Source organism: Fulvivirga marina, assembly GCF_016775155.1.
Taxonomy (GTDB): Bacteria; Bacteroidota; Bacteroidia; order Cytophagales; family Cyclobacteriaceae; genus Fulvivirga; species Fulvivirga marina.
This window is the reverse complement of sequence record NZ_JAEUGD010000067.1, coordinates 403,700-461,370: the sequence shown is the minus strand read 5'-3', so window position 1 is coordinate 461,370 and position 57,671 is coordinate 403,700. Positions and strand designations below refer to the sequence as shown.

The following is a 57,671-nucleotide window of genomic DNA, read 5'->3' as shown; positions in this document are numbered from 1 at the left end:
GCAGGGCATCAATGGCCGCCGGCTTCATTTTTAAAAGAATCACTGTATTGGCTTGAATTTCAGTTTTATAGAAGGGGAGTGGAGACAAATTCATCTTTTTCGCATGAAAAACTATATGACTTGATGAAATATAGGGCTGATAGTGTCTTCCAGAAGGGAAACTTTGTTGAAGCATTAAGAATTTACAAATGTTTGGAGGAGAGCTTTCAGGAGTACATTGATTTGAAGAGCATAACTGAACAAATTTCGACTATTGAAAGGAGCAAAGAATTAAAAAAACAGCAACGTAAGAAAGTGAAATTAAACAGCCTGGAGATGAGTTACAGGTTTAAAATGGGCGAAGCATTTACTGAGCTGACCTTCACCCGCTTTAAATCAGGTAACGATACCTCCTTGAAAGATATGGATTGGTGGAAAAACGAAATTGATCAATTCAAGCGTATGGCAGGTAAGCGTGATGTTTACAAAAGTAATATGGCACTTCGTGTGCTTAACATGATATGGGCCAGGTGTGCTGAGACTAGTTTTACTTATGCTTCTCGGCAAGATTATGAGATGGCCATGATTTTAAACGAGATATGGTTATATGTGGAGCCGGAAAGTGTCTGGGGGCATTGGAGTATGGCCAGGTTGTTTGCACAAACTGGAGATGTTGATGGTACAATAGAACATCTCAAGGCTGTAAAAGAATATCGTCCTGGTATCCCTTTTAAGGCCCTCAGAAGAGATGTCGCATTTGAACAGGTGTATGATCACATTGCAATACAACGGTTACTTAAGGAGAATCCATAATTTTTTAATTCTCGCCCCTTCTTTGTATTTGGCATTATACAAAATGACATCAATATCTAAAGGAATCCAGGGGAGCAGTCATTCTTTTGCTCCCACATTTGAAGATACAGACTAATAAGAATACTAATAAAACTTTATGATGCACTACTTATCAAGGCAAAGCCACTACATCACTCAATCGAGTAGAGGCTAGTTGTTATGTCTATAGTCTTATTGCGGTTCTGAAATTGAATCCAAGGAAGAAAAATAAAAGTACTGGCCACTACTATTTCCCCTTCAGCTTAGCTATTTCAGCAGTCAGCTTTTCTACCTTATCTATTGCTACTTTTTGGTCAGTAATGTCTCTCGATACAACAGTAGCCCCTATGATCTCACCATCTTCATTTCTAATAGGATCGCAATGTACACTTATGAACAACTCCCTATCCTTTAATTCTCTTTTTTCCTCAACGGCAAATTTTTCTCCTTTAAGTGCTCGGTCGTAACGGTTTTTCCATTTTTCCTTATCCTCACCATGCATTTTGTCAAGTATGCTGTCACCAGGGTTTAATGTAATACCCTGCTCTTTGAATCGTTCGCGTAAAACTTTATTGGCAAGTATGACCCGATATTGGGCATCCAGAGCAAAATAGGTGTTTGAAGTACTATTGATCATGGTATCCAAAACGAAGCCTTTCTTTTCCAGTTCTACTTCCATCCGTTTCTTTTCCGTTACATCTCTGGAGAATATAGATGCACCGATGATATTGCCTGATTTTTCTTTTATCGGGTTAATAAAATATTCCCTCCATGTGTCTTCTCCATGTACAGAACTTTTGATGGTGAAGTCAAGCCTTTCTCCAGACATCGCTCTATCATAGTATGCTTTCCATTCTTCGCGAACACTACCTAGCATGTCAAGAGCATTGGACCCTTCCTGCAATCCCTCATACTGGGTGTCAGTGTATCTTGATTTTTGTACGTCATTCATTACCACCACTTTGTAATTTCTGTCTATGGTGATGATAGAATCCGTTGTATTATTGATCAAAGCATTGAGGTTGGCTTCTTTTGCAGTGAGTTCCTTTTGTGTTCGTCCCATCTCCTCCTGAGTAGCCTGCATTTCTTCCATATTCTGGCGCATCTCCTCTTCTTGAGCCTGCATTTCCTCCGTCATCTGTCGGGATTGTTCCAACAACTCTTTTGTGGTCTGGTTAGTTTTAGTGCTTATAATAGTGGATGCGATACTTTCTCCAACTTTTTCAAGAAACTCTATGTCAGTCGGACTAAACTCCTCAAAGGAAGCCATTTCTATTACGCCAACAACCTCTTCATTGGATTTTAGGGGCACTATAAGAAGACTATTTGGTGTTGCCAGCCCTAGGCCTGATGTTATGTTCAGGTAGCCTTCAGGTATATCAAGCATATATATAGTCTCTTTTTCGATAGCCGCCTGCCCTACAAGTCCTTGTCCTACCTCGACTCGCTTCTCCATGAATTTTTTTCTTTCATACGCCCTGCAGGCAGTTAGTTCCAGGTAGGTATCGTCTGTATTATCGTCATTATTCAGTATAAATATACCTCCCTGGTTGGCTTTCATATAACTTACCAGTTTTTCAATAACCTTGTCACATAGTATATCGAGGTCTTCAGCATTATTTCTTAGTATTTCACCAATTGAGGCCAGGCCAACGTTAACAAACTTCTCCTTTGCTTCTCTTTCAGACGCTTCTACCAAGCTGTCACGCATATTCATTAGTGATTCCCCGAGGCGATCTGCCTGATCGGCATTATACTTGGCACTCAGGTTTCCCTGACTTATACTGTCAGAGAAATGAATGTTTGTGTCCATCAGCTTAAGTTGCTCCTCCATTTGAAGGAAGTTCATACCCGTATCTCCGGTCTGTCTTCTTTGCAGGTTTGACCAGAGTATGCACAGGCCTGCGTACAAACCTAAAATAGCGATATGCAGTATGCTGTTCTTTATAGTAAGTTCAGGAAGATTTTCAAAATACATATTATATTCTGAGCCGCTCAATTGTATGTAAAAAAGCAGCAGAAAGGAGATAATGGCATATATTATAGCAGGAAGTAGTACTCTCCAGTCTTCATAAAACAGGAGGACAGTTAAGGAAACAAAATAGAAGAAATGCATCTCATACATACCGTGAAGCTGAATGATGAATTGCGTACCAAAATTCCAAAACAGGAAGCTTACAATAAGCCTGAAGGTCAACTTCCCTGAAAGAAAAGTTTTGGCAAGAAAGTAAAGCCCGAGCGAAATACTACCCATGACGATACCAAAACCCCAGGTGGAGTAAAATATTGATAGGAAAAGACCAAATATAAAGTATCCTACCATGAAATAATGGATAATAGAGTCAGCCTCTTCGTTTACTTTGTTGTGGAATGATTTCAATTGTTCTGCGGAGATCTTCTCAGTTCCTTCCATTTTGCTCTTCACATTTAAAAAATAAGCTGTAATCTAATAATTTTTCGGATTTGAATATAAACAGTCTTGTAGATAATTACAATTTGTGATCAAGCTGCAGCGGGCACTCTGGTAAGTATGGTTTTGGGTAGACTACAGGGGATGGCAGCCAATAACAGAATAAAGCATTAGCAATCAGGAAGCTGACTGTGGATAAAAAAATGAGGCTAATTCAATTTGACTTGAAATAGCCTCAAAACATGGGAAATTATTTTTTTATACTCCTTCTGCTTCCACTGATTTTATTTCAGGAAGCATCCTTTTCAAAAGGTTTTCAATTCCGGCCTTTAGGGTAATGGTTGAAGAAGGGCACCCGCTACATGATCCTTGAAGCAAAACTTTTACAGTACCTTCGTGATAAGAGTGGAATGATATAGCTCCACCATCCTGCTCTACTGCAGGCCTTATGTATTCATCGAGTATACCTTTAATCTTTTTAACCGTTTCAGAGTCGTTCTCATCATATTGTTCATCCCGGATAGTATCTTTTATGATAGGTTTACCTGATTCTAGAAAAACCTGGATATGTTGCTTGACCTGATCCTTGATCTCTTCCCACTCAAACTCTTCCTTTTTTGTAACCGTTATGAAGTTGCTCATATAGAATACACGGTCAATGAAGTCGTATTTGAAAAGTTCACTGGCTAAAGGAGCTTCAGCAGCAGCCTCTTTGTTTGGAAAGTCATAACTAACCCCGTCAGGTAAAAGCATATAATTGGCCACAAATTTTAAAGAATTTGGGTTAGGATTAGACTCCATGTAAAGGTTAATAACTCTCTTATCTATGTTCCTTGTTTCCATAAGATTCAATATCAATATTTAATTAGGAGAACGTACCTTATCTATAAAGGTTCCATTGCGAAGTAAATATCAACTGTATTTTGGTAGCTCTCCTTCTGATTTAGCAATTAGTGTAGATACCGTAGCATCTCCTGTTACATTTACAACAGTCCTGCACATATCCAATATTCTATCTACAGGAAAAATAATGGCAATCCATGCCGGGTTCAGGCCTACGGACTGTAACACAATGATCATCATTACAAGCCCGGCACTAGGTACCGCAGCTGAGCCGATGGATGCTAATNGGCCTACGGACTGTAACACAATGATCATCATTACAAGCCCGGCACTAGGTACCGCAGCTGAGCCGATGGATGCTAATGTAGCTGTAAGTACAATAGTTAGCTGTTGGCCCAGAGAAAGATCAACCATATGAAGCTGTGCCATAAATATAACTGCTACTGCCTGATAAAGGCTGGTGCCATCCATGTTTACAGTAGCTCCAATAGGTAATACAAAGCTGCTGATGTTTTTAGACACTCCCATGTTCTCTTCTATACATTCCATAGTTACGGGTAGTGTGGCGGCACTTGAACTGGTCGAAAATGCCAGAAATTGAGCAGGGCTAATATTCTTAAAGAACTCTCTATAACTCAATTTTTTAACAAACAATGTTACTATGATCGGGTAGAAAACAAATACCATAAAGAACAGGCCTATGACTAAAGTAATAGAGTAAGATCCAAGTCCCTTAAATATTTCAAATACCTCCTTTGGAGAGTCAGCCATTTTAGCAATTACACCCGCCAGCAGGGCAAAAACGAAATATGGAGCAATTTTCATGATGAGATCAACCATTTTAAGGAAGGCATCATTAACTGAATTGACAAAATCAACAACAGGCCTCGCTTTTTTGGCAGGTAAAAGGGCTAGAGTTATACCAAAAAATATCGCAAAGAATATAACCTGTAGCATAGATCCATTATCTGAAATGGATTTCATGATGTTATCAGGAACCATGTCTACAAGAAATTGTAATGGGCTGCTATCTTTTGTTTTTTCAGCAGCAGCCATTTTGTCTTCTACATTGGCACTTTTCTTATCTATGGCGGCAAGCTCGCTGGCACTGGTTACCTCTTCTACTATAGATCTGTATTGAGGGTCAGTGAGGAAATGTCTACCATCTTTAGGTTGGGGTACACCAGGAGTGTCTTGAACCCACTTTTCGTAAGATATTCTATTTTTTACACGTTGCGCATCATCTGTAAATGTTCCTGGTTTGACCAGATTTACCAGTATAAGGCCAAGACCAACAGCAGTGACTGTGGTCAACAGGTATAAACTAAGTGTTTTGGCTCCCAGGCGTCCAAGCTTTGACATGTCACTTAAGCTGGATACACCACCAATAATTGAAAACAATACCAGGGGTACGGCGATGAATTTAAGGAGTTTAATAAATATTTGGCCCAGAGGATCGATATAATCAATGGTGAATTCATTCCAGCCAAGATAACTGGAGATGAAAGCCCAAATGATCCCGGCAATCAAGCCAAAGATAATTTTTACGTGTAGGGGTAAATTCTTCATAAAAGTCGCTAAAAATTAGTCGCGCAATTTAGCTGTTTGGTTGATCAAATAAAAATCAGCGATAACCAGAGCGGCCATAGCCTCTACAATGGGCACTGCTCTGGGTACCACACAAGGGTCATGCCTGCCTTTACCGCTGACAGTTACAGTTTCGCCCTGAGCGTTAATACTTTCCTGATCTTGCATGATCGTTGCCACAGGCTTGAACGCTACATTAAAATATATATCTTCTCCGTTGGAAATACCACCTTGTATACCTCCAGAATAGTTAGTTCTCGTTTTTGTCTTATCACCTTCTTTGTAAAAGGCGTCGTTATGCTCGGAACCTCGCATTTTAACACCTTCAAACCCACTGCCGTATTCAAAACCTTTTACAGCATTGATGCTCAGCATGGCTTTGCCCAACTCAGCGTGCAGTCGGTCAAAGACCGGTTCCCCAAGCCCTGCTGGAGTATTTTCAATGATGCACGTAACAGTGCCACCTATAGTATCCTGACTTTTTCTGATCTCGTCGATCAAGGCAATCATTTTGTCGGCGGTTTCTGAATGTGGGCAGCGGACAATATTGTTTTCAGTCTGGCTTAGGTCGAGTGACGGATAATCCGGGCATTTGATATCTCCAACCTGTGATACATAAGCAGAGATTTTGATTCCTTGCTTTTCCAGCATAATCTTGGCCACTGCTCCGGCAGCTACACGAGCAGCCGTTTCTCTGGCACTACTTCTGCCTCCGCCACGGTAGTCTCTGATTCCGTACTTTACATCATAAGTATAATCTGCATGAGATGGTCTGTACCTGTCAGCAATATGAGAATAGTCCTTACTTTTTGCATCCTTGTTATGAATAACAATGCAGATTGGCGTACCGGTAGATTTGCCTTCAAAAACCCCTGAAAGAATTTCAAAAGTATCATCTTCTTTCCTCTGAGTAGTGATTTTTGATTGTCCGGGTTTCCTTCTGTTTAGTTCCTGCTGAATGAAGTCTTCATTGATATCCAGTCCTGCAGGGCAGCCATCAATGATGACCCCGAGTGCCTTGCCGTGCGACTCCCCGAAAGTGGATATTTTAAATAAGGTGCCGTAAGAGTTTCCCAATTTTCAAAATTTAGTATTAGCTAACTTTATTATGTTCAATATTAGTCTTTTCTATCATATAATAGAAATGGAAAGAAGAGATATGGGAATATTGCATTAGCATAAGCATTGATAGTACTTCTGCCCTGAAATTCGGCAATTTTCCGCATGAGTTTGAAAGGAGGCCAGGGAATAAAAAACCTGTACCAGGCAAAATGGTACGAAGCGATTTCCCCCATGATTTGAGTATTCCTAAAAGGAATGAATGCTTTCCAAACAGGTATATTGTTTTTGTAGAAAAAGTAAGGCAAAGAATTGATGAACACAAATAAATGAGCACAGGCCATTAACAGAGTAAAAGCCAAAAGATTACCTCTTAACATTATTGGGTCTTCTGCGTTTCGAAGATATGATTCTGACAATGCTGACATCGAGCTTGTTACAACAAACATCGTAGCGATAATAATAAAACTCCTTACATAAATAGCTGAAGCCGTTACTCTACCTTCCTTTTTGTGCATCATAACGGTGAGTCTGAAAATTATAACAGGAATACCTACTAAATATATCAGTACACTTAATATACCTGGAAGAATTCCATCAGGTAAAAACTCCAAACCAATAAACAGTGCTGTTAGTGCCAGACCAATAACAACAGAAAGAAACAGGCTGTTGGAAAATAGTGAGCTTGGGGATAGGCTTTTCTTTAATTCTTTTGGGCTGGAAACACCTTGTTTAAATGTATTTTTGATTTCGTCTCCTACGAATATGACCGTAGAGAAACCCAGCAGGCCCAATATAAAGATGTTGGTAAATATCTTTATCCACTCAAAGCTGTCGGTGCTTTTCAGGTCATTATTTTCTGCATTTAACCTGTCATAAAAAGAACCCAGGTCATTGGATTGAATAGACTCGTTCTTTTTGCTTTCACCGGTAACTTCTACCACTTGAGATGACATCAGCGTATCATACTTTTGAGTTTTAGGGTTAAAAAATATCCATTTGAAATAGTCCTTTAAATTGTACTGTCCAGGTTCTTTTGGTATTCCAAAATAGCTGAAAGATTTTGAGCCGGTAACATGATTATTACGTCTATTGATGTTTTGGCTAATGTTAGGATCATAAAAGTCAAAATTTTCTTCACCATCAACCATAGGTTCGGTGATGGCAGAAATGTTACCCTCTCCGTAGATGTTGAATTGGTAAGAAAAACTCTGTCCAGTTTCCAGTTCATTAGAGCTGATCCTTTCATCCAGGAGGTAATCTCCCACCGCAACCTGTTCTCGCAGAGGGTGAGGAGGTAGCTCTTTTACTCTTACGGTTTTAGGTTTGCTATAAAACGTTTTAAAATCCTCTTTGCGATTCTGACCAAAAAATGAAGGGTTTTTAGCCACTTTATATTTGATCATTTCCAGCCCTACAGAAGGAAATTTGATGTCCTCTGCATTTAAGGGGTAGAATACTCCCTGATAAATTTTATACTGCGTGTAGCGTTTACCTCTAATAGAGATAGGTTCCCCATTGATGTTTTCTATGTTAAAGTTCTCTTCCCAGGCATTTTCAGGGCGAACTTTTTTAAGTACGTTGGAGAGTTGTTTGCCGAGATCGTGAAATTGTAGGGGGGCACGATTGTTATCAGCAACATAAAATGAAAGTGTAGTGGTAATACCTTCACCTACATACGCGGTTTCCTTATCTGTAGTAAGCGCTAAAAAAGCATCCTCCTTGATGTCGATAAACTCGGTTTTTTTGTCTCTGCCAAAAAAGCTGTCAGCGGGGTCGTGATCAAAAAAGCTTCTGAAGGGATCATTTCTTTGTTGTCTTTCTACCGGAGCCCCAACCTTAACCATTTTGCCAGGGGAACTGTACATTTTATCATTGATCTTAATCTGAAAAGGATCAATCGTAAAGGTGCCCTGGCTAGTTGGGACATAGGTCATCGTTACGCTTTGCGATGAAGAGATCTGTCCGTTGATGATCTGTGTACTAGAAGATGAGGAGGTGCCACGCATGCGGAACCCTTCAATTTCAGGGAAGTCCCCATAGCTTTTTAATCGCTCATTGGAAGCTGTGATGGTAATGGTCCAGGCTTGGTTTTCACCAATTTCATCTGGCCCTAAAGAGATACTGATTTCCTGTGCCTGAAGTGTTTGGCCAGCAAAAACCGAGACCAGAATCAACAGAGAAAATCGTAAGCTTCTGTATATCAAATCCATAGTAATTTGTTGAACCTTATTACTTTTCTAACGTACAAATTTATGGCAATCTTTTAAAAGCCGTAACTAATTTGTATATTAATGGTTGTAGAATGTGATAAACTTGTTTTACACGAACTTTTAAAAATTAAAATAGCTTATGTTAGAATACGTAAAGACCATCCTCAGCAAGGTGAGTTTTGATCCAAGGCTGTTTGAAAAAGAGCTAAAAAAGGCTATTAGAACATTAGTGGCCGATGAGGTTCGGGAACTAAAGAACTGGTGTTACGCACAGTTTACTGATAAGCATGAAACAGTCTTACAAAGGTGTTTCGTAACAGTTTAAATTTAAACACTTAATATACCCCGATTTGAACCCCGGCCCTGCTGGGGTTTTTTATTTCGTGAGATTAAGCTTCATAGATCTAATAGCAGCAAGGTCAAAGGTGCGTGTTTTTGGCAAATGAAATATTTCTTTTTAGTCCTTCAAACTTTGTTCTTTTCACTGCGGACTTTCTAAATATTTCATTAAAAACTTCATGAGTTAGTTCTTCCCAGTCTGCCTTGTTCATAGACTTCAATTGCTCGTGCGGTTCAAACGCCGGTTCTTGGTGAGGCTTGGAAAACCGATTCCAGGGACATACATCCTGGCAGATGTCACAGCCAAAGGCCCAGTTTTTGAATTTACCTCTGAACTCGTCAGGAATAGATTCCTTTAGCTCGATGGTCAAGTACGAGATGCAACGGCTTCCGTCTACTACATAGGGTTCGGGAATAGCATCAGTGGGGCAATTGTCCATACAGGCGGTACAGGTACCGCAATAGTCTTTAACCGGACCATCATAGTCCAACTCAAGGTCTAGGATAAGTTCTGCCAGAAAGAAAAAGCTGCCACTTTGTTTATTAAGCAAAAGGCTGTTTTTTCCGATCCATCCGGCACCTGCCCGCTGAGCCCAGGTTCGCTCCATTACCGGGGCGGAGTCCACAAATACACGACCATCAACCTCGCCAATCTCCTCATGGATATCAGTCATAAAAGCTTTGAGCTTGTCCTTGATTATAAAATGATAGTCCTTGCCATAGGCATATTTGGCAATTTTATAAGTATCATTTTGAGCGAGGTCATGCTGCGGGTAGTAATTGTAAAGCAGTGTAATAACTGACTTAGCACCGGGTACCAGTTTAGTTGGGTCCAGTCGTTTTTCAAAATGATTTTCCATATAGCCCATTTTCCCATGCATGCCCTGGTTGAGCCATTTTTCAAGACGTGGGGCTTCATCTGCCAGAAACTCTGCTCGGGCAATACCACAATACATAAAGCCCAGTTCTTGTGCTTTATTTTTTATGAAAGCAGTATGTTTTGAGCGGTTCATGGTCTTTCGACTAAAAAGGGAACATCCGACAGGCAGCTATAATAAAGTGCTGCCTTGTACCGTTCCGGGAAAGTTAAATTTGGCTGAAAGCGAAGTTGCATCAATCAAAAAGGCCTCTGGCTTTGCCTGGAGGCACTATTTTTAGGTGCTTATATGCAAGCTCGGTTGCTTCCCGTCCTCTTGAGGTTCTCTTAATATAGCCTTCCTGTATCAGAAAAGGCTCATATACCTCTTCAATGGTCTCAGCTTCATCGCCACAGGCTGTAGCAATAGTTGACAGGCCTACAGGTCCACCTTTGAATTTCTCAATGATTGTGGACAAGATACGGTTGTCCATTTCATCCAAACCATGTTCATCAACATCAAGAGCCTTTAATGCCATCTGGGCAATTTCCATAGTAATAGTGCCATCTCCTTTAATCTCAGCAAAGTCACGGGTCCTTCTTAGTAGGTTATTGGCAATCCTTGGGGTACCGCGGCTTCTTCGTGCTATTTCGTAGGCAGCCTCTTCAGTAATAGGGGATTTCAATATATCGCACGAACGCTGAACAATGGTTGCTAGTAATTCGGCATCATAATATTCAAGCCTTGCATTGATGCCGAAACGTGCCCTGAGAGGGCTTGTAAGTAATCCGGCACGCGTAGTAGCTCCTATTAGTGTAAATGGAGCTAGTGAAATTTGCACCGTACGGGCACTGGGGCCTGAATCCAGCATTATATCTATCTTGAAATCCTCCATGGCAGAGTAGAGATATTCTTCTACAATTGGATTCAGCCGGTGGATCTCATCTATAAATAGTACATCATGATCTTCCAGATTGGTGAGCAAGCCCGCCAAGTCACTAGGCTTGTCTAAAATTGGGCCGGAAGTGATTTTTATATTTGTCTCCAGCTCATTGGCTATAATATGTGAGAGTGTAGTTTTTCCCAGTCCGGGAGGTCCGTGTAGCAAAACATGATCGAGAGACTCCCCTCTTTTTTGTGCTGCCCTTACAAATATTTTAATGTTCTCTACTACTTTGCCCTGGCCGGTAAAGTCACTAAAACTCAGAGGTCTCAATGCTTTCTCAATCTCTTTTTCAGCATGGCTTAAACTATTTCCATCTCCGCTTAAATAATCTTCTCGCATATATTACTTCCATATAAGTCAAAACGACTTGTTGAATTTAGAAATTATCCGCAATTAATGCTCTAAAGTAAGCATACCCTAGGCAATTTCATTAATTTAGCGCCAAATTTTAAACCCATGAGCCTGCGATATAAAAATATTATTTATTCGGTTGTGTTGTTACTGGCAGTTTTTCTGGTTTGGAAATATCGTCAATCCCAAGTAGTGCCGATGGCCAAATTTTCTGGAAAAACTATGGGGCCGATAACATATAATGTTACATATTTTGATGAGCAGAAAAGAGATTTTAGCCGACAGATAGACTCGCTATTGAAAGACTTTAATAAAGACTTAAGTACTTACATCCCCGAGTCTGAAATATCACGGTTCAACAGAGATTCCTCCTTTAAATTTGATGGCCCTTATTTTGAGCCTGTATTAGCTAGCAGTAGATCTATATATGACCTTACTGAAGGGGCCTACGATCCTACTGTAATGCCATTAGTCAATGCCTGGGGTTTTGGGCCTGAGAAAAAAGTAGAATATGACAGTGCCTATATAGACTCTCTGATGCAATTTGTTGGTTTTGATAAAATTAAATTTGATAATGCTGAGGTATTAAAGGCTGATCCGCGCGTGCAGTTGGATTTTAGCGCGGCTGCTAAAGGGTATGGTGTAGATATTGTGGCCAACTATCTTGAAGCACAGGGAATAGAAAACATGCTTGTGGAGATTGGTGGAGAGGTGTTTGCTAAGGGCAAGAACCTGAAGACTGGCAAGCTGTGGAATATAGGAATTCTTGATCCTGACTCTGACCAGATCAATCAGTTTTATATAGCAACAGCAAGTGTAGAGAACAAAGCAATGGCAACTTCAGGTAATTATTTTAATTACTATGTGGTTGATGGAGTTAAATATTCTCATACCATTAGCCCCTTTACCGGGTTTCCAATCAGGCACCCCCTATTAAGCGCTTCTGTTTTTGCTAATGATTGTATGACTGCTGATGCTTTGGCAACAGCGTTTATGGTACTTGGTCATGAAAAAGCAATTGAGATATTGGAGGCAAACTCCGAACTTGATGGATACCTTGTATATAGTGATGCTTCAGGTAATAAGAAGGTATATGCTACTGAAGGTATTAAGCCTTACATAAAAGAAATAGAATAATGACAGTAATAAAAGAGTGGTTTGGGCAGTGGTTTGATTCTCCGTATTATCATATTCTATACAAACACAGAGATCATGAAGAAGCCAGTGAGTTTATTGATAACCTGGTAGAGTACTTTCATATTTCTAAAGATCATAAGCTCTTGGATCTAGCCTGTGGTAAAGGGCGCCATTCCATTTACCTTAACCGCAAAGGGTTTGATGTGGTTGGAGTAGACCTTTCGGCTCAAAACATTGAGCATGCGAAGCAGTTTGAAAATAACAAACTGCATTTTTTCATCCAGGACATGCGCCATGACTTTGCTGAAAATGAGTTTGATTTCGTTTTAAATATGTTTACCAGTTTTGGCTATTTTGATTCGGATGAGGAAAATGCCCAGGCTGTCCAGGTGGCTGCCGATGCGCTTAAGCCAGGGGGAAAGCTACTCATTGATTTTTTGAATCCATATAAGGTGGTGCATAACCTTGTGCCTTCAGAAGAAAAGCAAATTGAGGGTATTACTTTTCAAATAGCCAAACAATTTAGTGAAGATGGTTACATACTTAAGGACATCAGGTTTGAGGACAATGGGCATGAGTATCATTATCAGGAAAAGGTAAAGGCTATAAGGCGAGTGGAGTTTTTAAGTTACTTTCAACGTGCCGGGTTGCAGTTGGTGGAGATATTTGGGGATTATCACTTTAAGGCATATGATCCGGAACATTCTGAAAGAATGATCTTTGTAGTGAAAAAATAGCGTCACGAAACATGTAAATGCAACATTGTTGTATATCTTTGTGCGTCGAACTTGAATACATCCATGCTTTTTAATCTTCTCATCCTGTTTTTTACAGCTTTGCTGTCGGGGCTGTCTACGTTTTTGATACCGGAAATAAAGGATAAAAAATACAAACTTGTTCTGGTCTTTGCTGGAGCATACCTTTTTGCAGTTACTATTATTCATATTTTGCCGGAATTATTTTCAAGGGCTGAGAACCCAACTGAAATAGGGCTATTTATTCTTGTAGGCTTTTTTCTGCAGCAAATACTTGAGTATCTTACTTCAGGTGCAGAGCATGGTCATGTACATAAACATAGTGAAGGGCATCAGCATAAAGCTAGTTCAGCCGTTCTGGTATTATTCGGGCTATCAGTTCATGCGTTTTTAGAGGGTTCATTGCTAGCGCACCCCAGTGCACTTCATGAGCATCATGAGTCCAGGTCTTTGTTCTTTGGTATTTTGCTGCATAAGGCTCCGGCTGCGTTTGCCTTGATGTCTATTCTGATGTGTCAGGTAAAAAAGAAGAATATTGCCATAGTGTTTCTTGCGTTGTTTTCATTGGCATCTCCTTTGGGGCTTTTGGTAGGTGATTATTATGTGGAAAGTAATACACTTTCCCATGAAGCATTTACAATACTTTTTGCCATAGTGAGCGGTAACTTTCTTCATATTTCTACTACAATAGTGTTTGAAAGCAGTGTAGATCATCATTTTAATGCTAAAAAACTAGGTGTAGGTATACTTGGCTCTTTGGTGGCGGTTTCTGCAGAGTACTTTTTTTAGATATCTTCCCACTCCCTCATCATTTATTGTCCGGGACTTTTTAAGTGCGTTCTTATAGAAGCTGTATAAATCATTTTATAAATGAGATGATTTTTTGCAACTTAGTATGGAGCGACAAGGAGTAGTTTTAATATTTAAAACCCGAATGAATGTAAATTATGAGTAACAAAATTCAGACACTTAGTGGCTACATCCATGAATACCAAAAGAGTGTTCAGGATCCCGATAATTTCTGGGGAAGAATAGCTGATTCCTTCTACTGGCATAAAAAATGGGATAGAGTAGTTGACTGGGATTTCGAAAAACCTGATGTTAAGTGGTTTGTCAATGGAAAACTTAATATCACAGAAAACTTGCTGGAAAAGCACCTGTTTTTACTAGGAGACAAACCGGCTATAATCTGGGAGCCAAATGACCCTAAGGAGGCTGTAAGGACTATTACCTATCGCGAGCTTTATGAAATGGTCTGTCAATTCGCCAACGCCATGAAAGCACAGGGCGTTGAGAAGGGGGACAGAGTCATTATTTATATGCCTATGGTTCCGGAAGCTGCTGTTGCTATGCTTGCATGTGCCAGAATCGGAGCCGTGCATTCTGTGGTATTTGCAGGTTTTTCTGCTAAGTCTCTTGCAGATCGTATTGAGGACTGCCAGGCCAAAATGGTGCTAACTTCTGATGGTAATTTCAGAGGTGATAAGAAAATTGCAGTAAAGAAGGTGGTGGATGAAGCCCTTGAAAATACCAGTTCTGTTGAAAGGGTGATTGTGCTGAAGCGTACAGGACATGAAGTGATCATGAAAGATGGTCGTGACATCTGGTGGAGTGATGCTATAGAAGGTGTGTCAAAGGAGAATAAAGCAGAGGTAATGGATGCCGAAGATATGCTCTTTATATTATATACCTCCGGTTCAACCGGAAAACCAAAAGGAGTAGTACATACCTGTGGGGGCTATATGGTGTACACTACTTACTCTTTCCAAAATGTATTTCAATATAACTCGGGAGATGTGTATTGGTGTACGGCCGATATAGGCTGGATAACAGGGCACTCTTATATCGTATACGGACCTTTGTTAGCAGGGGCTACTACGCTGATGTTCGAAGGTGTGCCTACTTACCCAAATCCGGGTAGGTTTTGGGCTATTTGTGATAAACATCAGGTAAATCAGTTTTATACCGCTCCTACAGCTATCAGGGCACTGCAGGTTTTTGGTGCAGAACCTCTGAAGCCCTATGCGCTGGATTCGTTAAAAGTAATCGGTTCTGTAGGTGAACCGATTAATGAAGAAGCCTGGCACTGGTATCATGACCATGTTGGAAAAGGCAAGTGTCCGATTGTAGACACCTGGTGGCAGACAGAAACGGGTGGTGTTATGGTGTCACCTATTGCGGGAGTTACTCCAACTAAACCCTCGTATGCAACATTGCCGTTGCCAGGGGTGCAGCTCGCTATTTTAGATAATGATGGTAATGAACTGAAGGGGAATAGTGTTGAAGGTAATCTGTGCATTAAATTTCCATGGCCATCAATCTTACGGACTACTTATGGTGATCATGAAAGATGTAGACAAACTTATTTTTCAAGCTTCAAAGGTTATTACTTTACAGGTGATGGAGTGAAACGCGATGAAGATGGTTATTATAGAATCCTGGGGCGTGTTGATGATGTAATCAATGTATCAGGTCATAGAATGGGTACTGCGGAGGTCGAAAATGCCATTAATGAGCACCCTAAAGTTGTGGAATCAGCGGTGGTGGGATATCCGCACGATATAAAAGGTCAGGGTATTTATGCTTATGTGATCTGTGATATGGAGGGAAGATCGGAAGAGAATCTTAAGAATGAAATCAGGGAAACAGTAAATAAAATAATAGGTCCAATAGCAAAACCTGATAGGATACAAATTGTTTCGGGGCTGCCTAAAACCCGGTCCGGGAAGATCATGCGTAGAATATTACGAAAAATAGCAACCGGAGAGACAAGTAACATGGGTGATACTTCAACACTTCTTAACCCTGATGTGGTAGAAGAGATTATTGAAGGTGCGGCTAATGTGAGCGTGTGAGAAAACTATATTAAAAAAGCTGCCTGACCATAGGGTCAGGCAGCAACCTTAGAGTAGACAAAAGTCGCCTGACCTTATTAAAGTCAGGCGATTTTTGGGTTTAGGTCGAGGTCATTTGGGATATTAACTTGCTTTTTTTGTAGTTTCAAACTGATCTTCTTCAGTACTACCTTTCATGGCAGTGGTAGAGGAGTTGCCTTGCTGAACAATATTCTGAACGGTATCGAAATATTGTGTGCCAACAAATGCCTGGTGTTTTACAGCGTTAAACCCATGTTGTTGAAGCGCAAACTCTCTTTCCTGTAACTCAGAGTAACCAGCCATGCCTCTTTCTTTGTAGGCTTTTGACAGTTCAAACATTGCAGTGTTCAGCGCATGGAATCCAGCCAGTGTGATAAACTGGAACTTGTATCCCATTTCTGCAAGGTTTTCTCTGAATGACTCCATCTCCTTCACGCTGAGCTTGGCTGCCCAGTTAAATGATGGCGAACAGTTGTATGCCAACATTTGGTCAGGGTATTTCTCTTTAACTCCTTGAGCAAATTCCCTTGCCAAACCCAAGTCTGGATTAGAGGTTTCCATCCAAAGTAGATCCGCATAAGGTGCGTAGCTCAATGCTCTGTCGATCCCTTGTTCCAATCCGTTTTTAACATGGAAGAATCCTTCAGAGGTTTTGTTTCCGGTAAGGAATTTATGATCTCTGGTGTCAACGTCGGAAGTGATCAGGTTAGCCGCCTCAGCATCAGTACGGGCAACCAATACAGTGGGCGTACCCATTACGTCAGCAGCCAAACGTGCTGCAATAAGTTTATTTATCGCTTCTTGGGTCGGAACTAATACTTTGCCACCTAAGTGTCCACACTTCTTGGCTGATGAAAGCTGGTCTTCGAAGTGAACACCTGCAGCACCTGCTTCAATCATGGCCTTCATTAATTCAAAAGCATTGAGGTTTCCTCCAAAACCAGCTTCCGCGTCAGCAACTATAGGTACCATCCAGTCGATGTCAGACTCACCTGTTACACTTTGAATCTGATCCCTTCGCATGAGTGCGTTGTTGATCCTCTTTACCACGCTGGGTACAGAGTCTGCAGGATAAAGGGATTGATCAGGGTACATCTGGCCTGCAAGGTTTGCGTCAGCTGCAACCTGCCAGCCACTTAGGTAGATCGCCTCAAGGCCAGCGGCAACTTCCTGTACGGCCTGGTTGCCTGTTAAGGCTCCCAGTCCAGCTGTGAAAGGCTGGGTGGTGAGTCTCTTCCAGAGCTTCTCAGCCCCAAGCCTTGCCAACGTATATTCTATATTTACCGAACCTCTAAGTTTTAGTACATCTTCAGGAATGTAAGGCCTTGTTATGCCTTTCCATCTGGGGTTCGACATCCAATCGCTATATAGTTTTTCTATTTGATCTGCATTGTTCATAATGGTAAAAATTTAGGGGTTAGTCGATTAATTGATAGGCAGGTATTGTTAAAAACTCCTTAAAATCATCGGATTTTACTAGTTTGTCAAAGGTTGAAATCGCCTGTTCAAACCTTCCTTTTTTGTAATTTTCTTCTCCAACGTAAGCTTTGATCTTCTCAAGTTCCTCAACTTTTAGCTGCTCATACAAGCTTTCAGTAATTACTCTACCATCGTCCAGCGTGGCGCCGTTTTTAAGCCATTGCCATACCTGAGTTCGTGAGATTTCCGCAGTTGCGGCATCTTCCATCAAGTGATATAATGCTGCTGCACCATTTCCTCTCAGCCAGCTTTCTATATAGAGGATACCCACGTTGATATTAGTTCTCAACCCATTTTCTGTAATGGTTCCTTGAGGTACCTCCAGTAATTGTTCGGCAGAGATCATCACATCGTTACGCTTAACATGTATCTGGTTGAGCGTAGGCATATATTCATTAAAGGCATTTTCTGCAACTTTAACTAACCCAGGGTGTGCTACCCACGTACCATCATGGCCATTTCTGACTTCGTTAACCTTGTCGGTTCGTACTTTTTTCAAAGCAGCTTCATTGGCCTCAGGATCTTCTTTAATAGGTACTTGTGCAGCCATGCCACCCATAGCATGAACGCATCGTTTGTGACAGGCCTTGATAACGGCAAGTGTATAAGCCTTCATAAAAGGTACACCCATGGTGATCTGAGAGCGGTCAGGCATTACATAGCCTGCCTTATTGCGGAATTTTTTGATAAACGAGAAAATATAATCCCACCTTCCGCAATTCAGTCCGGCGGAGTGATCTCTTAATTCAAAAAGAATCTCATGTAATTCGAAGCTTGCCAGTATGGTTTCTATCAATACGGTGGCCTTAATCGTTTTTTGAGGAATACCTACATAATCCTGAGCGTAAACGAAAACATCATTCCAAAGTCGAGCTTCCAAATGGCTTTCCATTTTTGGCAAATAGAAGTATGGTCCAGTACCATTTTTTATCAGGTTTTTGGCATTGTGAAAAAAGTACAGACCAAAATCCATAAGGCTTCCGCTTATAGACTCACCTTTGATAGTGATGTGTTTGTCTTCCAGATGCCATCCCCTGGGTCTTACAAACAGTGTAGCTACTTCGTCATTCAACGAATAGGTTTTGCCTGTTGTAGGGTGTTTATATTCTATGTTGCGATTGACTGCATCTCGTAAGTTGATTTGCCCTTCTATATTGTTTTTCCATGAAGGTGTGTTGCTGTCCTCAAAGTCGGCCATAAAAACTTTGGCGCCTGAGTTTAGAGCATTAATAATCATCTTTCTCTCCACCGGTCCGGTGATTTCCACACGGCGGTCCAGGAGGTCTTTGGGTAGGCTGGCAACTTGCCAGTCGCCTTCACGGATGGTTTTGGTTGATTCAAGAAAATCGGGCATAACACCGTTGTCGATTTCTTTCTGGCGCTCGACTCTTTTCTGTAAGAGCAACTTTCTGCGTCCATTAAACTTCTCGTGCAGAGTAAACAGAAACTTTAGTGCTTCTGGGGTGAGAATCTCTGCATACGCCTCTTCAAAGCCAGCATTGAGATGCATGGTTTCAGGTGGGCTGTAGGCTTTAGTAGTTAATTCTTCAATCATAGTTCCAGGGGTTAAAATAATTTGTGTCATACGAATATCAGTAAAATTTCATTAATAGCGAAATTTCGCTAAAAGAAATTTTACACAAATTTTAATTATCTTTGATCCATGGCCAATGAAAACTTTTCGCTCAAACATATTTTTGGGCTTAAAATCCGCGATTTACGTGTTGAGAAGGGACTTTCGTTTCAGGAACTTGCGCAGAAGACAGGACTTTCAATTTCCTATTTAAGTGAGATAGAAAAAGGGAAAAAATACCCAAAGGGGGATAAGATCATGCAATTAGCTGAGGCCTTGGATGAGTCTTACGACAATTTGGTCTCTCTAAAAGTGTCGAAAAGATTGCAGCCTGTTATCAATTTGTTGCAATCAGATTTTTTTAAAGAGTTCCCTCTTCACCTTTTTGGACTTGATGCGCAGAAAATCATTGAACTTATCTCAGTGTCACCAGAAAAGATCAATGCATTTATCAGTTCTATCTCTTTGATCTCTCGTAATTATGAAATGAATCAGGAGTACTTTTATTATGCTGCACTTCGCTCCTATCAGGAGATGCATGATAATTACTTTCCGGATATCGAAAAAGCAGTGAAAGATTTTAGGGGTGCCAACAAGTCGATTAATACTATACCTGTTAAAAAAATGCAACTGGAACAGGTGCTTTTGGGTAGCTATGGCATTACCACCGACCGTGATGAGCTGTCGGAATTTAGAGCTTTAAAGCATTTACGTTCTTACTATAAGAGTAAGAGGAAAAAACTGCTACTCAATAATGAATTGACAGATGCACAGGAATGTTTCCTGTTAGGACGTGAAATAGGCTTTCAATATTTAAAACTGAAAGAGCGCCCCATGGAAACACCACCACAAAGGAGTTATAACTTTGAGGAGCTACTTAACAATTATAAAGCTTCGTATTTCTCCGCTGCCTTACTTATGGATGAAGATGCTGTAGTGGCAGATGTGAGGGAATTTGCGCAAAACAAAAAGTGGGATGGTAATCAGCTGTTGTCTTTTATTACTAAGTACAATGCAACACCGGAAATGTTGATGCAGCGGCTTACCAATATTTTGCCTAAATATTTTGGTATTAAAAACCTGTTTTTTCTGCGGTTTTTGGGAACAGATGACTTTTCATCCTATGAGCTTACCAAGGAGCTTCACCTTTCAAGGGCACATAACCCACATGCCAACAGTCTTAATGAGCATTATTGCAGAAGATGGATTTCTATAGGTCTTATTAAGGAGCTTCGGAGTATGCACCGCCTGAAAAAACAAATTCCTGTATTGGCCGGAGCGCAGATTTCCAGGTATCATGAAACGCCTAATGAATACTTTTGTCTGACCATTGCTTTTCCCAATGTTTCTAACCCCAATGAGAGTATGAGTGTTACCATTGGTGTATATATTGATAACAACCTGAGGAAAAGGATCAAGTTTATTGATGATCCGGATATTGTTACTAAAGTGGTTAATACAACTTGTGAGCGCTGTTCCCTTATGGATTGCGGAGATCGAATAGCACCACCTTACCATATAGGCAACCAGGAGAATCAAAACGACATTATCGATGCATTGGACGCCTTGGAAAAATAGAAGGCAGAGTACACATACCTTATTGCGGTTGTTTGTGTTGCTACAGAAAATCCCGCAATGGGGTGTAGGGACTGTATTTATTAGAAAAAATACAGTGCCCTTTATGGATTCTGTAATGTAGCAGCATCATAATACTAAACATGTTTCACATTGACCTTTAGTATTATGAAATTGATATCTACGTTAGTCCTTTTATTTTCTTCTTTATGGGTATTTAGCCAGGGTGAAGAGCAATTAGTGTCGTCTAAAATATCTGAGGTTACGGTCTACTTACAAGGTGCACAGGTGACTCGAACATTTGATGCTTCTACACCATCGGGAAATACTACATTAGTGATCGGTAACCTGCCTGTCAATATCCGGGAAAGAAGTATTCAGATTAAGGCGCTCAATGAGGGAGTGAAAGTACTTGCGGTATCCGGTCGACTCAATTATCTGGATGAAAAGAAAAAATCTGAACAGATTGTATCTCTGGAGGCCGAGAGAGATAAGCTGAACGATCAGATTGCCGATCAGGAAGTATGGCAGGAAGTATACAAGGAGGAGGAATCGTTGCTGATCGGTAATAAGGCTATCGGAGGTACGGATAATGGGGTAAGCATAGAGGAGTTGAAACAAGCCGCAGAATATTATAGAGCACGTCTGGCCGAGATAAAGGGAAAGGAGCTGGAATTAGCCAGAAAAATAAAAACGCTGCGGGAAGAGCAGAGCAAAGTGAACGCTCAATTGAATGAATTGAGTAATAAAAGACCTGAGCCTGTTCGGGAAGTTTTGGTGAAGGTGTCAGCCAAAACTACTTTGAGGTCCAAATTTATTCTGACTTACTTGGTACAGGAAGCCGGCTGGGGACCATCTTATGACATCAGGGCGGAAAATGTGCTTAAGCCTGTGGAGGTAACCTATAAGGCAAATGTACATCAGAATACAGGAGAAGACTGGGATAGAGTAAAGCTTACCTTCAGTAACGCAGACCCAAGTCAAAGTAGTGTGGCTCCTAACCTTACCACCTGGTATCTGGGTTTTAACAACCGTGTCGCATATAATAATTATGGAAGACAAATGCAGGTTGGAGCATACTCCATTGCTGGCAATGAGGTTTCAGGAAGGGTGATTGGTGAAGATGGCATGCCGCTTCCCGGGGTGAACGTACTTATTAAAGGAACGACAGTGGGGACGATAACAGATATTGACGGTAATTACAGACTGCCATTAACGCAGGATGCTCAGACCATTGTTTATTCCTTTGTGGGGATGGTAAGCCAGGAGCAAAGTATAGGCCATCGTTCAGTAATGGATGTAGTTTTGTATGATGATACACAGCAGCTATCTGAAGTAGTGGTCACTGCATTAAAGGGGCGAGCCTCTGGTGTTAATGCATCCTCATCTTATGAGTACAAGCCTAAAGTTAAAAAAGAGATCGCTGCGACTGCAGTTGTAAAACAAACTACTCTGGAGTTTACGGTTGATGAGCCTTACTCCATAAAGTCGGATGGGAGAAACCAGATCGTGGATATGGTTGCTTATGATTTGCCTGCAACTTACCGTTATTATGCCGTACCCAAGCTTGACACTGACGCATTCCTTAAGGCTCAGGTTACTGATTGGGAAGGTTATAACTTTCTGGCAGGAGAAGCTAATCTCTTCTTTGAAGGTAAGTTTATAGGAAAGACGGTATTGGATACCCGTAATGTGAAGGATACTTTGAATATTTCGTTGGGCAGGGATAAGAATATTGTGATTACCCGTGAAAAGGTAAATGAATTTAGTTCAGCTCAGTTTATTGGCAGTAATCGCAAAGAGCTTGTGGGGTTTGAAATTAAGATCCGCAATAAGAAGCAGCAACCTATAAACATTACCATTGAAGATCAGGTACCAGTGCCTACTAATAAAGATATAGAAGTGGATATGTTAGAGTCTTCTAAGGCTGAGTATAATAAACATACAGGTATTCTTCGCTGGAAGCTCAAGCTTGAGCCTGGGGATAGTAGACAAATGGATTTAAAATATGAAGTGAAATACCCTAAAGATCAGAGCTTGGTCATGGAGTAATGTAAAGCACTCACAAAAAGGTACTTATATTATGTGGGTACCTTTTTGTGATTTTATGGTTTTTGAGGAAGTAAAATATTTTGGAGCTTGTATGGTACACTAAAACCTGGAATATTATGAAAACTTTAGCTTACACCTTTCTTGTTTTCCTGTTCAGTAATATTTTTTACGCCTGCGATGATGATCATCCACTTCCTCCGGATGGTGAACCTCCCTGCGGTCCATTGATAGACTCAGAAATAACAGCAGCGGTTCTTGAAAGTCATTTAACCGGATTTGGCTTAAGGGATGTTGGTCGTATAATGGATGATTATACGGAATCATCAACCCTTACCACACCTGAAGGGGTTTTTAAAGGTTTAAATGAAATCCAGGCTTATTATGAAAACCTCCTTCCGGCTTTCCCTGCAGATGGTACTATTTTCGAAATCGACATACAGTATGTGAAAGAAGATATTGCCTATATTGTATGGCACGCAGATACCCCGGCATTGAATGTACCCCTAGGCTCCGACACTTTTGTAGTTCAGAATGGTAAAATAATGAGGCAGACTTTTGTGGCGCAGCTCCAGCCGAAGTGATTATTGATTACTCAGCTTTACTGAGCCTGACTGGATTAGTAAAGCTTTTTGTATGAATATTTCATTCATTGATTTTAACCATTTTTACTTCTTTTGCTAAAGACATTATTCTTACTTTGCTGACTAAACTATTTAACATGAAGTATATAGGGTTAGCATTTTGTTTCTTGATTGTCTTTCTGGGTTGTTCTGAAAAATATGATCATGTCTCGGAGGATCAGTTTGTCGGTATTTGGGAGCTTGAAGGACGAAAAGTGTTTGATGGGATTCAGGTGGAGATCACTAAAGAAAATAACAAGTTCAAAGGGAAGATAACTAAGTTAAATAACAATAAGTATGTAAATCTTTTTGCAGAGGTGAGTGATGTTTGGGTTTCTGAAATAGATAGGAGTTCAAGATATCAGTTCCGTTTGACAGAAAAGAAAATTGGTCGTGAACTGTTTTCCTTATATGGTTTAAGCTCTTCGACTGAGTTTAGTGTAGAGTTCATTGATAAAAATACCATTGGCCTTTCAGGTGGAGGTGCCGACCCGACGGAATCAACAGTGGTGTATAAGAGAATTAAATAGTTATCGAATGACAGGTTGTCATCCGATAACTATTTTTAGCTTTTACCTTTTATCAAAAATTTCTTTAGTTCCTCAAATTCACTTTCCATCTCAATACTCTTTTTCTCTTTATCCATGTATTGAGCCAGTCTTTCTGGTACGTCAACATTTCCAATTACTTCATCCACCACATCTTTGAACTTAGCGGGGTGAGCAGTTTCAAGGAAAATACCAGTTGCCTGATGATCCTTTAAGTAATTTTTAAGTCCGAGGTAGCCCACTGCACCATGAGGGTCAAGCGTATATCCTGTAAGACCATAAACAGCTTTCATGGCTTCACGTGTTTCGTCGTCATTGAAGCTGTAGCCCTTAATTTCTTCTGTAATTTTATCCCAATCATTCTCGTATAGGTCAAGCATACGGTAAAAATTGCTAGGGTTGCCTACATCCATAGCATTAGAAATTGTTTGCTTAGATGCAGTTGGGCTGAATTTACCCGATGCCAGATAATTAGGTACTACATCATTGATGTTCGAAGAGGCTATAAAGCCTTTGATGTCCAGCCCCATTTTTTTAGCTAAAAGCCCTGCTGTTAGATTGCCATAGTTGCCACTAGGTACAGAAAATACGAGATCATGATCAGGTAGTTGAGCTTTAGCCCAGAAGTAATAGAAAGACTGTGGAATTAACCTAGCCATATTGATAGAGTTTGCAGAGGTAAGCTGCATTCTATTATTCAGTTCCTTATCTAAAAAGGCACTTTTTACCATGCGTTGGCAATCGTCAAATGTGCCGTCAATTTCAAGTGCTGTAATATTTTGGCCCAAAGTAGTAAGTTGCTGCTCTTGTAGCTTGCTAACCTTCCCTTTAGGGTATAGTATAACTACATCTACATTTTCAACGCCTAAAAAACCATGAGCAACAGCACTGCCGGTGTCTCCGGAAGTGGCAACAAGAACGGTCACTTTTTTAGCTTCACCACCCGAGAAGTGGCTTAGGCAACGGGCTAGGAATCTTGCCCCCACATCTTTAAAGGCAAGAGTAGGTCCATGAAATAATTCTAGTGCATAGGTATCCTTTTCAACTTCTTGTACGGGGATATCAAAATTCATGGTATCCTCTATAAGCTTATATAATGCAGAGCCGGGAATGTCCTCATCCACAAAAGACTCGGCAACGTTGTAGCCAATCTCTGCTAAACTTAGTTTGTGCAGACTGCTAAAAAATGATTTGGGAAGCTCAGGAATCCGCTCTGGCATAAACAGGCCATTATCATCAGGCAGACCTTTGATTACAGCTTCTTTAAAGCTTACGGGACTTGTTTTATGATTAGTGCTGTAGTATTGCATGTTTGTGTATTTTGAATTGAGCATCTTAGGGAGATACTAATAGCCCATAACTTCTTTTAAAATGGTGGTTCACAATTTTTAAACCTTTTCTGTCAGTTTGTTAATGGTTTTGGCTCCCTCGGCATTGATACCTGATATATAAACCTTATGTTCTATACCCAGGTCGGTATAATATTTATCAAAAGCCTGAGCTACTTTTTCAGCCATAGCTTTCCCCTCAGTGAGGGCAAAAATGGATGGCCCTGAACCTGAAATACTGCAACCCAAAGCTCCTGAAGCAAGGGCATGTTGCTTGGCATCTTCATAGCCAGGGATCAATACAGAGCGGATTGGCTCTACGATGCGATCCTCTAACGATCTTCCGATCAGGTCAAAATCACCACAAGCCAGACCTGTTACCAGTCCGGCGACATTACCCCACTGGCTGATGGCCATGTCGAGCGCTACTTCTCTTTTCAGGATGCGCTTGGAATCTGACGTTTTTACCTCTATTTGTGGGTGGACTACAGCTACATAAAGCTCTGCAGGGAACGGAATACTTACCACATCCAGAGGAGTGTAACTGCGGACCAGTGTAAAACCCCCAAGTAATGAGGGGGTAACATTGTCTGCATGGGCTTTGCCGGAAGTTGCTTTTTCTCCTTCCATGGCAAAAGGTACCAACTCCTTTTTGCTGAATGGACGACCCAATAACTCATTAGCAGCATAAACAGCAGCAGCAGAACTGGATGCACTGGAACCTAGCCCACTGCCTGGCATAACCCGTTTTTTGATCACTATTTCAAATCCCTGCTGAGAATCCAATTCATCAAGCATTGATTGAATAGCGACTCCGGCCACATTTAGGCTCGGATCTGTAGGCAGATCTTCATATCCTTCTATCGGAAGAATTTTGATCTGACTGTCATCTCGTAAACTTACCTCCAGCTCGTCACCAATGCCTTCCAGGGCCAGACCGAAAATATCGAAACCCGGACCTACGTTGGCAACAGTTGCAGGAGCAAATACTTTGATTTTCTTTTCCATGGTATTAATTGGCGTTAGCGATTCTCATGATATCAGCAAATATTCCTGAAGCAGTTACTTCGGCACCTGCACCTGCACCTTTAATTACTAAAGGCTGTTCAGGGTACCTTTTAGTTGTGAAAAGAACAATGTTATCTTTTCCTTCGAGGTTATAAAAGGGGTGTGATTCCTCTACGAACCTGAGGCCAGTTTCGGCTTTTCCTTTGCCAAAGGATGCTACATACTTTATCTTCTTTCCTTCTTTTTCTGCCTTTTTTACCAGCTGTTGAAATACTTCTTCGTGCTCCCCAAGCTTGTCAAAAAACTGGTCTATTGATGGAGCATTCATACAGTCTTCAGGGATAAATGCCTGGGCAGTAATGTTATCTGTCTCCATATCCAGGCCACTTTCACGGATCAGGATCAGTATCTTTCGTTTTACATCCACACCGCTCAGGTCTATACGAGGGTCAGGTTCTGTATATCCCTCAACCTGTGCCTGGCGCACTATATCCACGAACTTTACATCAGGTCCGAAATTGTTAAATATGAAATTCAGACTGCCTGATAAAACAGCTTCGATTTTTAATACTTCATCACCACTTTTGATCAGGTCATTCAATGTATTGATTACGGGCAATCCGGCACCAACATTAGTTTCAAAAAGGAATTTGGCCTTATACTGTAATGCCGTCCTCTTTAAGTCCAGGTATTCCTGATAAGAGTTAGTGCAGGCAATTTTGTTAGGAGTAACCACTGAAATACTCTTTTGTAGTACCTTTTTATATAAACTGGCAATATCTGCGTTAGCCGTATTATCAATGAAAATACTATTGCGCAGGTTTAATGTTTCCATTTGCTGAAGAAAGTCTTCGACATTCATGGCCTCTCCATTTTCTGTAAGATTTTCTTTCCAGTTTTTCAGGTTAATGCCTCCTTCCTGAAACAGCATTTTTTTGCTGTTGGCCATAGCCACCACTCTTAGGTCAATGTGATGCTGCTGGCTCAGGTATTGCTTTTGCTTTTTTAGTTGCTCGATTAGGGCTGCGCCAACATTTCCAACGCCTATCATGAAAAGGTTGATACGCCTTTTTTCAGATAAAAAGAAGCTTTCATGCAGACTGTTCAGTGCCTTCTTTACCTCACGCTCATAGATAACCACAGAGATGTTTTTTTCCGAAGAACCTTGTGCAATAGCTTTAATATTAATACCATTTTGTCCCAGCACACTAAACATAGTACCACTTACACCAACTTTTTCTTTCATATTGGATCCTACCAGTGCTATGATGGCCAGGTCTTTTTCTATCTGTATGGGGTCTATTTTATGCATTGCCAGCTCATATGTAAATTCATTTTCAATGGCTAATTGCGATTTCTTCACATCTCCGGCATCAATACCTACGCATATGGTATGCTCAGAAGAGGCCTGAGTGATCATGACCACATTTACCTTGGCCGCAGACAATGCCCTGAACAAACGGTGAGAAAAATTGGGTATACCAACCATGCCACTTCCTGACAAATTAAAAAGAGCGATATTTTGTATGGAGGATAATCCTTTGATCAGGCTTCCGTTGGTAGCAGACGCTTGTTTGATTACTGTTCCAGCTTCATCCTTTTTAAAAGTATTTTTTATATGGATCGGGATATTCTTTTTCAATACAGGTTGTATGGTAGGGGGGTAGATCACTTTTGCCCCAAAGTGTGATAGCTCCATAGCTTCTTCATAGGAAATTTCCCTAATTGCATAGGCTGATGAAACGAGTCTTGGGTCAGCAGTCATCATACCGCTGACGTCAGTCCAGATTTCCAGTTCAGGAGAGTTTAAGGCTGCGGCAAGTATAGATGCAGTATAGTCAGAGCCTCCGCGTCCTAGTGTTGTAATCTCTCCTTCTACCGAAGCCGCAATAAAGCCCGGGCATACAATTAACTTTTCTTTTACATCTTTAAAGTAAGATACTATGCGAGGATTAGTTTTTTCAAAATCTACTTCAGCGTGGCTATAGTTGCTATCCGTAACCATGAAATCTCTCGGATCAGCTAAAAAAGTGCTGTGGTCCATGTCATTGAAGAAATCAGCTATAATGGTTGAAGACAACCTTTCTCCGAAACTGAGTATCTTATCGCTGGTCTTAGTGGTAAGCTCATGGATTAGGTAAACTCCTCTACAGATATCCTCTAATTCATTGAGGAGCACTTTTACCTTGCCCATTGTTTTACTTTGCTTTTTCAATGGAATTAGCTCCTGCACGGTTTTGATGTGCTTTTGCTCTACTTGGGCGAGTTCTTTCAGATATTCTGCATTACCCGCGGCGGCCATTGCACTACAGTTGACCAATTGCGTTGTAATACCTCCTAAAGCAGATACTACAGCAATGATCTGGTCAGAAGAAGATTTCTCGAAGATTACACTTTTTACTAGTGTGATGTTTTTAGCGGAAGCTACAGAAGTACCCCCAAATTTTAAGACTTGCATAAATAACTAATTTATGGCGTTGAAATTAGATGATTAACTGTTTATGAAAAATCGGAGCCCAGCCCCTAGACGGTGGTATGTAAATATTAACCCCCTACGGGGTTGTGGTAATGGTAATAAAAGTAGTGCCGGTCAATCCTGGGGAGGGATTGGTCGAAGCCAAATCGAATATGTTATTTGTCCTTTGCACTACAATTAAATTCGTGTTATTGAGGTAAAAGTAGAATGAAATATTTATTAGTCAAATAAATAAATAAGAAAATTTCTCCGCACTCGATTGCGGTCAAGGCAAACCCTTAACGTTTTTTTCGCGTACAGGCGTTGCCGTTCCAAAATTTTGTCTGATTGGGGAGAGGCGCTTTCATGGGTTGATTCTCCTAATCTTTTATTTAATTTTAGATGATGAATAGCAAGGAAAAATATCGTCCATGGACTGAAAGGGAAGCCCCGAAAAAGGTGCTTTTTATTCGGCTACAGGCCATGGGAGATATGGTCATTACCCTTCCCTATATCCAGGGGTTTAAAAAGAACCTCCCTGAAGCTCAGATAGATTTTCTAACCAGGGAAGAGTTTGATACTGTTCCGAATTCTGTATCGTTATTTTCCAATGTTTATACTTTAAGGGGCGGAAGAAGCACTCGAAAACAAGCTTTTTGCGCTCTAATGCTGGCATTGAAGTTAAAGCAGGTGAATTATGATGCCGTTGTAGATTTGCAAAACAATAGGGTTAGTAAGATCATAAGAAGACTGCTGGCACCAAAGGCCTGGAGTGTGTTTGACAGGTGGTCCCCTATTCCGGCTGGTGCCAGAACAGAAAATACAATTAGAAATATCGGGCTTGGAGCAGCGCCTCCTGATTTTAAATTTCAAATTAAGCCACCGGAAAGCGTATCCCTTTTAACGGGTTCAGGTTGGCAAGAAGGGAATATGCTAATAGTTCTGAACCCCGCCGGATTTTTAGTTTCAAGGAATTGGCCTTTGCATAATTACGTTGAGTTTGGCAGATTGATTTTGGAAAAATATCCCAACGCGAAATTTCTGGTTTTGGGTATAGAAAGAATTAATGAAAAAGCGATTTATCTGCATGAGCAGTTGGGAGAAAGCCTGATCAATCTGGTGGGCAAGACCTCTCCCGCAACCGCTTTTGCGATAATGCAACATGCGTCGTTGGTTTTGACAGAAGATTCGGGGCTTATGCACATGGCCTGGGTCTCAGGGAAGGCAACCGTAGCATTGTTTGGCTCGTCACGTAGTGACTGGTCCAGACCTTTGGGTTCACATTCAATCTGTTTAAATTCAGCAGATATGGAATGTGGAGAATGTATGTTGTCGGAGTGTAAATTTGGTGATGTAAGGTGCCTTACCCGTTTTACTCCGAAATTTGTTTTTAATAAGGCTCAAGAATTATTAGAGAAATAGAATGCCTAGAAAAAGGATAGCCATAGTTGTACCAGGAGGTGTAGGAAATGGTTTTTACAGCCAGGGTGTACCTGCTTTGGTTAATTTGATCAATGGTTTATCAGAGCAGTTTGAGGTTACGGTTTATTCTCTGATAGAGGTAAGCGATACATTTAGGCCCGAAAATTTTAAAATCAAGTCGGTCAAGACTTCTCGTGATCAGCCGGTTCTCTGGAGAATGCTAAGTTTATGCTTTATAATCTGGAAAGATCATAAAAAGCAAAGTTATGACCTTTTTCATGGTATATGGGCTGGGCCATCCGGAATGCTGGCTGTGTTCTTGGGAAAATTGTTGATTCGACCATCAGTGGTTAGTCTTCAGGGAGGGGAGACCGCCGCAGTAGAAGCCATACCATATGGGCACATGTTAAAACCTGGAAAAAAGAGATGGCTATTTAGAACATTGAGAGCAGCCAGTCAGGTTACTACTCTTACTGAATTTCAATCCGAAATATTGAGAAAGTATGGATTTACCAAAAACATAAAAGTGACCCCAATAGGTGTAGATACGCAAATATTTGTTCCTGTAGAGAAGGAATTTGGTCCATCATTTAACTTTTTACATGTAGCTAACCTCACAGAGGTTAAAGATCAGGAAACTTTGCTTAGAGCTTTTAGACGGATTAAAGATAGTCTTGATTGCCATCTGAGAATTGCAGGTGCCGATTATATGGAGGGGAGGATACAAAAGTTGTGTAAGGAATTGAACCTTGAAGATTATGTAACTTTCCTTGGTCCAGTTAAGAATACCGACCTGCCTCAACATTTTGGATGGGCGCATGCATTAATACATACCTCATTGTATGAGGCACAGGGTGTGGTAATCGTGGAGGCTGCCGCATGTAAGGTGCTGATTGCTGGTACCAGGACAGGTATAATTTCGGACTTGCAGAATGAAACGGTTTCGGTGGCTCCAGGAGACCATCAAGGTCTTGCTGAAAAAGTGTTGAATATTGCCTCTCATCAAGAACAGTGGGAAGTAGTTGTTCAAAAAGCTTATCAGTGGGCAACCGAAAACGATATTCGTTTTACAGTAAATAGCTTTGCCGATATTTATAATCACCATATCAATTCCTGAATGTTACTACGCAACCTTGATATTATAGGAGAAGACAGTTTGTCAACAGCTATTCACCTTAAGGTTGATGATAACACTAACGGTGTCCAACGAATGGCAATTAAGGAAAGCATTGATCTAAGCGGTTATATCGCCTTTCCGGGTTTGATCAATTCACATGACCATCTGGATTTTAACTTATTTCCTCAGCTAGGGAATAGCTACAATGATTACACAGAATGGGGGCCGGATATTCACAATTTGCATAGAAAAGTGATTGAAGAGATACTCAATATACCCAAGGATTTACGTATTCAGTGGGGTTTAATTAAAAATATACTCAATGGAGTGACAACAGTAATTGATCATAGTGCAAATCATAGTTACAAGAGGAGTGCTCATATTGATGTGTTTGATGAATTTACTTATATGCATTCAGTGGCCCTGGAGAAATATTGGAAGGTTAAACTCAACATACCTTTTGCAGGAAAACCTGTAATGATTCACATAGGGGAAGGAACAAGCGATAGAGCTAAGTATGAAATTGATAACTTCATACGCTGGAACTTATTGAAGAGGGATGCAATAGCGGTACATGGCATAGTCATGACAAAAGAGCAGGCAAACTTTTTTAAGGCCTTGGTCTGGTGCCCTGTTTCTAACTTTTTCTTGTATAACCATACAGCTCCCATACAGAATTTAAAGAGTCATACCGAGATTTTATTTGGAACGGACTCTTGTGTAAGTGCATCAGCCAACCTTTGGGAACATTTGAGAGTTGCACGTAAACTAGACATGCTGAGCGATCAGGAGCTTTTTAATTCACTAACTTCTACACCAGCCCGTATATTCAACGTGAATAAACTCAGCGTGCAGTCAAAGGGTCAAATGGTTGATATGGTTATTGCGAAAAAGAAATATGCAGACAGCTGGGAGTCTTTTTACAGTCTGGACCCGGAGGATATTATGTTGATCGTAAAAAATGGTAATATTATTTATTTTGATAGCACGTTACAACATAAGCTTCCTATATCTGAAAATAAATTTGCCCCTATTTCTCTTGGGAAGAGTACTAAATATCTATTGAATGAAATGGTTGAACCTATCAAAGAGCTTGAAGCTCTCAATGTCCAATTCCCTTTACCTGTAAGCTCTATCGTATGATGCCGGATGAAGTTAGTGTTATAATTCCTACCAGAAACAGACGAAAGAGCCTGATGCAGTTACTTGAAGATCTGTCGAAGCAAACATATGCTTTGAAAGAGGTCATTATAGTAGATTCCAGTGATGAAAGGATGAATGCTGATTTATTCGATGAGGAGTTTCCAAGTTTAAATGTCAAATATCTGGCTTCAGAGGCTTCGGTTTGTATTCAACGCAACCTCGGTATTAAGGAGGCTCAGGGGTCTCATATTTTTCTTTGCGATGATGACATTAACCTTCCGGAAGATTATGTTGCCGTACTGATGGAGCATTCTAAAACTCACCAATCAGGAGCGACGTCGGGACTTGTAATGCAAAAAGAGAGTGGGGATTGGGAATACAGCTATCCACCTGCTTCTTTTGGGAAACTGTTGTTTGCTTTTATTTTTCAACAATCTGTTTGGGGAGATATCAGCAACATGCAAGTTAAGGTGTGGCAGAGACCATTTTATCGGATCATCAAACAGTATTATAGATATAAAGGGAATTCATTGTCTTTGGCAGGCTGGCCTGTAATTACCGAGTTTAAATCGCCTGCCTTTCATGTGGCAGTATATGGTCTTGGTGCTAGTATTATAAAAAGGGAGTGGCTTATCAATTCTCTTTATGATGAAGTGCTCGATCCCCATGGAATAGGAGATAATTATGGTGTGGCTATAGGTTTTCCTGCCGAAAAGGCGGTAGAAGTAGTATGTGCGGCTAAGGCGTATCATCATCAAAGTAAGGAAAATCGGCTTGAGAGTGCTACTACATACTATAGGAGGTTAGTGGCGTTGGATTATTTTTTAAAGAAGTTCTCCAGGTTTAATTGGTGGCACAAGCTATGGTTTGCATGGTCTCTTTTAGGTAATTTGTTATTGTTTAGGAATAAGGAAGAGTATAGAGATGCAACAAAAAGAGTCTTGAAACTGGCTCTTTGGGATAGAAACCCTTATCAAAAGGCTTCACGGCAAGGTGAGAAGGTACTCGAGTTAAAATTAGACCATTAAAATGAAGGATTACATTTATATATTGAGGCTTTTGCCAGAATATCAGGATGAGTCAAGTTGGACGGAGGAAGTTACTTTGATAGCCGATAGTCATTTTAGTTATCTCAAAGAGCTACATGACAAGGGCCTGGCATTTTTCGTGGGGCGCACGGATTATAACGTTGACAATACGGATAACTTTGGTATTGTAATTTTCAAGGCAAAAAATAAAGAAGAGGCAGAGGCTCTAATGAATAATGATCCTGCTGTAAAGAATGGCCTGATGCGGGCTGATGTCCATCCTTTTAAGGTGGTTTTTAATACTATTGAATAACTATGGAGAGTGCCCTGCCTCTTGACAGAACACTTGTCCAAGCTATTGTTCCATAATTACCTGTCGCGGATTACACGGGTACCAGGTATTGAGTCATGCCACCCAATTGTTTTTGAACCTAATAGGGAGAATGCTTCAAAAGGTATGAGTCTACAAAAAGTACGGCCTATGATGGCACCTGTACTAGGTTTCTCTCCATTTTCAGTGACTTTGCTACTAAAAAGAGGTGTGGATTTTGCTCTGACAATGGGAATACAATGTGGCATTGTATAATTGAACCAGCTTAGAACCATTTATGGTTAGTTTATCCAATATTTTACAATCTCTGGAAATTCTTCTTTGAATTCCTCTATACTTTGTTTGTACATACCTTCCAGGTATGCTCTTAGATGTGAAGGTAGAGCATACTCAGGGCTTTTATTGAAGGTGTCCTGAATGGGAAAATTGCTCCAATCAATCGGCTCAGAAATATTTAAAAAATGGAAAATGTCCTTTAAAAACCTTTTTGGGTCATTGAGAAGATCGTGATAAAAACATATATGGAGTTGTTCACTGGGAAAGACGCCTCTCCAATTCCTCAATATTCGGTCATATTCACCTCTTGAAAATAGGTCCTGGTTTTGAAAAAGCTGATAAAAATCACTGTCACTTATATCTTCGAACCGTTTCTTTTGAGCTCTTACCAGGTACATTAAAGCTGATGCCCACATGCGGTCTATGGGGTTTCTGATGATGAGGATTAGCTTTAAATCAGGCATTATATTTTTAATAAATCGTATTCGCCTGAGAGGTAAATTAGCGCAGGGAGTTACTTCACCTTTGACTCCGTGAGTGTTTTTGAAATAGTCACTATATGCACTCAACGGTAGGCCGTAAAAGCGGTATTTGCTACTGAAGTAATTTAATTCTTTTCTGTCTGGTAGAAACAAGCCGGGGTGACACCTGAGGTTTTCATAAAGCCAGGTTGTTCCTGCCTTTTGAGAACCGATACAAAGAAAATCAGGGAATGTTAAACGCTCCGTTTTTAAAACCCCTGCCCTATAAAGCCACTTTTCAATACGAAAAATTGCACGCCGACTTACGTTAATAGGCTTTGTGATTAAACGGTTGTTCATAAAACGGTAGCTTTTAAAGTCGTTTCTTCAACCAACCCATCCTTAACATGCCATACTTTATCTGCAATTTCAAGTAAAGCCTGGTCATGGTCAATTACAACTACAGTTTTACCTGAAGCCAGGAGTCTTTCTATGGATGTACGAACTTCAAGTAAATTTGCCTTGTCAAGGTTATTCGAAACTTCATCAAAGATGAACAGCTTTGAGTTTCTATATAATGCGCGTGCCAGGGCTATTCTTTGTTTTTGCCCACCCGAAATTTGAACGCCATTTTCTCCTAGTTGGGTGGAAAGTTTATTGGCTAGAGAGTCTATAAAGTTTACCAGATTTGCTTCACGGATTGCCTCACTAATTTTTTGAATGTTTATTTCATGCTCGCCGAAGGCAATATTTTCTTTAAGGGTAGCATCAATAATTACAGGGTGCTGCTGTAAGTACCCTATTTGAGATAACCAGTCTGTATTATTTCTTTCTGATAGGGAGATTCCATCTATTAGGACTTTACCGGCTTTGGGCCTGATCAGTCCAGTGAGTAGCTTCACCAGGGTAGTTTTTCCAGAGCCTGATTCACCACTGATACCAATGCATTGTCCTTTGAATAGCTCAAGGCTGAGGTCCTTAAACAATGGCTCTTTTTCAGGGTATCCGAAGCTTACCTTTTGTATTAATATATGCTTGTCGAAATTAACAGCCTCATCGCAGGTTGATGTTTTAGGATCATCAAAGTTTAGTTCCTTAAACACATAGTCATAGGCTTTAATAGATGTAAGAGAGTTAATGATTTTGGTGATCGATGGGTAAAGCCTGTAAAACCCGGCAATAAAAAGACTGAGCAGGGGTATAAGCCCGCCATTTAGTTGAAAGAATAATGAATATCCAAAGATCAAAGCAATGCTTACTACCAAAATGACCTCAAGTATTTTGGAAGGAAGAAATGAGGCAGTTTTAAGGTATGCGTAATTTCTATTCATCTGATGCTTTAACCCAATAAATTTCTTGATGAAGAAGTCTTCTTTCTGATAGAGCTTGACATCAATATATCCATCAATACCTTGTAATAAATACTTGAGGCTGACAGGGTAGGTCTTTTTGAAATCTTCCTCAACGTGATGTAAATGTCTCTTCTTAAACCATATCCATGTAAAAAGAATAGGCAGCATTACCAATATCAGTAGTAGGCAAATAATAGGATGATATATACAAATACCAACAATGATGATGCTGGAAACAATTGATTCGGTAATCAGGTTTAGCTGAGGGGTGAGTATGTAGCTTACAAAATCGTGTGGCACGGTCTTAATCTTTCTACTGACAATTGCTGAATTGGATTTAATAAACTCCAGATAATCCTGTGCAAAAAAATGTTGTAGTGACTTTTGGGATAGTATGGTTGAAATATCAAAGGTTAATTTTGAAATGAAGTAATTTACCCAAAGGCTTATGATATTCTTCAGTAGAAATAAGCCTACAAGAATGCTCAGGGCTGTTATTTGAAATTGGATTGTGCTGTTGAAATTAAGGGCTTCATAAATGTTTGCTATTACCTCATGACTTCGAATTTGCTCAGGGCTAAGGAAAATTAATATCATAGGTATTATGGCAGCCAATGAAACAATATCAAGCAGTCCATTGAATAGCGTAAAAGCAAGGGACCATATTGCCCTTTGTTTAAACTGATAAGGGACAATATGGTATGCTAGCTTAAGACTTGCCCAAAGGTTACGCATGACTCGTGTATCTCAATTTTTCCCATTGCATACCTAGTTTTGACATGATCGACTTGATTTTAAACCTGGTAGCAGCTTTAATATTTCCAGACTCTTTGTTTTTAAAATAATGAACCTCGCTGATAACCCTTCTTAATGCATGGTCATAGTAACCTCTTGAATATGTCCGTTCAAAATCAATTTCTCTGTCTGAACTGGTGCTCCATTCAAGTTTAGTGGTTTGTAAGGACTCTACTTCCTGGTATAACTCAGTACCTTTTATCGGATATGCAACAGTAATCGTGAAGTGGTCAGGATTTGAGCTTTTAAGGTGGTGGATCGTTTCTTCAATATCTGATTCTGTTTCGCCAGGATATCCGATCATAATAAATGTGCCTGCCTCAATTCCATTTTTCCTGGCTAGTTTAATCATATCCCGTACTTTTTGGACATCGACCCTGCGATCCATGAGATCAATAATTTTTTGAGAACCGCTTTCTGCTCCAATCCAAACCCTGAAGCACCCTGATTCCTTCATCATTCGGATCACATCTTCATTCAGCCTGTCTGCACGGGTGATACATTCATAAGAGATCTTAAGATTTCTTTCCTTTAAAATTTCATTAAACTCTTCAAGCCACTTGTGGCTGACAGTAAATACATCATCAACAAACCACAGTGTGTCCGGATTATAGTTTTTCTGAATCCATTCCAATTCATCCACTACTTTTGCTGGGGATCTTCTTCTATAGCTTAGACCATAGACGGCACGACTACACCATTTACAAGTGTATGGACATCCTCTCATGGTACTTACTGATATGGCATTTGATCCGTGAGTTTTTTTCCATAAGTCAAGGTACTTGAATAGATCAATAGCCTTTCGATTGGGCATTGGTAAATGATCTATGTCCCTCATTTTTGATCGCTTGGTCGTTATATGATTATTACCAAACTGATTCTTATAAGCGATACCATCAATTAAAGGGATTTGTTCAGGGTTGCTATCTAGTGAGGTTATAAGTTCCAGCATAGTTTCCTCACCCTCCCCAATGACCAAAAAATCAGCTCCATGATTCAAGAAACCATCAGTATTGTAAGTGACCTCAGGCCCTCCCAAAATGACAGTGGTGTGCTGTAATTCTCTCGATTTTTTGATGAAATCAATAATCTCCAACACATTGACCTTTGTCATCAGGTTAACATAAATGGCTACGTATTTGGGTTTTTGCCGAATTAAATGAGCCTTTAATAAAGCTTTTTCAGAAAATGTTGAATCAAATACTTCGGTTGTAATACCGTTTTGCTCGAGAAAGGCTGAAATATAAAGTATCCCTAAGGGCGGGTAGGGCTTTAGGATAGCCTGCTCTTTTTCATCTTCCTTAAGAAAATAACCATGGGTAAGCAGTACTTTCATTCTGAGGAGGTTTTATTTGATTTCAGGTCTATCAAAAAATGGTCTGAATAATTTGATAAAAAGGACCAGGCATTGATTGAATCTTCTATCCTGTCTAATGTGTTAAGAAAGCCACTTCTTTTTTTAAAAAAGCTCTCCAAATAAGATGGTGGCAGGAAGAAACCTATAGGGCAAAGTCCTGTAATTTGAAACTCACTCTGAAACAGCCTTCTTATTCTTGCCGGCGTATAGTACCACGTTTCAACTTGCTGCTTATCGAGTTGAGCCATGACAGGGCCTCTCTTTGACCTTCTGAATGCATTTTTAATGTCGAATTTTGATAGAAAGTAAACACTTTCCCAAAGACAAAAAGCAGGCATAATCACACCAATAAATCTACCTTCAGGTTTCAATAAGCGAGACACTACTTTACTTAGGTTTTGCATACTCATAGCATCGATACAGTTGAGCCCTCCAAAATTGGAAAAGATTAAATCAAATTTCTTCGTAAAGACCGCATTTGCAATGTTGTTAAGATCACATTGAAGAAATGAGATTTGCTGTGCAAAACCCAATTTTTCAGCTTTTGATATTGCTATGGTTATCATTTTTTGTGAAAGATCCGTAGCTAAGACCTGATGTCCTTTCCCAGCCAGGTGTATTGCATCTTCTCCTGTACCACAATTTAGTTCCAGAATGGAGAGCTGGCGATCAGGCAGTGTATTTTCAAGATAATCCCATACTTTCTGACGCTGTAGCGCGCCAATGGAACCATGTGTGAAGTCATTGTCGTAATCAGAAGCAATATGGTCAAAAGCAGTTGTCATCCAGGGAAAGAGTCATATTTACGTAATTTGAATTTATCTAACAGTATAGATGGTACGTAATATAAGGTGGCCAAAATGGGTCTAAGGTTTTTCCACTTTAACCTAAACGGATGTCGTGCCAGTTCTTTAAGTTTCAATATGCCTCGTTTTTTCCTATATACTTTGTGAATATAGCGAGGCAGCTTCTTGTAAAATTCCCGGTCCTGATTGCTGGAAAACATAGTGTCAAGATCATCAGAATCTGACCAGTTGGCCTTACCTTGCAAGTGTTGTTTTACCTTGTTATAAAATTTAGTTCCGGGTAAGGGGTATGATACCGATATGCCAATTTCATCAGGCATTAGGTTAAGTACCATATCCTTTGTTTTTTGTATGTCTTCCCGGGTTTCCCCAAGATACCCAAACTGGAGGAAGAAGGCGACTTTCACACCTTTTTGTTGCAGGAGTCGGGTTGCTTCACCAATCTGTTGCACCTTTGTGCCTTTGTCCATGGCATCTAGTATTTTCTGTGATCCTGATTCAGCACCTACCCAAACTGTTTCCAAACCTGATTCTGCCAGGGCTTCAATTGTATCTTCCTGAAGCAACAGATCTACCCGAGACTGGATTTTGTATTTAACTTTTAGGTTCCTGCGTTTTAAAATGTCTCGGAAGTCTTGTATCCAGCCAGGTTTTAAACCAAAAATGTCGTCACATACCCAAAAGTGATCAGGTTTGTGTTTTGTCATAAGAAGCTCCATTTCCTCAACGACTTTCTGAGGCGACCTCGTGTTGTACCTGTTTCCATAAATTGGTTTGGCGCACCAGTTACATTTGTAGGGACATCCCCTTGTCGTGGCTATGTTTAATGAGAAATAGCCATGGTTCTCCATCCATATTTGTCTGTATTCATCAATGTTTATGAGATCCCAGGCGGGTATGGGTAGGGTATCCAAATCTCGAAGCACTGGTCTTGTGCCTGTCAAATGTGTGCGATTGTCATTTTTAAAGGCGATGCCATTTATGTCTTCAGTCTGTGGTGAAGGCTTTTGAAGCTCATTTAGTAATTTCTGCAGAGTAATCTCAGCTTCACCGATAAGTACATAATCGGTACCATGATCCAGATATTGTTGGTAGTGATCGGAAGAGTCAGAGCTGGAAACTATTATGGTGCACCCAAATCCTTTTGCTATTTTTATCATTTCAAATGCGGCCTCACGCATATTGGTAAGGCACATTTTTGTGAGGTAGTTAAAACCATCATCATAAATAACGAGATACTCTGGAACCTCTCTTTCAAGTACCTCCAGCAGTTCATGGGGAGTATCTTTAAGATTAGTATCAAATAAAGAAACTGCATAATTGTTTTCTCTCAAAAGTGAAGCAGCAAAGATGGTACCTAGCGGCGGGTACGGCTGCTTGAACTTCCATTGTTTATAGTCCAGCTTATAAAAAAAGGAGTGAGTAAAAAGTACTTTTTTCATTATACCGTTGAGCTAAGTTTTATGTTAAAATTTTCTTCGAACTGACTGATTTTATCCTGATACTTATCGAGAATACTCTTCTGGTAAAATCTGGGATGGTTCTTAGATGCATGTTTTTTGGTTTTAAAGGCGACGTCAAAGTCTTTTTTGGAAAAGCGTTTTTCAAAGAGGGCCTTCCAGCGTTTCAACGTCATGTTCATAAAGTATTGATCAAGAGCGGTACCCAACCGATTGTTAAGCACCAGTTCTGCAAGGGATTTTATTATAGCATTGCCGTTTGTAGTGTCTTCTGTTTCTCGTGGAGAGCAGTTAGGGAAATAGTCCTGTATCCATTGGTTTGCCGTCCAGAATTCGTAATAATAGTTTTCTCCATAAGTAGGGATCAGTGTTACTGACTCAATAGCTGTGAACAAGTTATGTTCCTCGATTTCAATATTTTCTGTATCAATGAAATAATTCACACAGAAATTTCTGTGTGAGTTGAAAAGAAATGCTCTTTTAAAGAGCACTAAAAACATTCTAGTGATCCAGAGTTTCCCAGGAGCTGTCATCACAAAGAAATCAATGTCACTACTCTTGTCCATATAGCCCTTGGATAAGGATCCTGAGAGCATTATTGACCTTACATATGGAAACCAGGAAATAAGTCTGGATACTCGCTTTGCAGTTTTCATTCTTTGAGCCGCCAGGCTATTTCCGGTGAGCCTTCTTTCTATCAAAGCTGGTTCATTGTGCAAAGAGTAAAATCGCTCAAACTTATATATCATGCCTTTGTTAATTAGTTCAACCAGTGCAAGGTCCACTTGGTGATCTTTACAACTTGCCGGACAGAAGAATAATAGCTCTTCTTTTGTAAGAGGATATTGGAATATGTCAAAATATAAGAGGGTCTTTAGTAAGTCGTTGGATAGTTGACTTTCTAATAATAGGTCGTAGTTACGTGCAGGTTCAGGCATAATTTTCTGGTTTAGGGTGCAAAACATGAAATACTAATAGTGAATTGAACAGACTATAAAACACTACACCTTTTTGAACTTCCAGCATCGACTCAGAAAGGCAACACATGCCAAAAAGAAATATAAATGATAGGAATAATGTCTTTTGATGATTTAATGATTTGAAAACAGGATAAAAAAATGACAAAATGAGCCACAAAAAACCAAAAACTCCTAGATCCAATGTTGTTTGCAAATATTGATTATGTGCATTGAACTCAGACTGGAAAATACCAAGTCCAATCTTATCATATTCTTGATTGAGATATTTTTGTGCGTCTCCTGTGCCAACTCCAGTCAGCCATTGACTCTTTATAATTTTTAATGATGACTCCCATTGTAATAATCTTAGATTCCATGAGTTCCAGTGGTCGTTCGGAGCAGGGTACTTGAGGCCAGTATTAAGAGGCTCTTGTATAACCCGGAAGTGTGTTACAGGATTAATATAAATTAATAAAAGTATAATTGAGAGAAAGGCACATAAACATAATGCTCCTCGCAAATACTTCTGCTTACGAATGAAGAAACTTCCTAATAAAACAATGCATAAAGTGGAGAAAGAAACTATAACAACCCTGGAAGAAAGAAAAACTAGTGCGGTTATCAGTATTAGAAGTGAAATGATTACAGAAGACTTAATAAAAAATCCTTGGCATTGAAAATTGTTTCTGAACAGGTGAATCAGTAATACGACTGCAAAACCAATATATAGGGAGAAGTATGTTGGGTGTATTGCAAGGAAGGAGCCTAAACCTACATAAGAAATCAGGTTCCACATTTCGGAGGGGCCTGAAAAGGAGTCGCGAAATTTATCCTTATTCAGGTAATCAAAGTTTAAGTGCTCAGGGTCGGAAACATTATGTGCTGAGAATATAATAAATATGAGACTTACAATGATGGCAATAAGGCACGCAATGACAAACCCACTGAAAATAACTTTTATTTCTTTGGAAGATAACCTTTCTGAAGTGCCTAAAACGGCAGGAAAGACAAAGAGCGATAATTTTTTTTCAAGATCATAAAGACCACTACTGGTATCTTCGGTGATTAGCATACCGACAACATAGAGAATATAAAACCCCGAGAGTATCCATACTAGCTTATTCTGTTTTACTATTTGCCACTTTTTATTGAGGTTTCCCTCAATAAGCCAATTGGCAGTTAACAATATAATCGATATGCTACTCCACTTTATGGAAAATGGTAAAGTAACCATGCAAAGAACGGTGAAGACTACAAGAAGCTGCCGGTGAATGATTTTAAAACCGATCATTTGCTAAGTAATTTAATAGTATCTTTCTATTGATCTCATCTCTTTCCTTATCAACAAACCAGCCCCACTTATTGAAATAGTTGATTGCGCTTTGAATATTGTATAATAACAGGTGAAATTTTTTGTATGACCCTTTTTCATGGTAATGATATATTGATACTTGCGGAAAGAATACCGTACGGCAATACCGATGTATTCTTCTACTTAAATCTATATCTTCTGTATATAGGAAAATATTTTCGTCAAATAGACCGGTATCTTTTAGGGTGGCAGTTCTGAGAAACATGAAGCAACCTGAAAGGAAGGGAACGTCCATTACTTTGTCATAACCCGTAAAGCGCATTTCGTATAAGTGGTCATATTTTTCAAAAGCTTTATAAAACTTTAAGAAGCGACGATATATCAAATTGTGAGGTTTAGGTAGCAGTTTACATAAATGTTGTAGAGCTCCATCAGGGTAAAGAACCTTAGGCATCGATAAACCTGTATCGGGGTTGTCTTCCATGAATTGATACATTTCTGGAATGACTTCTTTATTAAAGTATACATCAGGGTTAATTACAATATGATACTTTGATGTGCATAGTGCCTTTTCCAGTGCAATATTATGGGCAGCTCCAAAACCTAGGTTTTTACCATTAAAAATGTAGCTTATTCTTGAATCTTTGCAAAGTGCTCTTGCACCATCTACAGGAGAGTTATCTACAATGTAAAGGTGCATGTCAGGGTAGCTTTCCAGGCAGCTTTTAATTGTGCTGTTTAGGATTCTTAGATCATTTTTATAAACTACGATGGATGCGGTGAGATTCATCTATATAGTAGGATTAGGTTTTTTAATAGTTTAAATCGAAACTTTATCTTAGATATTAAGTCATAACTACTTTTGTATCCTGTTCTCGTGGCAGTACTGTCATGCCTCCTATACAGAGTTAACTTTTTATTAATTATAGTTGTTCTAAAGAACAGCTCTCCAACCAGGCCAATCCATTGATCGTGCATCGGTATATCTTTTGGAAATGGCAAAGTTTTGTTTAATACTTTTCGGCTGAAGGCCATACAACATCCTGTATAGCTGTTTTTCCATAAATTTTTCCAAAATCCCGTACGCGCTTTATTAATAAAAAATAATGATTGATGTAATGGCTGCAACTTTTCATTTACCACATAGCAGTCACTCATTACCAAATCGTTTGTTTCAAGGGCCTGTATCATAGTTTTAGCTTTTCCGGCAAGCCATATATCATCTTGATCGGATAGAAAAATTATATCGCCAGAGCAATAGTTGAGTGCATTTTCGAAGTTTTTTATAGGACTGTTTGCCCATGAACATTCAACTATTTTTATGCGTTTATCCCGGTACGAAAGTAAAATTGAAATGGTTGTGTCCGTTGAGCCATCATCAGAAACAATTATTTCATCATGAACACTTAATTGTGGAAGTATAGAGTCAATTTGTTCGCGAATATATTTTTCTCCATTATGTGTGGCTATACAAACCGATATCTTAGTCATCATTTTTTGAAGTTAATTCCAGACATACTAAAGCGACTAGAATAAATGACATTCCTATGGGGTTATTGAAATACTGATTGGTGGCAGATTGGAAAAAGATGAATAATGAGCCAAAATAGAAAGCATTTGAAATGGCAAATTGACTAGCTTTTGAAGCTAGGAATTTTTTTGTGAGTAAGATGAAAATAGCACCCCAAAAGAGTAATCCTAACAGCCCCTGTTTATGAAAAATCTCCAAGTAAGAAATCTCCATGTGGACTGGACGTACAGGTACACCAACACCAAACCCATGACCAATAAATGTGGATCTAATTGTAGTATGTTCTAATACCTGGTTTAATTGCTTCTTCCTTTCATTATCTGAGAATTCGCGATTGCCTAAAAGCTTATCAGGTTCAAACTGTCGGGTGAACCCATATTTCAAATCGGTTTTTGATATTATACGGCTCACACCTGAGTAGATATCATTACCATAGTAGACCAATGCAACTGTGGCCATTAGTAAAATAAAGAGTATGGGCAGTTTAAATTTTAATTTGACAGTATGTTGTAGAAGGTATGTAAATGCAGTTAGGAACAGGGCAAAGATAAAACCTCTTGTAAAAGTGAGTATAAGAGCTAAAATGATAATAGCAGCAATTATTACTGAGAATTTAGGCCTTATAAAATAAGTAAAAATTAACCCTATACTTAAAAAAACGAATCCTTTATAAAAAAAAGCTAATTCTCCCCGATAAAAAAGCTCTTCTGTTTGAGAGGTAAGGCCATAAAAAGCTTTGAAAGAAATAATTCCACCATTTATAAGACTAATTGTTATCAAATATGTTATGCTTAGAAATAATGATCCATATATGAAAAGTTTTGATATAGGGATCAGTAATCCTTTGTTCTGAATTGTTAAAGCAAAAAATGGTAGAATTAAAAAGTATGAGAGAGGCTTTATATCCTGAAATATAAGTGTATGATCAGCTCCCGCTAAAAAACCGATCAATGTTGAAAATGCTGTAACGGCAATGAAAACAAAGACAAGAGTCAAATACTGGGTGTTTATTTTTTCCTTTCTCCGTAACTGATAAGCTGTATAGGTTATTGCAGCACCAAATAATGCCATTCTAAGACTTAGTGGCCCTATAGCCGTAAGTCTACCACCTCCACCGAGTACGAGTTCCAGAAGTATAATTTGGAGTAATATGGTCCCAAGTGCTCTCAATGTTATTTGTTTTTTATTGCCAAAATGGCTGTTTTTATAAATGCCATTGATTTGTAAGCGATACTAAGTCTAGCGGCTCTCCGCATTATTAATTTTTTGCAATTCAGCTGATGGTTTACTTCCATTTTATACCTTAAGGTGGCATTGCAGAAATGTTGAAAACGTTTCAATGTGCTTTGTTTATTCCCCGAATTGTCATGTCCTGAAAATTGATGCGCACATGTCATGTCAATAATTTCGAAATCAGGTCGTATTTTCCTGAATCTCTCAATAAAGGCAAAGTCACTGTAATCAAGTGGAAAACTCTCATTATAACCACCGCAAGACCAGAAGTCTTCAACATTTACAAGTAATCCACTATTGATAGGCATAAACTGATTCAATGGATACTTTCCTGTATGTATAACAGATACTGTTTCTCCTTCTCCAAATTTTATTTTAAAGGGGCTTATTAATTTTTTCTTTGAGAGAAGTCGGGGTGCAAATAAAGTGGACATACTATGTTTTATACAATGAGCATAAGCGTTGATAGCCTCTTTTGGGAAAAAAGTATCCTGATCCAACAGTAAGAGCCATTTTTTGCTCAGGGTTTTGGCCAAACTACCTCCATGATTAAAAGCCTTACTAACACCGCTGTTTGTTGGGTCATGGTAATAGTGAATATGCCATGAGCTGTACTTGTTTCCCATATGCATTTTAAATGGAGAGTTATCATAAACTAATACTTCAAGCCGATCCGATGAGCGTAATAATGACTCCGAAAGAGACCGAAATGTGAGAGACTCCTCAAGAGACGTATTGTAAAGGACTATGGTTGCTAGTATATCATCAATAGGAATTTTTCTAGACATTGTTAATTATCGACTTAGTTTAAATGCACCAAACACTGAATACTTACTATGAAATAACCTGAGGTTTAGAAATAGCATAAGGGTAATAAATAACTCTGTTGCCAAAGCAGCCACAGCACTACCATAAGCTGAAAATGCAGAAACCAGAATGATATTAATGGTTATATTAAATACTGCTCCACCTATAGTAATATTGGCATAGCTTTTTTTTAAGTCATATGCCAACATTGTCTGTGTCGCAGGAATATTTAACGCAGCAAATAATGGTATCACGCAAATGATTTTTAAGAGATAAGAGGAGGGTTTAAGGTACTCTCCTGAGAAGAGGTGTACTATATCATCTGAAAAAATGTATACGATAATAGCTAAAGGGATAAAGCTCAGGAGCGTTAGTCTGACAATGGTTTTAAGGAAGGAAATAAGGTGATCAAAGGATTTTTCGGCTAGCAAACATACTTTTGGAAATATTGTTTGGTATAATAGTACTGCTGGAGCACGAATTGCCAGTAATACTTTTTCTACAATGGCGTAATAAGCTGTACTTACCGGATCAGTCATTAAACCCAGTATGACCAAGTTTGAATTATTAGCAACAAAGCCCGAAAATACTGATAGAAAAATGCTCCAGTTTGCTTTAAGCTGACTTATAATAATAACGAATGAGGGGGGATTAATTTTAATATGATGTCTAACAAAAATGAAACGGATTGCAACCAAACCTACCATAATTTGGCTTGCCCCGAGGTAGAAATTCACCCATTGGAAATCGTTGCTCTCATTAATAAATAGAAAAATAAACAATGCAAACAATACTTTTGAAATGATGTTCATTAGTGCCACACCGCTCATTTTTTCTATTCCTTGAAAAAACCATATTGGAAGTAGCATTTGCCCGATAACAATCAAAAAACTGGATAGAAAGAGTGGTGAAAAGTTGCTCCAGGCCGAAATCATCGTTGTTAGTAGATAAAATATTACAAAGCTGAGTAACAACAACATTAGCTTCGTGAAATATAACTTATTAAATATTGCAGATACTTTATTTGGCCGCTCTCGGTTTAATGATATTTCACGAACGGCCGTAATGGAAAAACCATAATCAACAAAGTGAACTAAATATGTTACGACTGCCTGAGCGAATGCTATAAGCCCAAATTCTTCAATCTGGGTAATCCTTAACAGATATGGATATGCAATAAGGGGAACCAGAAAGTTGGCTCCCTGCGAAATAGATAGCCAGGTAAAATTTTTAAATAGTGATTTGCTTCGGAACATTTATTCTGCACGATATTAATGGCCTTGGTCAATATAAATAATTTATCCAGGGTTTGGGAGAGGGACGAAGGGTTAAGTTTGAATGTGAAAGGATATATGTGGTGTGAGTCGCTCTAAAAAGTCTGACTGTTATGAATAAAAAAAGCCTGGCCACCACAGCCAGGCTTTCAAATTAAAACCAACTAGACATTAACATTAAAATTAACTTCCACATGCTTCGCATGCATCGGGATTATCAAGTGAACAGACCATATCTGCACGCTTTTGATCTTCATTCGTCGCTACAGGTTGGTTTGCAGCAGGTTGTTGTTTGGCAGACTTATCAACCGTGAACTGAATAGCAGAAGCGGCAGCTTTTGATCTAAGGTAATACATACCAGTCTTTAACCCTTTCTTCCATGCATAGAAGTGCATAGAAGTAAGTTTTCCAAAATTCGGATCCTGAATATGTACGTTCATACTCTGGCTCTGACAAATGTATGCACCTCTATCAGCAGCCATATCGATAATTGCTTTTTGAGAAATCTCCCATACAGTTCTGTAAAGATCTTTAATATATTGAGGAATCTCCGGAATATTTTGAATGGATCCGTTTGCTTCTATCAATCTATTTTTCATACCATCATTCCAAAGTCCCAGGCCTATTAGGTCTTTCATCAAGTGCTTATTCACAATGATAAATTCTCCTGAAAGTGTTCTTCTGGTATAGATATTAGATGTATATGGCTCAAAGCACTCGTTGTTTCCTAATATCTGCGATGTTGACGCAGTAGGCATTGGAGCTAAAAGTAAAGAATTTCGTACTCCATTTTTCTTTACTTCTTTTTTAAGGCTGTCCCAATCCCATCTGCCGGAGTCAGGAGTAACACCCCACATATCAAATTGGAATATTCCTTTAGATACAGGAGACCCCTTGAATGTTTCGTATGGGCCATGCTCTTTAGCTATTTCCATAGAAGAAGTCATAGCAGCAAAGTATATGGTCTCATGAATGTGCTTATTCAATCCACGAGCTTCTTCAGAGTCAAATGGCATCTTTAACATTAGGAAAGTGTCGGCTAGCCCTTGAACACCAATACCTATTGGTCGGTGTCTGAGGTTTGACTTTTTAGCCTCTTCAACAGGGTAGTAATTAACATCAATTACCTTGTTAAGGTTTTTGGTGATCACCTTTGTGATCTCATAAAGTTTCTGATGGTCAAATTTGCCGTCCTCTGTAACAAACTTTGGTAAAGCTATTGAAGCCAAGTTACATACAGCTACTTCATCAGGAGCAGTGTACTCCATGATCTCTGTACATAAGTTACTAGACTTTATTGTTCCCAGGTTTTTTTGGTTTGACTTCTTATTAGCTGCATCCTTGTACAACATGTAAGGTGTACCGGTCTCAATCTGAGCTTCAAGGATTTCGAACCAAAGATCCTGTGCTTTTACTTGTTTTCTATATTTACCTTCTCTTTCGTATTTGGCATATAACTTCTCAAAATCTTCGCCGTAGCTATCTGAAAGACCTGGAGCTTCATTTGGACAGAAAAGAGACCAAATGTCGTTATCTTCGACTCTTTTCATGAAAAGGTCAGAGAGCCATAAGGCGTAAAAAAGATCTCTTGCCCTTAATTCTTCTTTACCATGATTTTTCTTCAAGTCAAGGAAATCGAAGATGTCAGCATGCCAAGGTTCAAGATAGATAGCAAAGCTGCCCTTTCTTTTACCACCACCTTGGTCAACGTAACGAGCGGTCATGTCAAAGTTTCTCAACATAGGAACAATACCATTGGAAACTCCACCTGTTCCTTTAATATATGAACCTGTAGCTCTTACATTGTGAATGCTTAGGCCTATACCTCCTGCTGACTGTGATATTTTGGCACATTGTTTTAGGGTATCATAGATGCCATCGATGCTATCATCTTGCATAGTTAGCAAGAAGCAAGAAGAAAGCTGAGGTTTGGGAGTACCTGCGTTAAAAAGAGTTGGTGTTGCATGAGTAAACCACTTTTCACTTAACAAATTGTATGTTTCAATAGCGGCTTCTATATCATCCATATGAATACCTACTGCAACCCTCATGAGCATGTGCTGTGGTCTTTCCACTATCTTACCATCAATTTTCATCAAGTAAGAGCGCTCTAATGTTTTGAACCCAAAGTAATCATAACTAAAATCACGATCATAAATGATAGATGAATCTAGCAACGCCGCATGTCTCTTGATAACCCCATATGCTTCCTTTGAAAGTAGCGGCGCGTTTTCCCCAGTTTTGGGATCTACATAAGTGTATAACCTTTTCATGGTATTTGAAAAGGACTTACTGGTAACCTTATGAAGGTTAGAAATGGCAATTCTCGCTGCTAACAAGGCAAAGTCAGGATGCTTCGTTGTTAATGAAGCAGCTGTTTCAGCGGCCAGATTGTCCAACTCTACGGTAGTTACTCCATCATAAATACCGTTAATAACCTTTTTTGCTATATCAACGGGCTCAATGTAATTGAGATCTAGTCCATAGCATAGCTTTTCAATGCGGGCCGTTACTTTATCGAACTTAACGGACTCCCGTCTTCCATCTCTTTTTATAACTAGCATGTCATGGGGTTTTTGGGTTATTAATTAAGTTTAAAAAATTAAAAGTCTTCATCTAGCGAGAATTTTGGTGCATCATCATCTTTATTTCCTTTCATTACACCAGCTTTCTGGTAATCTCCAACTCTTTTTTCAAAAAAGTTGGTTTTTCCTTGTAAAGAAATCATTTCCATAAAATCAAAAGGGTTTGTTGCACCATATAGCTTTTCATTAACCAGTTCTAGCAACAATCTGTCAGCAACAAACTCAATATATTGACACATGAGATCTGCATTCATCCCGATAAGGCTTACAGGTAGAGCATCGGTAACAAATTCTTTCTCTATGCTTACAGCATCTTTAATAATGCTTATAATAGTTTCTTTAGGTAACTTATTTACCACGTGATTATTATAAATTAAGCAGGCAAAGTCACAGTGTAGTCCTTCATCTCTTGATATAAGCTCATTTGAAAAGCTTAGACCGGGCATGAGGCCTCTTTTCTTTAACCAAAATATAGAGCAGAAGCTACCTGAAAAGAAAATTCCCTCAACAGCTGCAAAAGCTATAAGCCTTTCCTGAAAGCTACCCTCGTCGATCCAACGTAAAGCCCAGTCAGCTTTTTTCTTAACACAATCCATAGTGTCGATCGCATTAAAGAGCTTGTCTTTTTCTGCAGCATCCTTTACATAAGTATCGATCAATAATGAATATGTTTCTGAGTGAATATTTTCTATAGCTATTTGAAAACCATAGAAAAACTTTGCTTCAGTGTATTGAACCTCAGCAACAAAGTGTTCTGCGAGATTTTCATTAACAATGCCATCACTGGCTGCAAAAAATGCTAAAACATGCGAAATAAAATGTCTTTCTCCGTCAGACATTTTATCCCAATCCCTCATATCCTGGCTCAGATCAATCTCTTCCGCGGTCCAGAAACTCGCTTCTGCTTTTTTGTAAAATTCCCAAATATCATCATGCTTAATGGGAAAGAGTACAAAGCGATTTTTATTTTCTTTAAGAATTGGCTCTACAGCTCCGGTTTCAATATCACTCATCTTATCACTCAATTTTTAAAAATTTGAAAACATCTGACCAAAAGAGATAACTGGAGAACTTAAAAGTTCCCAGATTATTTTTTTGTTTTTCGTTGATTTTATGCCAAAAAATTACAAGGAATCATTAGGCATTTAATTGGCATTGATAGCAGCCATTAGGCCCTACAAATATTAACAAATGAGCGTTAAAATCAAAGTCAGGTAGCAAGGTATGTAAGGAAATTGTGTATTTGCGTTAACTTATTGATAGTAAGTAGTTTAATTGATTTTTGTTAATTATAACTTGTGCCGTATTTAGCCAAAAATGAAGGTTCTAAAAAAATTAAAAAGTTTTCCACATTCTCAAGCGGGATACATGTGTTTGCGTCTATTGGGAAAGTCCGAATTTCTTACATGAAAATCACTTCTTGAATAACCGTTCTTTTAAGTCGTCGGGTATGTAATCCAAATGAGGTTCGTGTTCATTCAGAAACCAGTCAGATGGACCATAGTAAGTGGTGCTTGTTACAGGGTCGATAAACTTTATGTATTTACCAGATTTGTGTTTATTAGAAAGCGCTGCAGAAATCGAGCTGCGCACTTTGCTTTTGGTTAGTTTGGGCTCTTTTTGTATAATGTAGTCAACTATTTCGGAAGAGGTGAATATTTTTGTCTTAACTTCCTGGTAATGAGTTATTTTTTTTGTCCATGGCCACTCTTCTTGATAGCTTCGGGCTTCCCATCTGGGGGCATATGAAGGGGTGTCGTGAAATATTGGCATGCTGGTAAGAGCACTTATGTGATTATCTATTTCTTGTATTTCTCTTTTGAAATCTTCTATTTTGGCCTCCAAAATCTTTTTTTTCTCGCTAAGAGCCTTCAGGTATAAGTCTGCATATTTCTCAGGAACATTAATTTTCATTTCGAGAAACTTATTTCAACAATATATTGGCAATATATCGCAAAAACAGAAGCAAGTCAAGCGTTAAAAGCAAGCAGGGCAAGCGACATGCGTGTAAGTTGGTTGTGACTATATGTTACTCTTAATATAGCATATTTAGTCTGCCTGCAATGTGCCTAATTTTGAAATTAGGTAAAGTATTTGATATTTAAGAATATTGAATTACCTTTGCAGTCCATTTTTCAAAAAATTCAAAGTTACATGTACGCAATAGTTGACATAGCCGGAAAGCAGTTCAAAGTAACAAAAGACCAATTCGTATACGCTCCAAAGATGGACGGCGAAGAAGGCGCTTCCGTTGAGTTCGACAAAGTTTTGTTATTTGGTGATGACAAAGCAGTCGAAGTAGGTGCACCATTAGTGAAAGGTGCCAAAGTAGCAGGAAAGATCCTGGGACATGTTAAAGGTGACAAGGTTGTAGTTTTTAAAAAGAAGAGAAGAAAAGGCTACAAGAAAAGAAATGGTCACCGTCAGGAATTTACTAAGGTTTTAATCGAGAATATTTCAAAATAAGAAAACACCATGGCACATAAAAAAGGAGCAGGTAGTTCGCGAAACGGAAGAGAGTCGGAAAGTAAACGACTTGGCGTTAAGATTTTTGGTGGACAAAAAGCAATTGCTGGAAATATTATTGTAAGACAAAGAGGTACTCAGCACCATCCTGGTCAAAATGTAGGAATTGGTAAAGATCATACTTTGTTTGCTTTAACAGATGGCGTTGTTACCTTTAAAAAAGGAAGAAATAACAGGTCATTTGTTTCGGTTGAGGCTGAAGCATAAACACGAATCTTAAGATACTAAATATGAAGCACGGGCGGAAGCTCGTGCTTTTTTATTCTCCAAACTTTTCCTTTCCTTAACTCCTGCAAGTACATTTATCCCTCATTTTGTGGTATTTACATATTAAATGTTTCATTTATTCAAAATGTCCTAATATTCGCCTCGAAACAATATTTATGTAGAAATATAATTTTGTTTTTCGTTGTTTGTGGGTTATCTTGGCGGATCATACCCCATATGGGGGGGATTTCTGTTCTAAATAATAACCTTAAAACAACTAATTATGAGGAAACTATTACTATTTATGAGTTTCTTCTTGGTCTCATTTATTACATGGGGTCAGGACAGGACTGTTTCTGGGAAGGTTACGTCATTGGATGACGGCTCGACTCTTCCTGGAGTAAACGTAATTTTAAAAGGCACATCTACCGGTACGGTTACCGATATAGATGGAAACTACAAACTTAGTGTTCCTTCTGAGGGAGGCACTTTGATCTTTTCATTTGTTGGTTTGGAAACCCAAGAGGTTGAAATGGGTTCCCGGTCAGTGATTGATGTACAAATGGCATCAGATGTTAAGCAACTAAGTGAAGTTGTTGTAACTGCACTTAACGTTTCTAGGGAGAAGGCTTCATTAGGTTATTCTCAGCAAACTTTGGAGGCAGATGCTGTTACTAAAGTAAAGGAAAGCAATTTTATTAACTCTCTTTCAGGAAAAGTTGCCGGTGTGCAGGTGAGAACTAACAATACTATGGGTGGTTCTACCAATATCACTATTCGTGGTAACTCATCTTTCAGTAACAACCAGCCTTTATTTGTAATTGATGGTGTTCCTGTAAGTAACGAAACTAATAACTCAGTTGCTCAGCAAGGTGGTGGATATGGTTATGACTATGGTAACCCTGCTGCTGATATTAACCCTGAAGATATTGCTTCAATGTCAGTATTGAAAGGTGCTGCGGCTACAGCGTTATATGGTTCAAGGGGACAGAATGGCGTAATCTTAATTACAACAAAGAAAGGAACTAAGAGAAAAGGTATTGGCGTGACTTTTACCAGCGGTGTTACTATTGGTAAAATTAACAAAGAGACTTTCGTTGAATATCAGGATCAATATGGTGCTGGTTATGGTAAATACTACGGAGATAATGGATACTTTGAGGAAGAGGATATCGATGGAGACGGTGTAGTTGATTACATTGTACCTACAACTGAAGATGCTTCTTTTGGTGGTCAGTTCAATCCTAATCTTAATGTTTATCATTGGGATTCTTTCGTGCCTGAGTCACCAAACTTTGGTAAAAAACGTCCTTGGGTAGCTGCTGAAAATACTCCTGTGGACTTCTTTGAAACACAAACTACATGGAATAATAGTATTTCCTTTGCTGGAGGTAACGACAAGACTACTTTCCGAATGAGTTATACTAATTTGGATATGGAAGATATTCTTCCAAATAGTGAAATGACTAAGCATACTATTAACTTTACTGGATCTTCTAAACTGACAGATAAGTTAACAGCGGATGTATTATTCCAGTACAATATTCAGGATGTAGTTGGCCGTTTCTCTACTGGTTATAGCGATAACCTAATGACTCAGTTCCGTCAGTGGTGGCAAGTGAATGTTGATGTTAAGGCTCTTGAAGATATTTATAATCAAACACACCGTAACTACACTTGGAACCCTGCAGATTACAATGATCCAACAACTCCAATATATTGGGATAACCCTTATTGGACAAGGTATGAGAACTACAACTCTGATAACAGAGATCGTACGCTTTCTAAAGTTGGTTTAAGTTACCAATTCACCGATTGGTTGAGTGCAAATGTTTCTGCTTCAATAGACTCTTATACGGAAGTTAGAGAGGAGAGAAGGGCCGTAGGTAGTATTGCAACAGCCTTTGGAGTTAATAGAACAGATGAAGGTTCTGGATATCAAAGAACTAACATAGAAAGCTCTGAGTATAACTACAATGCTATGTTGTCTGCTAACAAGCAACTTACAGATGATATTTCATTGTCAGGGTTAATCGGTTTTAACCTAAGAAAAGAGAGCTATGACTACAGCCAGGCTTCAACCAGTGGTGGTTTAGCTGTCCCAGGGCTGTATTCTCTAAGTAACTCTGTTTCTACAAACCCTTTCCCTTATGAGTACCTCAGGGAAAAGGAAGTATACGGGTATTTTGCTAACGCCAATGTTGGTTACAGAAACTTCCTATACTTGGATGGTAACTACAGAACAGATATTTCTTCAGCTCTACCGGTAGACAACAATCAGTATAACTACTATTCAATAGGTCTGGGTTTTGTGTTCTCTGAATTGGTTGACCTAGACTGGATGGATTTTGGTAAAGTAAGAGCCAGTTATGGTACTGTAGGTAATGATACAAGACCTTTGAGGGTTAAAGATGTTTATCTTCGTGAAGATAACTTTGGTAATGCTATCCTTACCCGTTTGCCTTACACCAAAAACAACCAAAACTTATTACCTGAAGAAACTGAGGAAATCGAGTTTGGTTTGCAATTCACTGGTTTAGATCGTAGACTTAATGTTGATATTGCCTACTATAAAAGAAATACTTTTGATCAGTTATTAGGTATTGATATTTCTTCATCTACTGGTTACTCTAGAAAGTATGTAAATGCTGGTGATATTGAAAATAAAGGTATTGAATTGGTTATTGGTGGTGATATCATCAGAACTGATGATTTGAAATTTAACACTACTATTAACTACACCAGAAACAGAAGTGAAGTAATTGAATTGCTCGAAGGAGCTAATAACTACGTGTTCCAGAGTTTCCAGGGAGGCGTATCAGCTAATGCTACTGTTGGTGAGCCTTTCGGAGTGTTGAGAGGTACAGGATTTGAATACCTTAACGGAGAGAAAGTAGTTGACGGAAATGGTTACTACAAAGCAGTTGCTGACCAGATCATTGGCGATCCCAATCCAGATTGGGTAATGGGTATTAACAATACTGTTTCTTACAAAGGCCTAAGCTTAGGCTTCCTTGTTGATATTCAAAGTGGTGGAGATGTTTATTCCCTTGATATGCACTATGGACAAGGTACCGGTGTAACCGATAATACTGTTGGGACTAATGACCTGGGTAATCCTATAAGAAACCCTCTTTCTGAGGGAGGTGGTGTATTGAACCCTGGTGTTACTGAAACAGGTGAGGCAAATACCACTTATGCTAGAGCTGATTACTATGGAGGTGCTTTCTACTGGGGCAATGCTAGTAGAAACCCAGGGGCTCTAACTGTATATGACGCTTCTTATGTGAAATTGAGAGAGTTGTCATTGTCATACCGTCTACCTTCAAGCATTACTGAGTCATTTGCTAATAGAGTAGATCTTTCATTAGTAGGTAGAAACCTATGGATAATTCATAAAAATGTACCTTATGCTGACCCTGAGTCAGGATTGGGTGTAGGTCCTGCTCAAGGTTACCTTTCAGGAGCTTATCCTACCGTTCGTACAATGGGCTTCAAGGTAGAAGTTGAATTTTAATCTTAGAACTATTGAGATATGAAAAAATTATTATATATATCACTTATTGCCCTCTTTTTTGTAGGGTGTGATGATCGATTGGAAGAGCTTAACACGGATAAAAGAAATCCGGCAAATGTTGATCCAACGTCATTATTTACAAGAGCGATGCGTGAGTCAGTGGATATGATGGTTAGCATCAGTGTTAACGACAATCCATTTAATTTATACGCTCAATACTGGGCACAAACTACGTATCCTGATGAAAGTCAGTATAACTTAACTGGAAGATCAATTCCAAGAAACTTCTGGAGAAATGGGTATCGTGAGTCACTTAGTAATTTGAAAAATGCGAAATTATTAATCCAAGAGCAGGTCGAGTCTGGGGCTGCTGGAGTTTCTACCGAAGTTTTGCAAAATAGAATAGCTTGTATCGACATCATGACTGGATATGTTTATTCTGTTTTGGTTGATGCTTTTGGTGATATTCCTTACACAGAGGCTCTTGATCCGGATAATTTGACTCCTGCATACGATGATGCAAGAACAGTCTACAATAGCATAATTTCTAATCTTGATGCTGCCACAGCAGCTATAGATGCTGGCGCGGCTGGATTCCCGGCTGATCAGGACCCTATGTATGAAGGTGAAATGAGCAAGTGGGTTCTTTTTGCCAACTCATTGAAGTTTAGAATGGGTATGAGACTGGCTGATGTTGATAAAACGGCCTCAGTAAGTATTGTTAATGCTGCTTTATCAGCTGGTGTATTCACTAGTAATGACGATAATGCTGCAATGACTTATTATGGTGCTTCACCTAATACCAGCCCTATTTATGAGGATTTAGTGCTAAGTGGAAGACAGGATTTTGTTGCTGCTAATACTATTGTAGATAAAATGAATTCTTTGGGTGATCCAAGAAGAGCTATTTATTTCAGAGAGAACCTAGGTGCTGGTACGTTTAATGGTGGTACTTATGGTGATGCTAATAATTACTCTGGGTTTACTCAAGTTGGAGATATACTTCATACTCCTGAATTGAAAGGCGTTATTTTGAACTATGCAGAGGTTCAATTTTTGAAAGCAGAAGCTGTTGAAAGAGGAGGATACAGTGTAAGTGGTACTGCTGAAGGGTATTACTATGCTGGCATTGAAGCTTCTTTTGATCAGTGGGATGCTGAAGGGTATTCTTCTTACATAACCCATCCTGATGTTGCTTATGCTTCAGCTCCTGGAGACTGGAAGCAAAAAATTGGTATTCAGATGTGGTTAGCTCTTTACAATCAGGGATTTGAAGGTTGGACTACATGGAGAAGACTTGACTTTACAGGCTTGAATGCTCCACCAGAAATGGCAGTGGCTGATATTCCT

At 39.3% G+C, this 57,671-nt stretch carries 46 protein-coding genes (2 of these 46 running past the window's edge); 19 read left to right on the top strand and 27 right to left on the bottom strand.

From position 1 onward, the window contains the following. A protein-coding gene (locus JMN32_RS26160; protein ID WP_202859368.1) for a hypothetical protein crosses the window boundary here: on the top strand, nt 1-792 show its 3' portion. The gene continues 639 nt to the left of window position 1, outside the view; the window shows 792 of its 1,431 coding nt (coding positions 640-1,431); its start codon lies off the left edge, out of view; the stop codon is at nt 790-792. 265 nt (nt 793-1,057) lie between these two features. Here the strand turns inward: JMN32_RS26160 and JMN32_RS26155 are convergent, their stop codons facing one another. The 5 genes from JMN32_RS26155 to JMN32_RS26135 all read right to left on the bottom strand — a co-directional run bounded on the left by JMN32_RS26155 (nt 1,058) and on the right by JMN32_RS26135 (nt 8,922). Beyond that, nucleotides 1,058-3,223 carry a PAS domain-containing protein gene (locus JMN32_RS26155; RefSeq protein ID WP_202859367.1) on the bottom strand — a complete coding sequence of 722 codons (2,166 nt, stop codon included), beginning with the start codon at nt 3,221-3,223 and terminating at the stop codon, nt 1,058-1,060. Between the two features lie 255 nt (nt 3,224-3,478). Continuing rightward, nucleotides 3,479-4,063 (bottom strand): NifU family protein, encoded by a 585-nt coding sequence (locus JMN32_RS26150; RefSeq protein ID WP_202859366.1) that lies wholly within the window; start codon nt 4,061-4,063, stop codon nt 3,479-3,481. 69 nt (nt 4,064-4,132) lie between these two features. Next, nucleotides 4,133-5,632, bottom strand: a complete 1,500-nt coding sequence (locus tag JMN32_RS26145; RefSeq protein ID WP_202859365.1) for a dicarboxylate/amino acid:cation symporter — start codon at nt 5,630-5,632, stop codon at nt 4,133-4,135. 15 nt (nt 5,633-5,647) lie between these two features. Further along, complete coding sequence (aroC, locus tag JMN32_RS26140; protein ID WP_202859364.1) at nt 5,648-6,727, bottom strand: chorismate synthase; 1,080 nt, start codon at nt 6,725-6,727, stop codon at nt 5,648-5,650. Nucleotides 6,728-6,768: 41 nt separating this feature from the next. After that, entirely contained in the window at nt 6,769-8,922 is a 2,154-nt protein-coding gene (locus JMN32_RS26135) for a BatD family protein (RefSeq protein ID WP_202859363.1), read from the bottom strand. A gap of 139 nt (nt 8,923-9,061) precedes the next feature. On the opposite strand from JMN32_RS26135, the gene JMN32_RS26130 reads away from it, so the two are divergent. Continuing rightward, nucleotides 9,062-9,247, top strand: a complete 186-nt coding sequence (locus JMN32_RS26130) for a hypothetical protein (protein ID WP_202859362.1) — start codon at nt 9,062-9,064, stop codon at nt 9,245-9,247. 94 nt (nt 9,248-9,341) lie between these two features. Here JMN32_RS26130 and queG read toward each other — a convergent pair whose 3' ends face one another. Then, nucleotides 9,342-10,274, bottom strand: a complete 933-nt coding sequence (gene queG / locus JMN32_RS26125; protein WP_202859361.1) for a tRNA epoxyqueuosine(34) reductase QueG — start codon at nt 10,272-10,274, stop codon at nt 9,342-9,344. Nucleotides 10,275-10,374: 100 nt separating this feature from the next. Further along, on the bottom strand, nt 10,375-11,403 hold the full coding sequence (gene ruvB, locus JMN32_RS26120; RefSeq protein ID WP_202859360.1) for a Holliday junction branch migration DNA helicase RuvB: 1,029 nt from the start codon (nt 11,401-11,403) through the stop codon (nt 10,375-10,377). A gap of 117 nt (nt 11,404-11,520) precedes the next feature. Here ruvB and JMN32_RS26115 point away from each other — a divergent pair, with 117 nt between their 5' ends. From JMN32_RS26115 to acs, 4 genes are all read left to right on the top strand, one after another. Then, a complete protein-coding gene (locus JMN32_RS26115; protein ID WP_202859359.1) occupies nt 11,521-12,552 on the top strand; it encodes an FAD:protein FMN transferase in 1,032 nt (343 codons plus the stop codon). Further along, entirely contained in the window at nt 12,552-13,289 is a 738-nt protein-coding gene (locus JMN32_RS26110) for a class I SAM-dependent methyltransferase (protein WP_202859358.1), read from the top strand. Before JMN32_RS26115 ends, JMN32_RS26110 begins: the two co-directional genes overlap by 1 nt. 63 nt (nt 13,290-13,352) lie before the next feature. Continuing rightward, entirely contained in the window at nt 13,353-14,096 is a 744-nt protein-coding gene (locus JMN32_RS26105; protein ID WP_202859357.1) for a ZIP family metal transporter, read from the top strand. Between the two features lie 158 nt (nt 14,097-14,254). Next, nucleotides 14,255-16,162, top strand: coding sequence for an acetate--CoA ligase (gene acs / locus JMN32_RS26100; protein ID WP_202859356.1), 1,908 nt, complete (start codon nt 14,255-14,257; stop codon nt 16,160-16,162). A 123-nt stretch (nt 16,163-16,285) separates the two neighbouring features. On the opposite strand, the gene aceA is transcribed toward acs, so the two are convergent. Then, the gene (gene aceA / locus JMN32_RS26095) at nt 16,286-17,581 is read right to left on the bottom strand and encodes an isocitrate lyase (protein WP_202859355.1); all 1,296 of its coding nucleotides are present in this window, start codon (nt 17,579-17,581) and stop codon (nt 16,286-16,288) included. A gap of 19 nt (nt 17,582-17,600) precedes the next feature. Then, complete coding sequence (gene aceB / locus JMN32_RS26090; RefSeq protein WP_202859354.1) at nt 17,601-19,217, bottom strand: malate synthase A; 1,617 nt, start codon at nt 19,215-19,217, stop codon at nt 17,601-17,603. 108 nt (nt 19,218-19,325) lie between these two features. Here aceB and JMN32_RS26085 point away from each other — a divergent pair, with 108 nt between their 5' ends. The 4 genes from JMN32_RS26085 to JMN32_RS26070 all read left to right on the top strand — a co-directional run bounded on the left by JMN32_RS26085 (nt 19,326) and on the right by JMN32_RS26070 (nt 24,012). After that, the gene (locus tag JMN32_RS26085) at nt 19,326-20,813 is read left to right on the top strand and encodes a helix-turn-helix domain-containing protein (protein WP_202859353.1); all 1,488 of its coding nucleotides are present in this window, start codon (nt 19,326-19,328) and stop codon (nt 20,811-20,813) included. A gap of 165 nt (nt 20,814-20,978) precedes the next feature. After that, nucleotides 20,979-22,862, top strand: coding sequence for a DUF4139 domain-containing protein (locus JMN32_RS26080; protein ID WP_202859352.1), 1,884 nt, complete (start codon nt 20,979-20,981; stop codon nt 22,860-22,862). A gap of 116 nt (nt 22,863-22,978) precedes the next feature. After that, nucleotides 22,979-23,443, top strand: coding sequence for a nuclear transport factor 2 family protein (locus JMN32_RS26075; RefSeq protein ID WP_202859351.1), 465 nt, complete (start codon nt 22,979-22,981; stop codon nt 23,441-23,443). Between the two features lie 137 nt (nt 23,444-23,580). After that, nucleotides 23,581-24,012 carry a hypothetical protein gene (locus JMN32_RS26070; protein WP_202859350.1) on the top strand — a complete coding sequence of 144 codons (432 nt, stop codon included), beginning with the start codon at nt 23,581-23,583 and terminating at the stop codon, nt 24,010-24,012. A 35-nt stretch (nt 24,013-24,047) separates the two neighbouring features. On the opposite strand, the gene thrC is transcribed toward JMN32_RS26070, so the two are convergent. The 3 genes from thrC to thrA form a co-directional block, all read right to left on the bottom strand. Next, on the bottom strand, nt 24,048-25,340 hold the full coding sequence (thrC, locus tag JMN32_RS26065; RefSeq protein WP_202859349.1) for a threonine synthase: 1,293 nt from the start codon (nt 25,338-25,340) through the stop codon (nt 24,048-24,050). A 78-nt stretch (nt 25,341-25,418) separates the two neighbouring features. Then, nucleotides 25,419-26,366 (bottom strand): homoserine kinase, encoded by a 948-nt coding sequence (locus tag JMN32_RS26060; protein ID WP_202859348.1) that lies wholly within the window; start codon nt 26,364-26,366, stop codon nt 25,419-25,421. Between the two features lie 4 nt (nt 26,367-26,370). After that, nucleotides 26,371-28,824, bottom strand: a complete 2,454-nt coding sequence (gene thrA / locus JMN32_RS26055) for a bifunctional aspartate kinase/homoserine dehydrogenase I (RefSeq protein ID WP_202859347.1) — start codon at nt 28,822-28,824, stop codon at nt 26,371-26,373. Between the two features lie 399 nt (nt 28,825-29,223). Between thrA and JMN32_RS26050 the strand changes: the two genes are divergently transcribed. The 5 genes from JMN32_RS26050 to JMN32_RS26030 are packed head-to-tail and all read left to right on the top strand — an operon-like array spanning nt 29,224 to nt 33,844. Then, complete coding sequence (locus JMN32_RS26050; RefSeq protein WP_202859346.1) at nt 29,224-30,243, top strand: glycosyltransferase family 9 protein; 1,020 nt, start codon at nt 29,224-29,226, stop codon at nt 30,241-30,243. 1 nt (nt 30,244) lies between these two features. Next, on the top strand, nt 30,245-31,360 hold the full coding sequence (locus JMN32_RS26045) for a glycosyltransferase family 4 protein (protein ID WP_202859345.1): 1,116 nt from the start codon (nt 30,245-30,247) through the stop codon (nt 31,358-31,360). Next, nucleotides 31,361-32,503, top strand: a complete 1,143-nt coding sequence (locus JMN32_RS26040) for an amidohydrolase family protein (protein ID WP_202859344.1) — start codon at nt 31,361-31,363, stop codon at nt 32,501-32,503. It begins immediately after the preceding gene. After that, nucleotides 32,500-33,531, top strand: coding sequence for a glycosyltransferase family 2 protein (locus tag JMN32_RS26035; protein ID WP_202859343.1), 1,032 nt, complete (start codon nt 32,500-32,502; stop codon nt 33,529-33,531). The genes JMN32_RS26040 and JMN32_RS26035 overlap by 4 nt, the downstream gene beginning before the upstream one ends. A 1-nt stretch (nt 33,532) precedes the next feature. Next, on the top strand, nt 33,533-33,844 hold the full coding sequence (locus tag JMN32_RS26030) for a YciI family protein (protein ID WP_202859342.1): 312 nt from the start codon (nt 33,533-33,535) through the stop codon (nt 33,842-33,844). A 299-nt stretch (nt 33,845-34,143) separates the two neighbouring features. Here the strand turns inward: JMN32_RS26030 and JMN32_RS26025 are convergent, their stop codons facing one another. The 15 genes from JMN32_RS26025 to JMN32_RS25955 all read right to left on the bottom strand — a co-directional run bounded on the left by JMN32_RS26025 (nt 34,144) and on the right by JMN32_RS25955 (nt 51,985). Further along, nucleotides 34,144-34,959, bottom strand: coding sequence for a sulfotransferase family protein (locus JMN32_RS26025; protein ID WP_202859341.1), 816 nt, complete (start codon nt 34,957-34,959; stop codon nt 34,144-34,146). Continuing rightward, nucleotides 34,956-36,686, bottom strand: a complete 1,731-nt coding sequence (locus JMN32_RS26020) for an ATP-binding cassette domain-containing protein (RefSeq protein ID WP_202859340.1) — start codon at nt 36,684-36,686, stop codon at nt 34,956-34,958. Before JMN32_RS26020 ends, JMN32_RS26025 begins: the two co-directional genes overlap by 4 nt. Beyond that, nucleotides 36,679-38,082, bottom strand: a complete 1,404-nt coding sequence (locus JMN32_RS26015) for a B12-binding domain-containing radical SAM protein (RefSeq protein ID WP_202859339.1) — start codon at nt 38,080-38,082, stop codon at nt 36,679-36,681. The genes JMN32_RS26020 and JMN32_RS26015 overlap by 8 nt, the downstream gene beginning before the upstream one ends. Then, nucleotides 38,079-38,888 (bottom strand): class I SAM-dependent DNA methyltransferase, encoded by an 810-nt coding sequence (locus JMN32_RS26010; protein WP_202859338.1) that lies wholly within the window; start codon nt 38,886-38,888, stop codon nt 38,079-38,081. Before JMN32_RS26010 ends, JMN32_RS26015 begins: the two co-directional genes overlap by 4 nt. Then, the gene (locus JMN32_RS26005; RefSeq protein WP_202859337.1) at nt 38,885-40,351 is read right to left on the bottom strand and encodes a B12-binding domain-containing radical SAM protein; all 1,467 of its coding nucleotides are present in this window, start codon (nt 40,349-40,351) and stop codon (nt 38,885-38,887) included. The genes JMN32_RS26010 and JMN32_RS26005 overlap by 4 nt, the downstream gene beginning before the upstream one ends. Continuing rightward, entirely contained in the window at nt 40,351-41,307 is a 957-nt protein-coding gene (locus JMN32_RS26000) for a hypothetical protein (RefSeq protein WP_202859336.1), read from the bottom strand. The genes JMN32_RS26005 and JMN32_RS26000 overlap by 1 nt, the downstream gene beginning before the upstream one ends. Next, nucleotides 41,300-42,619: an O-antigen ligase family protein gene (locus tag JMN32_RS25995; protein WP_202859335.1), complete on the bottom strand. Its 1,320-nt coding sequence runs from the start codon at nt 42,617-42,619 to the stop codon at nt 41,300-41,302. The genes JMN32_RS26000 and JMN32_RS25995 overlap by 8 nt, the downstream gene beginning before the upstream one ends. Next, nucleotides 42,606-43,430, bottom strand: a complete 825-nt coding sequence (locus JMN32_RS25990) for a glycosyltransferase family 2 protein (protein ID WP_202859334.1) — start codon at nt 43,428-43,430, stop codon at nt 42,606-42,608. The genes JMN32_RS25995 and JMN32_RS25990 overlap by 14 nt, the downstream gene beginning before the upstream one ends. Next, entirely contained in the window at nt 43,427-44,134 is a 708-nt protein-coding gene (locus JMN32_RS25985; RefSeq protein WP_238354630.1) for a glycosyltransferase family 2 protein, read from the bottom strand. The genes JMN32_RS25990 and JMN32_RS25985 overlap by 4 nt, the downstream gene beginning before the upstream one ends. Continuing rightward, nucleotides 44,124-45,242 carry an O-antigen ligase family protein gene (locus tag JMN32_RS25980; protein WP_202859333.1) on the bottom strand — a complete coding sequence of 373 codons (1,119 nt, stop codon included), beginning with the start codon at nt 45,240-45,242 and terminating at the stop codon, nt 44,124-44,126. The genes JMN32_RS25985 and JMN32_RS25980 overlap by 11 nt, the downstream gene beginning before the upstream one ends. A gap of 101 nt (nt 45,243-45,343) precedes the next feature. Continuing rightward, nucleotides 45,344-46,192, bottom strand: coding sequence for a glycosyltransferase (locus JMN32_RS25975; RefSeq protein ID WP_202859332.1), 849 nt, complete (start codon nt 46,190-46,192; stop codon nt 45,344-45,346). A 6-nt stretch (nt 46,193-46,198) separates the two neighbouring features. Continuing rightward, on the bottom strand, nt 46,199-47,467 hold the full coding sequence (locus JMN32_RS25970) for an oligosaccharide flippase family protein (RefSeq protein WP_202859331.1): 1,269 nt from the start codon (nt 47,465-47,467) through the stop codon (nt 46,199-46,201). Nucleotides 47,468-47,668: 201 nt separating this feature from the next. Then, the gene (locus JMN32_RS25965) at nt 47,669-50,050 is read right to left on the bottom strand and encodes a ribonucleoside-diphosphate reductase subunit alpha (protein ID WP_202859330.1); all 2,382 of its coding nucleotides are present in this window, start codon (nt 50,048-50,050) and stop codon (nt 47,669-47,671) included. Between the two features lie 38 nt (nt 50,051-50,088). Beyond that, a complete protein-coding gene (locus JMN32_RS25960; protein ID WP_202859329.1) occupies nt 50,089-51,084 on the bottom strand; it encodes a ribonucleoside-diphosphate reductase small subunit in 996 nt (331 codons plus the stop codon). Between the two features lie 400 nt (nt 51,085-51,484). Continuing rightward, the gene (locus JMN32_RS25955; RefSeq protein ID WP_202859328.1) at nt 51,485-51,985 is read right to left on the bottom strand and encodes a hypothetical protein; all 501 of its coding nucleotides are present in this window, start codon (nt 51,983-51,985) and stop codon (nt 51,485-51,487) included. Between the two features lie 240 nt (nt 51,986-52,225). Here JMN32_RS25955 and rplU point away from each other — a divergent pair, with 240 nt between their 5' ends. From rplU to JMN32_RS25935, 4 genes are all read left to right on the top strand, one after another. Beyond that, nucleotides 52,226-52,537: a 50S ribosomal protein L21 gene (gene rplU, locus JMN32_RS25950; RefSeq protein WP_202859327.1), complete on the top strand. Its 312-nt coding sequence runs from the start codon at nt 52,226-52,228 to the stop codon at nt 52,535-52,537. A gap of 9 nt (nt 52,538-52,546) precedes the next feature. Beyond that, entirely contained in the window at nt 52,547-52,804 is a 258-nt protein-coding gene (rpmA, locus tag JMN32_RS25945) for a 50S ribosomal protein L27 (RefSeq protein WP_202859326.1), read from the top strand. 283 nt (nt 52,805-53,087) lie between these two features. Then, complete coding sequence (locus JMN32_RS25940; RefSeq protein ID WP_238354629.1) at nt 53,088-56,321, top strand: SusC/RagA family TonB-linked outer membrane protein; 3,234 nt, start codon at nt 53,088-53,090, stop codon at nt 56,319-56,321. Nucleotides 56,322-56,339: 18 nt separating this feature from the next. Further along, a protein-coding gene (locus JMN32_RS25935; RefSeq protein ID WP_202859325.1) for a SusD/RagB family nutrient-binding outer membrane lipoprotein crosses the window boundary here: on the top strand, nt 56,340-57,671 show its 5' portion. It continues 117 nt past the right edge of the window; 1,332 of the gene's 1,449 nt are visible here — the first part of the coding sequence; it begins with the start codon at nt 56,340-56,342; its stop codon lies beyond the right edge, outside the window.

Coding starts and splice junctions, on each gene's coding strand:
- JMN32_RS26155 (WP_202859367.1), bottom strand. CDS start 3,223: ATGGAAGGAACTGAGAAGATCTCCGCAGAACAATTGAAATCATTCCAC.
- JMN32_RS26150 (WP_202859366.1), bottom strand. CDS start 4,063: ATGGAAACAAGGAACATAGATAAGAGAGTTATTAACCTTTACATGGAG.
- JMN32_RS26135 (WP_202859363.1), bottom strand. CDS start 8,922: ATGGATTTGATATACAGAAGCTTACGATTTTCTCTGTTGATTCTGGTC.
- JMN32_RS26130 (WP_202859362.1), top strand. CDS start 9,062: ATGTTAGAATACGTAAAGACCATCCTCAGCAAGGTGAGTTTTGATCCA.
- queG (WP_202859361.1), bottom strand. CDS start 10,274: ATGAACCGCTCAAAACATACTGCTTTCATAAAAAATAAAGCACAAGAA.
- ruvB (WP_202859360.1), bottom strand. CDS start 11,403: ATGCGAGAAGATTATTTAAGCGGAGATGGAAATAGTTTAAGCCATGCT.
- JMN32_RS26115 (WP_202859359.1), top strand. CDS start 11,521: ATGAGCCTGCGATATAAAAATATTATTTATTCGGTTGTGTTGTTACTG.
- JMN32_RS26110 (WP_202859358.1), top strand. CDS start 12,552: ATGACAGTAATAAAAGAGTGGTTTGGGCAGTGGTTTGATTCTCCGTAT.
- JMN32_RS26105 (WP_202859357.1), top strand. CDS start 13,353: ATGCTTTTTAATCTTCTCATCCTGTTTTTTACAGCTTTGCTGTCGGGG.
- acs (WP_202859356.1), top strand. CDS start 14,255: ATGAGTAACAAAATTCAGACACTTAGTGGCTACATCCATGAATACCAA.
- aceA (WP_202859355.1), bottom strand. CDS start 17,581: ATGAACAATGCAGATCAAATAGAAAAACTATATAGCGATTGGATGTCG.
- aceB (WP_202859354.1), bottom strand. CDS start 19,217: ATGATTGAAGAATTAACTACTAAAGCCTACAGCCCACCTGAAACCATG.
- JMN32_RS26085 (WP_202859353.1), top strand. CDS start 19,326: ATGGCCAATGAAAACTTTTCGCTCAAACATATTTTTGGGCTTAAAATC.
- JMN32_RS26080 (WP_202859352.1), top strand. CDS start 20,979: ATGAAATTGATATCTACGTTAGTCCTTTTATTTTCTTCTTTATGGGTA.
- JMN32_RS26075 (WP_202859351.1), top strand. CDS start 22,979: ATGAAAACTTTAGCTTACACCTTTCTTGTTTTCCTGTTCAGTAATATT.
- JMN32_RS26070 (WP_202859350.1), top strand. CDS start 23,581: ATGAAGTATATAGGGTTAGCATTTTGTTTCTTGATTGTCTTTCTGGGT.
- thrC (WP_202859349.1), bottom strand. CDS start 25,340: ATGCAATACTACAGCACTAATCATAAAACAAGTCCCGTAAGCTTTAAA.
- JMN32_RS26060 (WP_202859348.1), bottom strand. CDS start 26,366: ATGGAAAAGAAAATCAAAGTATTTGCTCCTGCAACTGTTGCCAACGTA.
- thrA (WP_202859347.1), bottom strand. CDS start 28,824: ATGCAAGTCTTAAAATTTGGGGGTACTTCTGTAGCTTCCGCTAAAAAC.
- JMN32_RS26050 (WP_202859346.1), top strand. CDS start 29,224: ATGATGAATAGCAAGGAAAAATATCGTCCATGGACTGAAAGGGAAGCC.
- JMN32_RS26045 (WP_202859345.1), top strand. CDS start 30,245: ATGCCTAGAAAAAGGATAGCCATAGTTGTACCAGGAGGTGTAGGAAAT.
- JMN32_RS26040 (WP_202859344.1), top strand. CDS start 31,361: ATGTTACTACGCAACCTTGATATTATAGGAGAAGACAGTTTGTCAACA.
- JMN32_RS26035 (WP_202859343.1), top strand. CDS start 32,500: ATGATGCCGGATGAAGTTAGTGTTATAATTCCTACCAGAAACAGACGA.
- JMN32_RS26030 (WP_202859342.1), top strand. CDS start 33,533: ATGAAGGATTACATTTATATATTGAGGCTTTTGCCAGAATATCAGGAT.
- JMN32_RS26025 (WP_202859341.1), bottom strand. CDS start 34,959: ATGAACAACCGTTTAATCACAAAGCCTATTAACGTAAGTCGGCGTGCA.
- JMN32_RS26020 (WP_202859340.1), bottom strand. CDS start 36,686: ATGCGTAACCTTTGGGCAAGTCTTAAGCTAGCATACCATATTGTCCCT.
- JMN32_RS26015 (WP_202859339.1), bottom strand. CDS start 38,082: ATGAAAGTACTGCTTACCCATGGTTATTTTCTTAAGGAAGATGAAAAA.
- JMN32_RS26010 (WP_202859338.1), bottom strand. CDS start 38,888: ATGACAACTGCTTTTGACCATATTGCTTCTGATTACGACAATGACTTC.
- JMN32_RS26005 (WP_202859337.1), bottom strand. CDS start 40,351: ATGAAAAAAGTACTTTTTACTCACTCCTTTTTTTATAAGCTGGACTAT.
- JMN32_RS26000 (WP_202859336.1), bottom strand. CDS start 41,307: ATGCCTGAACCTGCACGTAACTACGACCTATTATTAGAAAGTCAACTA.
- JMN32_RS25995 (WP_202859335.1), bottom strand. CDS start 42,619: ATGATCGGTTTTAAAATCATTCACCGGCAGCTTCTTGTAGTCTTCACC.
- JMN32_RS25990 (WP_202859334.1), bottom strand. CDS start 43,430: ATGAATCTCACCGCATCCATCGTAGTTTATAAAAATGATCTAAGAATC.
- JMN32_RS25985 (WP_238354630.1), bottom strand. CDS start 44,134: ATGATGACTAAGATATCGGTTTGTATAGCCACACATAATGGAGAAAAA.
- JMN32_RS25980 (WP_202859333.1), bottom strand. CDS start 45,242: ATGGCATTATTTGGTGCTGCAATAACCTATACAGCTTATCAGTTACGG.
- JMN32_RS25975 (WP_202859332.1), bottom strand. CDS start 46,192: ATGTCTAGAAAAATTCCTATTGATGATATACTAGCAACCATAGTCCTT.
- JMN32_RS25970 (WP_202859331.1), bottom strand. CDS start 47,467: ATGTTCCGAAGCAAATCACTATTTAAAAATTTTACCTGGCTATCTATT.
- JMN32_RS25965 (WP_202859330.1), bottom strand. CDS start 50,050: ATGCTAGTTATAAAAAGAGATGGAAGACGGGAGTCCGTTAAGTTCGAT.
- JMN32_RS25960 (WP_202859329.1), bottom strand. CDS start 51,084: ATGAGTGATATTGAAACCGGAGCTGTAGAGCCAATTCTTAAAGAAAAT.
- JMN32_RS25955 (WP_202859328.1), bottom strand. CDS start 51,985: ATGAAAATTAATGTTCCTGAGAAATATGCAGACTTATACCTGAAGGCT.
- rplU (WP_202859327.1), top strand. CDS start 52,226: ATGTACGCAATAGTTGACATAGCCGGAAAGCAGTTCAAAGTAACAAAA.
- rpmA (WP_202859326.1), top strand. CDS start 52,547: ATGGCACATAAAAAAGGAGCAGGTAGTTCGCGAAACGGAAGAGAGTCG.
- JMN32_RS25940 (WP_238354629.1), top strand. CDS start 53,088: ATGAGGAAACTATTACTATTTATGAGTTTCTTCTTGGTCTCATTTATT.